Annotated in this window: 54 protein-coding genes and 1 tRNA gene (1 of these 55 running past the window's edge); 39 read left to right on the forward strand and 16 right to left on the reverse strand. The window is 62.4% G+C overall.

The genetic code is table 11. The features are described from left to right. A partial coding sequence (locus MU551_RS21310; RefSeq protein WP_372489908.1) for a DUF222 domain-containing protein occupies positions 1–904 on the reverse strand: 904 nt, incomplete at its 3' end. 56 nt (positions 905–960) lie between these two features. Here MU551_RS21310 and MU551_RS21315 point away from each other — a divergent pair. Together MU551_RS21315 and MU551_RS21320 are read left to right on the forward strand one after the other, a co-directional pair. Then, positions 961–1,431, forward strand: a complete 471-nt coding sequence (locus MU551_RS21315; RefSeq protein WP_247048562.1) for a GNAT family N-acetyltransferase — start codon at positions 961–963, stop codon at positions 1,429–1,431. Positions 1,432–1,674: 243 nt separating this feature from the next. Beyond that, positions 1,675–2,454: a carbon-nitrogen hydrolase family protein gene (locus MU551_RS21320; protein ID WP_247048629.1), complete on the forward strand. Its 780-nt coding sequence runs from the start codon at positions 1,675–1,677 to the stop codon at positions 2,452–2,454. A 10-nt stretch (positions 2,455–2,464) separates the two neighbouring features. Here MU551_RS21320 and MU551_RS21325 read toward each other — a convergent pair whose 3' ends face one another. After that, a complete protein-coding gene (locus tag MU551_RS21325; protein ID WP_247048563.1) occupies positions 2,465–4,063 on the reverse strand; it encodes a PucR family transcriptional regulator in 1,599 nt (532 codons plus the stop codon). Positions 4,064–4,289: 226 nt separating this feature from the next. Here MU551_RS21325 and MU551_RS21330 point away from each other — a divergent pair, with 226 nt between their 5' ends. Beyond that, positions 4,290–5,816, forward strand: a complete 1,527-nt coding sequence (locus MU551_RS21330) for an amino acid permease (RefSeq protein WP_247048564.1) — start codon at positions 4,290–4,292, stop codon at positions 5,814–5,816. Positions 5,817–5,865: 49 nt separating this feature from the next. Next, a complete protein-coding gene (locus MU551_RS21335; protein ID WP_247048565.1) occupies positions 5,866–7,581 on the forward strand; it encodes a flavin monoamine oxidase family protein in 1,716 nt (571 codons plus the stop codon). A 20-nt stretch (positions 7,582–7,601) separates the two neighbouring features. Here the strand turns inward: MU551_RS21335 and MU551_RS21340 are convergent, their stop codons facing one another. From MU551_RS21340 to purU, 3 genes are all read right to left on the reverse strand, one after another. Beyond that, entirely contained in the window at positions 7,602–8,450 is an 849-nt protein-coding gene (locus MU551_RS21340; protein ID WP_247048566.1) for an oxygenase MpaB family protein, read from the reverse strand. A gap of 172 nt (positions 8,451–8,622) precedes the next feature. Continuing rightward, a complete protein-coding gene (locus tag MU551_RS21345) occupies positions 8,623–9,147 on the reverse strand; it encodes a gamma carbonic anhydrase family protein (RefSeq protein ID WP_247048567.1) in 525 nt (174 codons plus the stop codon). 105 nt (positions 9,148–9,252) lie between these two features. After that, positions 9,253–10,113, reverse strand: a complete 861-nt coding sequence (purU, locus tag MU551_RS21350) for a formyltetrahydrofolate deformylase (protein ID WP_247048568.1) — start codon at positions 10,111–10,113, stop codon at positions 9,253–9,255. Positions 10,114–10,402: 289 nt separating this feature from the next. Here purU and glyA point away from each other — a divergent pair, with 289 nt between their 5' ends. The 10 genes from glyA to MU551_RS21400 all read left to right on the forward strand — a co-directional run bounded on the left by glyA (position 10,403) and on the right by MU551_RS21400 (position 19,997). Continuing rightward, entirely contained in the window at positions 10,403–11,704 is a 1,302-nt protein-coding gene (gene glyA, locus MU551_RS21355) for a serine hydroxymethyltransferase (RefSeq protein ID WP_308198334.1), read from the forward strand. A 2-nt stretch (positions 11,705–11,706) separates the two neighbouring features. Beyond that, positions 11,707–12,612 (forward strand): bifunctional methylenetetrahydrofolate dehydrogenase/methenyltetrahydrofolate cyclohydrolase, encoded by a 906-nt coding sequence (locus MU551_RS21360; RefSeq protein WP_247048569.1) that lies wholly within the window; start codon positions 11,707–11,709, stop codon positions 12,610–12,612. A gap of 206 nt (positions 12,613–12,818) precedes the next feature. Then, positions 12,819–13,808, forward strand: a complete 990-nt coding sequence (locus tag MU551_RS21365) for an ABC transporter ATP-binding protein (protein ID WP_247048570.1) — start codon at positions 12,819–12,821, stop codon at positions 13,806–13,808. Continuing rightward, complete coding sequence (locus tag MU551_RS21370; RefSeq protein ID WP_281507385.1) at positions 13,801–14,679, forward strand: ABC transporter permease; 879 nt, start codon at positions 13,801–13,803, stop codon at positions 14,677–14,679. Before MU551_RS21365 ends, MU551_RS21370 begins: the two co-directional genes overlap by 8 nt. Then, entirely contained in the window at positions 14,676–15,509 is an 834-nt protein-coding gene (locus MU551_RS21375) for an ABC transporter permease (protein ID WP_247048571.1), read from the forward strand. Before MU551_RS21370 ends, MU551_RS21375 begins: the two co-directional genes overlap by 4 nt. 144 nt (positions 15,510–15,653) lie before the next feature. After that, entirely contained in the window at positions 15,654–16,232 is a 579-nt protein-coding gene (locus MU551_RS21380; RefSeq protein ID WP_247048572.1) for a succinate dehydrogenase/fumarate reductase transmembrane subunit, read from the forward strand. 10 nt (positions 16,233–16,242) lie between these two features. Continuing rightward, positions 16,243–17,076 carry an exodeoxyribonuclease III gene (locus MU551_RS21385; protein ID WP_247048573.1) on the forward strand — a complete coding sequence of 278 codons (834 nt, stop codon included), beginning with the start codon at positions 16,243–16,245 and terminating at the stop codon, positions 17,074–17,076. Positions 17,077–17,094: 18 nt separating this feature from the next. Beyond that, positions 17,095–18,195, forward strand: coding sequence for a tryptophan--tRNA ligase (trpS, locus tag MU551_RS21390; RefSeq protein ID WP_281507387.1), 1,101 nt, complete (start codon positions 17,095–17,097; stop codon positions 18,193–18,195). A gap of 4 nt (positions 18,196–18,199) precedes the next feature. Then, positions 18,200–18,877 carry a 2'-5' RNA ligase family protein gene (locus tag MU551_RS21395; protein ID WP_372489909.1) on the forward strand — a complete coding sequence of 226 codons (678 nt, stop codon included), beginning with the start codon at positions 18,200–18,202 and terminating at the stop codon, positions 18,875–18,877. Beyond that, on the forward strand, positions 18,822–19,997 hold the full coding sequence (locus MU551_RS21400) for a YihY/virulence factor BrkB family protein (protein WP_372489910.1): 1,176 nt from the start codon (positions 18,822–18,824) through the stop codon (positions 19,995–19,997). The genes MU551_RS21395 and MU551_RS21400 overlap by 56 nt, the downstream gene beginning before the upstream one ends. Here MU551_RS21400 and MU551_RS21405 read toward each other — a convergent pair. The 5 genes from MU551_RS21405 to sdhC all read right to left on the reverse strand — a co-directional run bounded on the left by MU551_RS21405 (position 19,954) and on the right by sdhC (position 24,415). Then, positions 19,954–20,724 (reverse strand): alpha/beta hydrolase family protein, encoded by a 771-nt coding sequence (locus MU551_RS21405; RefSeq protein WP_247048575.1) that lies wholly within the window; start codon positions 20,722–20,724, stop codon positions 19,954–19,956. The two genes, MU551_RS21400 and MU551_RS21405, sit on opposite strands and share 44 nt — an antisense overlap. Positions 20,725–20,831: 107 nt before the next feature. Then, positions 20,832–21,614, reverse strand: a complete 783-nt coding sequence (locus tag MU551_RS21410) for a succinate dehydrogenase iron-sulfur subunit (protein WP_247048576.1) — start codon at positions 21,612–21,614, stop codon at positions 20,832–20,834. A gap of 1 nt (position 21,615) precedes the next feature. Next, a complete protein-coding gene (sdhA, locus tag MU551_RS21415; RefSeq protein ID WP_247048577.1) occupies positions 21,616–23,421 on the reverse strand; it encodes a succinate dehydrogenase flavoprotein subunit in 1,806 nt (601 codons plus the stop codon). A 115-nt stretch (positions 23,422–23,536) separates the two neighbouring features. Then, positions 23,537–24,031, reverse strand: a complete 495-nt coding sequence (locus tag MU551_RS21420) for a succinate dehydrogenase hydrophobic membrane anchor subunit (protein WP_247048578.1) — start codon at positions 24,029–24,031, stop codon at positions 23,537–23,539. A 3-nt stretch (positions 24,032–24,034) separates the two neighbouring features. Further along, positions 24,035–24,415: a succinate dehydrogenase, cytochrome b556 subunit gene (sdhC, locus tag MU551_RS21425; RefSeq protein WP_247048579.1), complete on the reverse strand. Its 381-nt coding sequence runs from the start codon at positions 24,413–24,415 to the stop codon at positions 24,035–24,037. A gap of 257 nt (positions 24,416–24,672) precedes the next feature. On the opposite strand from sdhC, the gene MU551_RS21430 reads away from it, so the two are divergent. The 24 genes from MU551_RS21430 (at position 24,673) to MU551_RS21545 (ending at position 49,931) form a co-directional block, all read left to right on the forward strand. Continuing rightward, complete coding sequence (locus tag MU551_RS21430; RefSeq protein WP_247048580.1) at positions 24,673–25,806, forward strand: mannose-1-phosphate guanylyltransferase; 1,134 nt, start codon at positions 24,673–24,675, stop codon at positions 25,804–25,806. A gap of 85 nt (positions 25,807–25,891) precedes the next feature. After that, complete coding sequence (locus MU551_RS21435) at positions 25,892–27,091, forward strand: amidohydrolase (protein WP_247048581.1); 1,200 nt, start codon at positions 25,892–25,894, stop codon at positions 27,089–27,091. Positions 27,092–27,172: 81 nt separating this feature from the next. Continuing rightward, positions 27,173–27,607: a MarR family winged helix-turn-helix transcriptional regulator gene (locus MU551_RS21440; protein ID WP_247048582.1), complete on the forward strand. Its 435-nt coding sequence runs from the start codon at positions 27,173–27,175 to the stop codon at positions 27,605–27,607. 32 nt (positions 27,608–27,639) lie between these two features. Next, positions 27,640–28,071 (forward strand): organic hydroperoxide resistance protein, encoded by a 432-nt coding sequence (locus tag MU551_RS21445; protein WP_247048583.1) that lies wholly within the window; start codon positions 27,640–27,642, stop codon positions 28,069–28,071. Then, complete coding sequence (locus MU551_RS21450; protein WP_247048584.1) at positions 28,068–29,099, forward strand: NADP-dependent oxidoreductase; 1,032 nt, start codon at positions 28,068–28,070, stop codon at positions 29,097–29,099. Before MU551_RS21445 ends, MU551_RS21450 begins: the two co-directional genes overlap by 4 nt. Before the next feature lie 260 nt (positions 29,100–29,359). After that, positions 29,360–30,466 (forward strand): BMP family lipoprotein, encoded by a 1,107-nt coding sequence (locus MU551_RS21455; RefSeq protein WP_443629956.1) that lies wholly within the window; start codon positions 29,360–29,362, stop codon positions 30,464–30,466. 201 nt (positions 30,467–30,667) lie between these two features. Next, complete coding sequence (locus MU551_RS21460; RefSeq protein ID WP_247048585.1) at positions 30,668–32,269, forward strand: ABC transporter ATP-binding protein; 1,602 nt, start codon at positions 30,668–30,670, stop codon at positions 32,267–32,269. Continuing rightward, complete coding sequence (locus MU551_RS21465) at positions 32,262–33,674, forward strand: ABC transporter permease (RefSeq protein ID WP_247048586.1); 1,413 nt, start codon at positions 32,262–32,264, stop codon at positions 33,672–33,674. Before MU551_RS21460 ends, MU551_RS21465 begins: the two co-directional genes overlap by 8 nt. Next, positions 33,671–34,984, forward strand: coding sequence for an ABC transporter permease (locus tag MU551_RS21470; RefSeq protein ID WP_247048587.1), 1,314 nt, complete (start codon positions 33,671–33,673; stop codon positions 34,982–34,984). Before MU551_RS21465 ends, MU551_RS21470 begins: the two co-directional genes overlap by 4 nt. Positions 34,985–34,989: 5 nt before the next feature. Then, entirely contained in the window at positions 34,990–35,394 is a 405-nt protein-coding gene (locus MU551_RS21475) for a cytidine deaminase (protein ID WP_247048588.1), read from the forward strand. Further along, positions 35,391–36,713, forward strand: coding sequence for a thymidine phosphorylase (locus MU551_RS21480; RefSeq protein WP_247048589.1), 1,323 nt, complete (start codon positions 35,391–35,393; stop codon positions 36,711–36,713). Before MU551_RS21475 ends, MU551_RS21480 begins: the two co-directional genes overlap by 4 nt. Positions 36,714–36,750: 37 nt before the next feature. Next, entirely contained in the window at positions 36,751–37,404 is a 654-nt protein-coding gene (locus MU551_RS21485; protein ID WP_247048590.1) for a DedA family protein, read from the forward strand. A gap of 217 nt (positions 37,405–37,621) precedes the next feature. Then, on the forward strand, positions 37,622–38,350 hold the full coding sequence (locus tag MU551_RS21490) for a DedA family protein (protein ID WP_247048591.1): 729 nt from the start codon (positions 37,622–37,624) through the stop codon (positions 38,348–38,350). 39 nt (positions 38,351–38,389) lie between these two features. After that, entirely contained in the window at positions 38,390–39,535 is a 1,146-nt protein-coding gene (locus tag MU551_RS21495; RefSeq protein WP_247048592.1) for an adenosine deaminase, read from the forward strand. 103 nt (positions 39,536–39,638) lie between these two features. Next, positions 39,639–40,262, forward strand: a complete 624-nt coding sequence (locus MU551_RS21500; protein WP_247048635.1) for a MazG nucleotide pyrophosphohydrolase domain-containing protein — start codon at positions 39,639–39,641, stop codon at positions 40,260–40,262. 120 nt (positions 40,263–40,382) lie between these two features. Continuing rightward, positions 40,383–41,663 (forward strand): phosphopyruvate hydratase, encoded by a 1,281-nt coding sequence (gene eno / locus MU551_RS21505; RefSeq protein ID WP_247048593.1) that lies wholly within the window; start codon positions 40,383–40,385, stop codon positions 41,661–41,663. Between the two features lie 169 nt (positions 41,664–41,832). After that, the gene (locus MU551_RS21510) at positions 41,833–42,597 is read left to right on the forward strand and encodes an FtsB family cell division protein (protein WP_247048594.1); all 765 of its coding nucleotides are present in this window, start codon (positions 41,833–41,835) and stop codon (positions 42,595–42,597) included. A 79-nt stretch (positions 42,598–42,676) separates the two neighbouring features. Next, on the forward strand, positions 42,677–43,345 hold the full coding sequence (locus MU551_RS21515; RefSeq protein WP_247048595.1) for a DUF501 domain-containing protein: 669 nt from the start codon (positions 42,677–42,679) through the stop codon (positions 43,343–43,345). Continuing rightward, positions 43,342–44,289 carry a Ppx/GppA phosphatase family protein gene (locus MU551_RS21520; RefSeq protein ID WP_247048596.1) on the forward strand — a complete coding sequence of 316 codons (948 nt, stop codon included), beginning with the start codon at positions 43,342–43,344 and terminating at the stop codon, positions 44,287–44,289. Before MU551_RS21515 ends, MU551_RS21520 begins: the two co-directional genes overlap by 4 nt. Positions 44,290–44,344: 55 nt before the next feature. Then, a complete protein-coding gene (locus tag MU551_RS21525) occupies positions 44,345–45,736 on the forward strand; it encodes a S8 family serine peptidase (RefSeq protein WP_247048597.1) in 1,392 nt (463 codons plus the stop codon). A 34-nt stretch (positions 45,737–45,770) separates the two neighbouring features. Then, a complete protein-coding gene (locus tag MU551_RS21530) occupies positions 45,771–47,234 on the forward strand; it encodes an NAD(P)/FAD-dependent oxidoreductase (protein ID WP_247048598.1) in 1,464 nt (487 codons plus the stop codon). 134 nt (positions 47,235–47,368) lie between these two features. Continuing rightward, a complete protein-coding gene (locus tag MU551_RS21535; protein ID WP_247048599.1) occupies positions 47,369–48,313 on the forward strand; it encodes an N-acetyltransferase in 945 nt (314 codons plus the stop codon). Positions 48,314–48,333: 20 nt separating this feature from the next. Further along, positions 48,334–48,407: transfer RNA gene (locus MU551_RS21540), tRNA-Leu, on the forward strand. A 174-nt stretch (positions 48,408–48,581) separates the two neighbouring features. Beyond that, on the forward strand, positions 48,582–49,931 hold the full coding sequence (locus tag MU551_RS21545; protein ID WP_247048600.1) for an ABC transporter substrate-binding protein: 1,350 nt from the start codon (positions 48,582–48,584) through the stop codon (positions 49,929–49,931). 151 nt (positions 49,932–50,082) lie between these two features. On the opposite strand, the gene MU551_RS21550 is transcribed toward MU551_RS21545, so the two are convergent. The 4 genes from MU551_RS21550 to MU551_RS21565 all read right to left on the reverse strand — a co-directional run bounded on the left by MU551_RS21550 (position 50,083) and on the right by MU551_RS21565 (position 54,247). Beyond that, the gene (locus tag MU551_RS21550; RefSeq protein WP_247048601.1) at positions 50,083–50,856 is read right to left on the reverse strand and encodes an ABC transporter ATP-binding protein; all 774 of its coding nucleotides are present in this window, start codon (positions 50,854–50,856) and stop codon (positions 50,083–50,085) included. Next, on the reverse strand, positions 50,853–51,917 hold the full coding sequence (locus tag MU551_RS21555; protein WP_247048636.1) for an ABC transporter ATP-binding protein: 1,065 nt from the start codon (positions 51,915–51,917) through the stop codon (positions 50,853–50,855). The genes MU551_RS21550 and MU551_RS21555 overlap by 4 nt, the downstream gene beginning before the upstream one ends. Before the next feature lie 68 nt (positions 51,918–51,985). Then, on the reverse strand, positions 51,986–52,954 hold the full coding sequence (locus MU551_RS21560; RefSeq protein WP_247048602.1) for a branched-chain amino acid ABC transporter permease: 969 nt from the start codon (positions 52,952–52,954) through the stop codon (positions 51,986–51,988). Between the two features lie 9 nt (positions 52,955–52,963). Next, a complete protein-coding gene (locus tag MU551_RS21565; protein WP_247048603.1) occupies positions 52,964–54,247 on the reverse strand; it encodes a branched-chain amino acid ABC transporter permease in 1,284 nt (427 codons plus the stop codon). Positions 54,248–54,685: 438 nt separating this feature from the next. On the opposite strand from MU551_RS21565, the gene MU551_RS21570 reads away from it, so the two are divergent. Beyond that, entirely contained in the window at positions 54,686–55,600 is a 915-nt protein-coding gene (locus MU551_RS21570) for a Bax inhibitor-1/YccA family protein (RefSeq protein WP_247048604.1), read from the forward strand. Between the two features lie 80 nt (positions 55,601–55,680). Here the strand turns inward: MU551_RS21570 and MU551_RS21575 are convergent, their stop codons facing one another. Both MU551_RS21575 and galK read right to left on the reverse strand, forming a co-directional pair. Next, positions 55,681–56,919, reverse strand: coding sequence for an acetyl-CoA C-acetyltransferase (locus tag MU551_RS21575; protein ID WP_247048605.1), 1,239 nt, complete (start codon positions 56,917–56,919; stop codon positions 55,681–55,683). Positions 56,920–56,939: 20 nt separating this feature from the next. After that, a protein-coding gene (gene galK / locus MU551_RS21580; RefSeq protein WP_247048606.1) for a galactokinase crosses the window boundary here: on the reverse strand, positions 56,940–57,671 show its 3' portion. The gene runs 429 nt beyond the window's last position; 732 of the gene's 1,161 nt are visible here — the last part of the coding sequence; the start codon falls outside the window, past its right edge — the gene reads right to left on this strand; the stop codon is at positions 56,940–56,942.

The following is a 57,671-nucleotide window of genomic DNA, read 5'->3' on the forward strand; positions in this document are numbered from 1 at the left end:
CGGGTTCGTTGTGGCCGTGGAGGAGGGTGCGGTCGGTCATGACGAGTTGGATTTCGATGCCGGTGATCCCGCCGGGGGTGCCGGTGATCCGTTCGACGAGGGTGTCGGCCATGATCTGCCCGCGGGAGCGGGTGTCCGGGCCGCGGATTTCCTCGCCGGTGTCGGTCGTGGTGCCGGTGCCGCTGGTGAGGGTGTTGGCGTGTTGGGTGAGGGCTGCGTGGACGGCGACTCCTGCGGCGACGGGGAGCAGGGCGGTGAGGTAGGTCATGGTGTCGGGGGCCGGGCGGAGGCTGACGTGCCGGTCCGCCGTGGCGTTGGCGGCGCGGGTGACCAGGGAGCGGGGATCGATCCGGTAGGCGGCGGTCCGGGCGGCGGCGATGAGGGCGCGGTCCCCGAGCCCGGAGAGCGCGCCGGTGTCTGCTGCGAGTTCTTCATCGACTGTGCACCGGTCGGCGGCTGTGAGGCAGGCTGTTTCCCTGACCAGGAGGGTGGCGCGCCATTCGTTGAGTTGCCCGGTCTGGAGGGCTGCGAGGGTGTGGGGCATTTCGGTGGCGAGGGCTTTGGCCAGTCCGAGGAGCCGGGAGCCGCCGGCGGGGGACTCGCGCCGGGCCAGGGCGATCTGCGCGCCCACGCCTTTCCCGAGTTCGGCAGCCGGTAAACCAGCCTGCCGCTGGGTGCGGCGTTGGTCGGCGTCGAACGCGACGGCGATGCGGGCCTGCAGTGCTGCGGCGGCGGACTTCAGGTCCTCCAGCTCACGCAACTGCCCGATCAGTCCGGCGCCATCACTGCAGGGACGGACCGCCGCCAGTGCCATCAGCAGATCACCCACTGACACGTCCCCCACGGCGGCTCCGCGGCTGCCCGCCAAAGCGAGTCCCGCCGTCGACCCCTGAATTTCCCCCATGGATAGAGTCTTCCAGCGACCATCGACAATTAAAGTGACAGCCCTAAGGTGGACGGATGAGCATCACTCTTCGCCGCTATGAACCCCGGGACGCCGCAGCAACCCTGGACATCTTCTACCGGGCTGTTCATGTGACTGCGGCCTCCAGCTATTCACCCGAACAAATCGCGGTATGGGCTCCTGAGAACATCGACGTGGAGTCCTGGGGAGGCAAACAGATCACACGCAACGGGGTTGTCGCTGAAGTCGACGGTGAAGTTGTGGGTTTCAGTGACGTTGACGCCCACGGATACATCGACATGATGTTCGTCGCCCCGGAGCATGGCCGGACTGGTGTGGCATCTGCGCTGATGTCCTGGATTTTGGTTGAAGCGTCCAGGCGAGGGGCCAGGAGCCTCAGCACCAATGCCAGCGAAGCGGCCAAAGACTTCTTTGAGAAGCACGGATTCACAGCAGGCGAACATTGCCGCTTTCTGCGCGGCGGAGTCATCTTGACCAACTACGCCATGAGCAGGCCACTTGCCTAGATCGCAGGATGCCTAACGGAAAGGGAGCCCCGGCTTCCCTTAGCGAATTAAGGGAAGCCGGGGCTCCTGAAACATCGGAGCCCACGGTCAACAGTTAGCAGGACAAAGCGTCCACGAGATGGCCCTTCCGGGGCCAAATGCACGCATTCATTCACTCGGAGCGTCGGTAGTCTGAAGAGGGAGATCTGACGAGTGAGCGGATCACACAGGGAAAGTGAAGTGGTGCTGGTGCTGTTGGCCGTGATGCAGGCGAACTCCGTGGTGTTGGATATTGAAGCGAACTGCCGCACGCTCGATGAGGCCGCGGGCAAAGCTGCGGCAGCCGGCGCCGACCTGCTGCTGACCTCCGAGCTCTTTCCTGTCGGCTACGCGCCGCTTAGGGTGCGGAACGAGCTTGATCCAGCGAGACTTCCCGCAATTCAGCGCACTATCGCCGAAACAGCCCGGAAGCACGGAATTGCGCTCGTCTACAGCTTGCCCGGAGTGACTGCCGAGGGCCTGTGGCACATCACTGCAACTCTCCTTGATGATCAAGGGAACGAGTTGATCAGCTATGAAAAGGTCCATTTGTTCGGAGCCGAGGAGAGCGCGGCATTTTCGCCGGCCGAAGCACCTCCCGGCGTCGTGGATTTCCTTGGCATTCCAACGTCACTGCTGATCTGCTACGACGTCGAATTCCCCGAGCCGGTGCGCGCCGCAGCTGTCCGCGGCGCCGAACTGCTCTTGGTTCCTACGGCATTGTCGGAAGGGTTCGACGCCGTACCCCAGGTGTTGCTGCGCGCCAGGGCGCTCGAAAGCCAGCTGACGGTGGCATATGCCAACCACAGCGGCGTGGAAGATGGCTGTACCTTTCTAGGCGGGAGCGTGGTCGCAGGGCCGGATGGCTCACTGCTTGCTGCCGCAGGTGCAGGCGACGAATTGCTGTTTGCCACCGTCGACCCCGCGGCAGCGAAGGCCGCCCGGGCAGCCGTTCCCTACCTCCGGGAGCGCAGGCCTGACCTTTACCGCTCGTGGGAGGAATGAGCTGCTGGGACTAGGCGAAAGCTGCCGGTGGGCCGGGCACCTCGTCGGCGTACTGAAGCGCAAACCACAGTTCGGCGCGTACCCCGGCCTGATTGAGGTCCATGTCCAAGAGCTCGCCCAGGGTGTTGATCTGCCGTCGCACACTGTTCCGATGCAGGCCCAGGGCCTTTGCTGTGGCATCCCAGCTCCCGTTTTCGCCCAGCCACGCCCGGAGAACTGCCAGCTGTGCGGTGCGGCGCTCGGGGTCCTGATTGAGGACCGGCTCCAACAACCTGGCCGCAAGAATCGTCCCGGCGTCGCGTCCCAAAAGGCCTTCAACTGACCAACTGATCTCGTCCACCCTGGCGCTCTTACCTGTGGTCTTGACCCGGGGTCGAAGGGAAGTCACACGCTGATAGGCGGCAGCCAACCCGGTTAGTTCGGTCGCGTCTCCGATAGCAAGACGCCAGCCGAGCTTTTCGACGTCGGCCAGAAGGGCGTCGTCCACCTTCAGTCGCGTAATCGCGGTGAAACCGTAATCGGTGATCTCCACAAGTTTCGTGTCCAGCATCCGCCGCCACTGCAGCAGTTCCCTGACGGGACTGTCGCTCCCGGGCCAGGAGGGGGAATCGATGGTGATTCCCTGCACGACCCGTAGGGATGCGGAGCGTGAGGAGCCTGTGCTTTGCGCCAGCAGGTCTTTCAGGGCGTTTATGTGCCGCGTGCCCCCGGTTGCCAGGCTGTCCGGATGCAGTAGCAGGGCCGTAGCCAGCTGGCTTGGGGCCAGAGAACCGCTGGTCCGCTGGCGCACCAGCAGTTCCAGGAGGCCGACGGCGGATGACACCACGCTGTTCTGCGCCGGCGTCAGGGGCGTGCTGCTACCGAGGACCAGGCCGCCCAGATTGGCATCCCGGGTGCTGCGCAAGGGGTGGCCGAATACCTGGGACGATCCGGGGGAGTCCAGAGTTTCGGTTTCCACACGGGGGCCGCTTCCGGCAAGAAGGCGCCCCAGCAGTGACTGCAACCTGGCCAGCTCCGGGACTGTACCTGCCCGTGCCCGTGCCCTTCCGTCAGCGCCCACCAGAAGAGCCCAGACGGGAACGCGCTGGACAAGGGCGGCAAGGAGTTCGTGCTCGGGCCTGGCCGAGAGCACGGCCCTCATCAGTTGCCGGTTGGTGTCCGCCAATTCCCGCAGCAGCCTGGCTTTATCCGATTCGAGCAGCTGCGAGAATTCAAGTCCCAAAGCCGCGAACGGAACCGTCTGTGGAATCTCCACAAGGGTCAGGTTATGGCGAATGCAAGCCTGAACCACGGCGGCCGGAACCGCCTGGAAATACGGTTCCAACCCGAAGCCAAGGGCTGTTACGCTCGCCCCAACCAGCCTCTCCACGTAGGCATCCACTTTGTCCGCGGCACCACCTTCGCCAACGAAGGGAAGGCCGGAGGTGAGGAGGAACTCTCCATCGAGCAGGTAAGGAGTTGGATCTTCCAGCTCGCTGGGCTCAACCCACCGCAGCGTCCTGGTGCGGTTGCCGCCGTCGTGCAGGATCCTTAACTGCGGTGGCAACTGCTTCAGGAACTGTTCGAGGGTAACAGCGCTCAGCCCTTCGGTTCCGGCGTCAGGCGTCACTGGGAGCGCCTCCGGTGTCCGGATCTCCAAATAGCACAGGCGTGTCACCAACGAACAGGTCTACGCTGACCTGCCCTGAAAACACCGCGCCCGCAGTGCTTGTGTTCTGTGCATTTTGTCTCATGGCAGATCACTATAGGTCATTTTGCACAACCGTGAGAGGTGGCTCACATGCCTAAGCTTGGTCGAGGGAAAATGACTCACTACACACGAACGGACGTCAACGATGACTCTGCCAACCATCACCGGACAGAAGCCCGCGGCAGCCCCGGAAGGGGGTGGGCAGCGCACTGGCCTGACCGCGCAGCTGCTCCGCCGAAAGCCGATCGGCCAGATGCTCAGTGAGGCCGAAGGCAAGCAGGACGCCCCAAAGCTGGTCCGCAGCTTCGGCGTGCTGCAACTGACCATGATCAGCGTGGGAGCCACCCTCGGGACAGGAATCCTGGTGATCCTGGGCGAGTCCGTGCCGCTGGCCGGCCCCGCCATCTGGATCTCCTTCGCCATTGCCGGCCTCGCCGCGCTGCTGTCGGCTGTTTCGTATGCCGAGATGGCCGGCCTCGTGCCCGTCGCGGGCTCCAGCTACTCCTACAGCTACGCCACTATGGGCGAGGGCATGGCCTGGATCTGCGGCTGGTGCCTTGTCCTGGAATACGCGGTTTCCGTCGCTGCTGTAGCCGTCGGGGCCGGGCAGTACGTCAACGAAACCCTCGCTGTCTTCGGCAACGTCCTTCCGGATGCCATCTCACAGCCACCGGGTGAAGGCGGGATGATGAACATCCCGGCCATGGTCATCGTGGTTCTTGCCATGATGCTGCTGGTCCGTGGCGCCAGGGAGAGCGCCTGGATTAACACTGCGATCGTCGTGGTCAAAGTAGGCATCCTGGTCTTCTTCTGCGCCGTGGCATTCACGGCCTTCAACGCCGGCAACTTCGAGCCTCTCCTGCCCATGGGGGCCGCAGGTGTTTCCGCCGCCGCTTCCAGCGTCTTCTTCTCCTACATCGGTTTCGACGCAGCCTCCACCGCAGGCGAGGAAGCCCGGAACCCGAAGCGCGACCTGCCCAGGGCCATCATGCTTTCCATGGTCATCGTCACCACCATCTACGTCCTGGTTGCCGTAGCCGCTATCGGTGCCAGGCCCTGGGGTTGGTTCGACGGAACCGACGCCGCCCTTGTCCGCATCCTTGAGGAAATCACCGGCCAGCCCTGGATAGCGCTCGTCTTTTCCGTGGGCGCCGTCCTGGCCATCGCGAGCATCGTGCTCACCGTCCTCTACGGGCAGACCCGTATCCTGCTCTCGATGTCGCGCGACGGCCTCGTTCCCCGGATCTTCGGACGCGTTTCCCGCCGGACAGGTACACCGGTGGCCGGAACGCTCATCGTGGGCATCGCCGTCGCCCTCACCGCGGGACTCGTGCCGCTCGGGTCCCTCGCGGACGCCACCAGCATCGGAACCCTCTTCGCCTTCGCTCTGGTCAACGTGGCCGTCATCTACCTGCGGCGCACCCGGCCCGAACTTGAGAGGACCTTCCGCGTCCCGCTGTTTCCGCTGACTCCGATCCTCGGGGCGGCCATGTGCGGTTACCTCATGCTTAACCTCGGTGCCGATACCTGGGTGGTCTTCGGGCTGTGGATGCTCGTGGGGGTCGGAGCATACTTCAGCTACGGGCGACGCAACTCACGGGTAGCCGCACTGAGCCAGGAGGAATACCGTGAACTAACACGTCCCCGGTCCTCCGAATATCAGTCCTCGTAACTACCTCCGCATCCCCAGTCCACTCCTGAACTGACAAAGGCAGACCCCCATGACCACCGCCACTGAATTGCCGGCTTCCGATCCGTCGAGCACCCTGGACACACCGGGCCCCATCACCATGCTGAACCCGGACTTCCCGTTTAGCTACGACCACTATCTGGCCCACCCAGCCGGCCTTGGCTCGCTGCCGCCGGAGTTGTACGGAACAGAAGTGGCTATCATCGGGGCCGGACTTTCCGGACTTGTCACAGCCTATGAACTCATGAAACTTGGGCTGCGCCCGGTGGTGTACGAGGCCGACCAGATCGGTGGACGACTGCGCACAGCAAACTTCCCGTCCGCCCCTGACGTCGTGGCAGACCTGGGTGGCATGCGTTTCCCTGTTTCCGGCAAGGCCTTCTACCACTACGTTGACCTGCTTGGGCTGCAGACGCAGGATTTCCCCAACCCGCTTGCCCCCGGCACCTCCAGTACCGTGATTGAGCTCGCGGGGGAGAAGCACTACGCCACCACGTCAGCAGACCTGCCGCCGTTCTTCCGTGAGGTGGCTGAGGCCTGGAAACATGCAGTGAACGACGGCGCCAGGTTCAGTGAGATGCAAGAGGCCATTCGTGCGCGGGACACCGTCCGGATCAAGGAAATTTGGAACGATCTGCTCCCGGAGCTTGATGAGCAGACGTTCTATGGGTTCATAGCGGGCAGCAAATCCTTCAAGGACGCTGGTTTTGCGCACCGCGAGGCGTTTGGGCAGGTGGGTTTCGGGACCGGTGGCTGGGACACCGACTTCCCCAACTCCATTCTGGAAATCCTGCGGGTTGTTTACACCGACGCCGACGATCAGCACCGCCTGATAACCGGCGGTGCGCAGCGGCTCCCGGAGGCACTGTGGAAGCACGCGCCGTCGGGCATGGCCCACTGGCCGGAGGGCACCTCGCTTTCATCCCTGCATTCCGGATCGCCCCGAGGCGCGGTTGACAGGATCGTCCGGGCAAACAGCGGCGATCTCCCTGCCGGTAATTTCCTCGTCCGGGAACGCTGGGGTCGGGAGGCGGCCTACCCGGCTGTTGTCACCACCTGCCAGTCCTGGTTGCTGTCCACCAGGATCCACACGGAGGAGGCGCTGTTTCCTGCCCAGCTGTGGACAGCCATTGAGCGCTCGCACTACATGCAGTCGTCCAAGACGTTTGTGATGGTCGACAGGCCGTTCTGGAAGGACTTTGATCCGGATACGGGACGGGAAGTTCTCTCGATGACCCTGACGGACAGGCTGAACCGGGCCACTTACCTCCTCGAGGACGGTCCGGACAAGCCTGCGGTCATTCTGCTCTCCTATACGTGGAACGACGACGCCCTCAAGTGGCTGGCGCTGGATGCGGACCAGCGTGTGGAACTGATGCTGCATTCGCTTCAGCAGATCTATCCCGGTGTGGACATCGCCAGCCACATCATCGGCCAGCCCATCACTGTCTCCTGGGAAGCGGATCCCAACTTCATGGGAGCTTTCAAGGCGAACCTGCCCGGGCATTACCGCTACCAGCAGCGGCTCTTCTCGCACTTCAAGCAGGACCAGCTTCCTGAGCACCAGCGCGGGATCTTCCTGGCCGGCGACGACGTTTCGTTTACGGCAGGCTGGGCGGAAGGCGCCGTCACTACCGGATTGAACGCCGTCTGGGGAGTGGTGAACCATCTGGGCGGGCAGTCCGCTCCGGAAAATCCGGGACCGGGTGAGCTGCTAGAGGATCTGGGTCCGATAGCCCTCGACTGAATCCACGGCCGGCAGCAGGCTTAGGCCTCTGCGCTGCGCAGCTTGGCTGATGGTGCGGGCGGGTGGGGCGCGCTGCCGGATTGGCGGGGGACCTGAGCCACCCTGTCGATTTGGCCAAGGTAGTGGTCCCTCGGCCAATGCCGGACACGCTGCGGCAGGATCGGATTAACCACGGCAAGCAGACGCATGACCCGTTCGAAGCGCCGCCGATGCCCCTTACTCCACGGCAGCCTGAAATCCTCCTGAAGCGAGCCCGGGAGGAGGCCAGCGGTCAGGAGACGGGCAAGGGGCATGGTGAGCCGCAGCCACAGCGGCACAGCGGACGGATACAGCAGGTCGTGTGCCACCCGGACCGCGACCTCGTCAACCTTCAGGGCGCCGAGGCTTCGGTCCCAGTACTCGCGGAACGCTGAGCGGTCAGCCGGCCACAACTCTGCGGGGAGCTGCAGGGCTGTTCCGATCTTCGCGTACTCGCGGTAAATGACATCGGCGGAATCGTCGTCGAGCGGGCCATGGATGCGTTCGTAGACAGTCACGGCGGTGTCGTAGAGGGTGGCCACAACCCAAAGCTGGGACTCGGCGTCGAAAGCGTTGTAGCCCTTGGAACCAGCGTCCGCTGCTCGGCGGACGGGGGCGTGGGCACGGTTCACGCTGCGGCGCATGGCTGCCATTTGCTCCGGTGACCCGTAGATCACGGCGTAGACATAGCTCATGGTGCTGCGCAGCCGGTCCAGGGGCCGTTCAGCGAAATTGCTGTGCTCAGCCACGGCATGGCCGATCGAGGGATTGGCGATCTGCAGCAGGACCGCGCGCCCTGCCCCGGCCAGCAGGACGCCCTCGGCCCCGATGTCAGAGAGTCTACGAACCATTCAGACACCATACCTGAGGGGGCAGAGACGTGTCCCCGCCAGTCAGAACTACTTACTGGGGTAGCCGACGGGGCCGGTCATGCCAATAGCCCTGTGCATGAACATGGCTCCGGGGATACCACGGCGGACCAGGCTTTCACGCATCCCTGCCACACGGCTCCGGACGATAGGCCTACAGGCCTGCTTGTTCCACTCGGTGGGCACGGGCAAGCTCCACGTACCGCTCGGCGTTGCGCCGGACGCCGTCGAACTCTTCCTCGCTCAGTTCCCGCCGTACCTTCGCGGGAACGCCGGCAACGAGGGAACGGGGCGGAATCACCGTCCCCTCGAGGACGACGGCGCCTGCCGCCACGAGCGAACCGGCGCCGATCACTGCCCCGTTCAGGATGGTGGCGCTCATCCCGATCAGGCAGTCGTCCTCAACGGTGCAACCGTGGACGACGGCGCTGTGCCCAACACTGACGCGTGCCCCGACAGTGCAGGGGAAACCTGGATCGGCGTGCAGTACCACGTTGTCCTGCAGGTTGCTTCCCGTTCCCACAGTGATGGCGGCAGTGTCGGCCCTGACTGAAACCCCGAAGAATGCACTGGCATTTTCGGCAAGTGATGCATTGCCGATGATCGAAGCCGTGGGGGCTACAAAAACGGAATCGTGGACGTCGGGGACGGTGCCTTCAAAGGAGTACAGGGGAGCCATGGGTACAGCCTAGAGGACGCCTGCCCCCACCCAACTAAGTAGCAGCAGATGTTGTTTTGAGCGCTCAGAACAACATCTACTGCTACCTACATGTGGAAAGACCCGTCAGTTGAAGACGACAGTCCTGTTGCCGTCCAGCAGCACACGGTGTTCAGCGTGCCACTGCACAGCCTGCGCCAGGGTGCGGCCTTCCACGTCCCGGCCCATCTGCACGAATTGTTCGGCGGTCCGCCGGTGGTCCACGCGGATGACCTCCTGCTCGATAATGGGCCCCTCGTCCAAGGCGGCAGTGACGTAGTGGGCGGTGGCACCAATCAGTTTTACTCCGCGGGCATGGGCCTGGTGATACGGCTTCGCACCTTTAAAGGAGGGCAGGAACGAGTGGTGGATGTTGATCGCCTTCCCTGTGAGCTCTGTACACAGGGAGTCTGAGAGGACTTGCATGTAGCGGGCAAGCACCGTGAGTTCGACGTCGTTTTCGGCCATGATGCCCCGCAATGCATCCTCAGCGTCCGCCTTGGTCTCCGGGGTGACAGGGATGTGGTGGAAGGGAATGCCGTAGAACTCCGCCAGGCCTGCGAGGTCCCGGTGGTTGGAGACGATGGCAGGGATCTCAATGGGCAACGTTCCGGAGCGCTGCAAGAACAGCAGGTCATTGAGGCAGTGGGCGGACTTGCTCGCCATCAGCAGCGTCCGAACCCTGCGGCCGGCCGGGTTGAGCGTCAACTGCATCTCGAAAGCCTTGGCAACGGGGTCCAACGAGGAGTGCAGCTCTGCCTGGGAGGCGGTGGTGGTGGCCTCCACGCGCATGAAGAACGTTCCTGTCGCCTGGCTGCCGTACTGCTGCGAGTCCGTAATGTTGCATCCGGCCAGCAGGAGAGCGCCGGCGACGGCATGCACAATCCCGGGCCGGTCCGGGCAGGAGAGGGTTACAACGTACGAGTCGTTCAGCAGGTCTTCAGTCACGGAGACCAGCCTACCTGCGCGGGCATGGCTCCTGTTGTACGCTTAACCGGTCGCAACTGGCGTTGGGTGGCTAACCACCAGGGAGCGGCACTCACGAAGACCACGGATCGTACGCCTGGGCCGAGGGTCATGTTTTGCCGGATGGCAGTGCACTTTGCTGCCGCCTCTTGCTGTGGTTCTCCGTAGCGGCTGTCCTGTGTTCAAGGGCACCCGTAACCAAAGGGCGGAGCCATTCGCCAGCCGGTAGCCTGACCTTTAGCAGTAACCGTTCCCTAGCCAGGAGTTCTTCGTGACTACTTCCACTCCCACGACCTCGTCAGTGGTCAGCAACCAATCGCTGGCCGAGCTTGACCCCGAAATTGCAGCAGTCCTGGACCAGGAACTCGGCCGCCAGCGTGGCACCTTGGAAATGATTGCCTCCGAAAACTTCGCCCCTCGCGCCGTGATGGAAGCCCAGGGCTCGGTCCTGACCAACAAGTACGCCGAAGGCTACCCGGGACGCCGCTACTACGGCGGCTGTGAATACGTTGACGTCGCCGAGCAACTGGCCATCGACCGCGTCAAGACACTGTTCGGTGCCGAGTACGCCAACGTCCAGCCTCACTCCGGTGCGCAGGCCAACGCCGCGGCGCTCTCGGCCATGATCACCCCGGGCGACAAGATCCTGGGCCTGTCCTTGGCTCACGGCGGACACCTCACCCACGGCATGAAGCTGAACTTCTCCGGCAAGCTCTACAACGTAGCCGCGTACCAGGTGGAAGAGGACATCTTCCGCATCGACATGGACAAGCTGCGTGCACAGGCCATCGCGGAAAAACCCCAGGTCATCATCGCCGGTTGGTCCGCCTATCCCCGCCACCTCGACTTCGCAGCCTTCCGCTCCATTGCGGACGAGGTTGGCGCACTGCTCTGGACCGACATGGCGCACTTCGCCGGACTGGTGGCAGCAGGCCTTCACCCGAGCCCGGTGCCGCACTCCGACGTCGTCACCTCCACTGTTCACAAGACGCTTTCCGGTCCCCGCTCCGGCGTAATCCTCGCGAAGCAGGAGTGGGCCAAGAAGCTGAACTCCAACGTGTTCCCGGGCCAGCAGGGCGGTCCGCTCATGCACGTTATCGCGGCCAAGGCTGTTGCGTTCAAGATCGCAGGCACCGAAGAGTTCAAGGAGCGCCAGGAGCGTGTCCTCGAAGGTGCGAAGATCATCGCCGACCGTCTCACCCAGGCTGACGTCACCGAGGCCGGCGTCTCGGTACTCACCGGTGGCACGGATGTCCACCTCGTGCTGGTGGACCTCCGCAACTCCCAGCTCGATGGCCAGCAGGCCGAGGACCTCCTGCACTCGGTGGGCATCACCGTCAACCGCAACGCTGTCCCGTTCGACCCGCGCCCGCCAATGGTCACCTCCGGCCTGCGCATCGGTACTCCCGCCCTGGCCACCCGCGGCTTCGGTGCTGCGGAATTCACCGAGGTGGCAGACATCATCGCCACCGCCCTGAAGTCCGGCACTGCCACCGACGTGCAGGCGCTCCAGGCCCGGGTGGACAAACTCGCCGCCGACTTCCCGCTGTATCCGCAGCACGAGCAGTGGTAAGCATGGTTTCCACTGGCTCTCAGGGCACCGCCCAGGTTCTCGACGGCAAGGCCGTGGCTGCTGCCATCAAGGCGGAACTGACCGAGCGCGTTGCCACTCTGCGGGCTAAGGGAGTGGTTCCCGGGCTTGGCACTGTCCTGGTGGGCTCCGATCCCGGAAGCACCTGGTACGTCGCCGGAAAGCACAAGGACTGCGCCGAGGTAGGCATCACGTCCATCCGTCGCGACCTTCCGGATACTGCCACCCAGGAGGAAATTCTGGACGTCGTTCGGGAACTCAATGAGAACCCTGACTGCACCGGCTACATTGTCCAGCTTCCGTTGCCTAAACACATCGACCAGGACGTCATCCTTGAGGCCATGGACCCTGAGAAGGACGCCGACGGCCTGCACCCGATGAACCTCGGACGGCTCGTGGCCAACGTCAGCGGGCCGATGAAATCCCCGTTGCCCTGCACTCCCAAGGGTTGCGTGGAGCTGCTGGCCCGCCATGGGATCAGCCTCAGCGGCAAGCGGGTGCTGGTGGTGGGCCGCGGCGTCACCATCGGCCGCCCGGTGGGGCTCCTGTTGACCCGTAAGGACGTCAACGCCACAGTCATCCTGGCCCACACCGGCACCACGGACCTGCCCGCCGAACTCCGGCAGGCCGACGTCGTAATCGCTGCTGCCGGCCAGCCGCACATGATCAAGGCACAGGACCTCAAGCCGGGGGCCATAGTGCTCGACGTCGGTGTGAGCCGTGTGGACGACGGCGACGGTAAGGCTGTTGTCACCGGAGATGTTCATCCCGAGGCTGCCGATGTTGCGGCGTGGTTGTCGCCCAACCCGGGCGGCGTGGGTCCGATGACCCGCGCGATGCTGCTCGAGAACGTAGTGGAATCAGCGGAACGGCAAGCGGGCCTGGCCTGACTCAGGTAAGGCCTGGGCGCGTAAAGCCGCCGAGCTGTGCAACGACGTAGGGTATCCGGTCATTCCTTGGCCGGGTACCCTTCCTCTTTAACGAGTTGCCCCATATTTAGGGGCTGCGGCCAAGCTCTGGGGAATTTCCCAAATCGAATGGATTTTTTGAGAGAGAACTCTTTCTTTGTTCGAATATGAGTACTAGCGTTAGGTGGGTGCCTGAACTCGTGTCGAAAGAAAAAGCATCCTCCCTCCCTCCCCGCAGTGACCGTAAAGACGCAGACGAGTACGTCATTTCCGCGCAAAACCTGAGCAAGACCTATGGTGACGTCACCGCCGTCGACGATATCTCCTTCAACGTCCCGGCCGGTGAGGCCTTCGGGCTGCTGGGGCCGAACGGTGCGGGCAAGTCAACCACCATGAAGATGATCGGTGGTGTCTCGCAACGAACATCGGGCCAGCTCACCATAATGGGCCTCGACCCCGACCAGCATGGACCTGAGGTGCGTGCCCATTTGGGGGTTGTGCCGCAGCAGGACAATCTGGACGAGGAACTGCGTGTCCGGGACAACCTCCTGGTCTACGGACGCTACTTCGGCCTGCCCATGAGTTACCTGCGTCCTAAGGCGGACGAACTCCTCGAGTTTGCCCAGCTCACGGACAAGGCGAAGTCCAAGGTGGATGCCCTGTCCGGAGGCATGAAGCGCCGCCTGACCATTGCGCGCTCGCTGATCAATGAGCCGCGGATCCTGTTGCTGGACGAGCCGACCACCGGCCTTGATCCCCAGGCGCGCCACATCCTGTGGGACCGGCTGTTCCGGCTCAAGGAACAGGGCGTCACGCTGATCCTGACCACGCACTACATGGATGAGGCCGAACAGCTGTGCGATCGGCTGATTGTGGTGGACAAGGGAAAGATCATGGCGGAAGGATCCCCGGCCAGCCTGATCAGGGAGTACTCCACCCGTGAAGTGCTGGAACTGAGGTTCGGATCCGAACGCAACACGACCATCGGTGCGGAGCTGGAGGGAATCGGTGAACGGATCGAGACACTTCCGGACCGGGTGCTCATTTACGCCGAGGACGGAGAGGCCGCCCTTGAACAGGTGTCTGCCCGCGGCCTCCATCCCCTGACCTCGCTGGTCCGCCGGTCGTCGCTCGAAGACGTTTTCCTCCGCCTCACCGGGAGGAGCCTCGTTGACTGAACCGCGAGCAGCAGCTGTTATAGGCGACGGCGGGGCGGGGCCGGCTACGCTTCGCCAAGCGCATTCCCCGGAGATCTCTGCCGCCCGCGCCCGTCGCTGGGGAGCTTTCTACTACATGGAACAGGTCCTTCGGGTGATGAAGGGCTACAGCTGGACCATCGTGATGTACGGCGTGGGGCAACCTGTTGCCTATCTGTTCGCCATGGGCGTGGGGTTGGCCACCCTGGTGGATGCCAACAGCACTTCAGCGTTCGGTGGGGTGAGCTACCTTGTGTTCATTGCCCCTGCCCTGTTGGTTTCCGCGTCCGTGATGACAGCAGCCAACGAATTCACCTTTCCCGTGATGGACGGCTTCAAGTGGCGGCGTGTCTTTTACGGTCCTCATGCGTCACCGTTGACTCCTTCACAAATTGCCAGCGGGCACGCCATGGCCATCACTTTGCGGTTCGTGGTCCAGTCGGCTCTCTACTTTGTAGTTGTAGCCATTTTCGGTGCCTCGCCGAGCGGCTGGGGGTGGGTGTCCGTGCTGGTGGCCACCCTCGCCGGGTTGTCCTTCGGGCTGCCACTGATGGCCTATTCAGCGTCCATCAAGGAAGACAAGGGCCAGTTCGCGATGGTCATGCGCTTCATAGTGATGCCGTTGTTCCTGTTCTCAGGGACATTTTTTCCGCTCGATACATTGCCGCTGGTGGTGCGCTGGGTGGGCTGGATCTCACCCATCTGGCACGGGACGGAGCTTGGCCGGGTCTTCAGCTACGGCTACGAGGAGCCTCCGCTCCTGACGATCTTCCATGTCGTGTTCCTCGTCACTCTGGCCATCGTGGGATGGATCCTGACCAAACGGCAGTTCGAGAAAAGGATGGCGTCATGAGCATCCTCACTGAGGGCCACAGCGTTACCGAAGCTGCGCGCAACAGGTCTTTCGGTCCGCTCTATTCACGCAACGTCAAGGCGGTAGTGGCGCGCGGCCTTATGGCAACCAAGAGCAGCAACTGGATGGTGATGCTCTCTGGCTTCTTCGAACCCGTGCTGTTCCTCATTTCCATGGGGGTGGGGCTCGGCGCGATCGTTGGCACGGTGCAAGGGCCGGGCGGTTCGGAGATCAGTTACACCGCCTACATTGCCCCGGCGTTGCTGGCGGTTTCGGCCATGAATGGAGCCGTCTACGACTCCACCTGGAATGTGTTTTTCAAGATGAACTTCGCCAAGCTGTACCAGGGAATGCTCTACACCTCGCTGGGTCCGCTGGACGTGGCCATGGGAGAGATCTTCCTGGCGCTGCTGCGTGGGCTGCTGTATGCGACAGGCTTTACGGCCGTGATGGGGCTGATGGGCCTGATTACCACGCCATGGGCGCTGCTGATGATTCCCGCGGCGGTGCTCATAGCTTTCGGGTTTGCCAGCTTCGGCATGGGAATCACGAGCTTCATGAAGACCTTCCAGCAGATGGACTGGATCAACTTCGTGATGCTCCCTATGTTCCTTTTCAGCGCCACGTTCTACCCGCTGAGCGTCTACCCGCAGCCCATCCAATGGTTCATTCAGGCGATGCCGCTGTGGCATGGGGTCGAGTTGCTGCGGCAAATCAGCGTTGGTGTGTTCACCTCGGCCACTCCCATCCACGTCGGCTACTACCTGGTGATGATCGTGCTGGGCGTACTTCTGACCACCGGGCGGCTCCGCAAGTTGTTCCTGAAGTAGGCTCCTTCAACCCAACTGTGTGGCAGTAGGTGTTGTTATCAGGCGCCAAAACAGCACCTGCTGCTACCTACTTGGGAATGACCTGCCGTTCGCCCGCGGTGGAAGCGGGCATGGAGCCACTGTTGCATTTGCCATACTTGGTGTATGCGATCTCTGGGCAATCCCGCGTCCCCCTCTCAATCAGGCAACTCCAAACCCGCCAGGCGCGGGTTCAATATGTTCCGCATCAGCGGGCTTGGGATGGCGGTTTTCATCATCGCCTTCGTGGTGGCTGTCATTTTTGCTGCAAACCAGAACGACGTCGTGGGGTGGGTCATCGCCATCATCGCGTTTTTCTGGCTCGCCTTGGCGGCCTTCGTGGTGCTCAGCATCCAAAGGGCTGCCAAGAAAGCGGGAGCAAAGCTTACTGAGGCGCAGAACGCCTTCAATTCCGCCGCCGGGCTGGCGCCTTCCCCGTCGGGCTCCGGCCGCGGTGGTACCCGTCTGGTAGCCGAGCGCAGCAACGCCGATGAGGTGCGGGACCTGAAGCTGGATCACTCCTTCAAGATCGTCCAGGTCCAGGTGCGTGTGGTGGAGAAGGAACGGGAAAAGGGTGCGGCCGGGAACCAGGACACCATTGCCCGGGCTTTGGAGACCATCGAGATCACCGCCACCAATGCGAGGGACATGATCAAGTCCTCGGGCGGTAATGACCAGCCGGTCAGCGGAACCATCATCGACTAGAGTAGTGCGGGTGAGCTCGGCATTGAAGAAGGATTACCTTCGCATCGCATCAGTAAACGTCAACGGACTACGTGCTGCCTACAAGAAGGGCATGTCCGCCTGGCTGGAGCCCCGCGAGGTCGACATCCTTTGCCTCCAGGAAGTCCGGGCGCCGGACTCCGTCGTGCGGGAACTCCTGGGCGAGGGCTGGCACATTCTGCACGTTGAAGCCGAGGCCAAAGGCCGTGCCGGCGTCGCGATCGCTTCCCGCTCGGAGCCTGTGGGAACGCGCTCAGGTATCGGGGACGATTACTTCGCCACCACCGGCCGCTGGGTTGAGGCGGACTTCTATGTCACTGATACGGCCGGAAAAACGGCTCAGCTTACCGTCGCAAGTGCCTACGTCCACTCCGGCGAGGCCGGCACACCAAAACAGGACGACAAGTTCCGGTTTCTGGACGTCATGAGCACCCGCCTACCGGAGCTGGCCAAGCACAGTGACCATGCCCTGGTGGTGGGCGACCTCAACGTCGGGCACACCGAACTGGACATCAGGAACTGGAAGGGCAACGTAAAGCGTGCCGGCTTCCTGCCTGAGGAGCGCGCTTACTTTGATCGTTTTTTCGGTGATGAAATCGGATGGAGGGATGTCCACAGGGGCTTGGCAGGAAATGTTGATGGCCCCTACACCTGGTGGTCGCAGCGAGGTAAGGCCTTCGATACGGACACAGGCTGGCGCATCGACTACCACATGGCTACTCCCGGCCTCGCCGCCTCAGCATTTTCGGCGGTTGTGGACAGGGCCTCGTCATGGGACACCCGCTTCTCCGACCATGCACCGCTGGTAGTGGACTACCGGCTCTAACCCTTAAGGCTTTTCCGAATGACCTCTCCTTCCACCGTGACCAACCCCGCAGCCTCCGCCCAGCCCTTGCCCTCTGCGGACGGTCAGCGGAAAACGGCGGCGCGGCACCGCATCCTTTCCGGCATGCAGCCTTCGGCTGATTCCCTGCACCTGGGCAACTACCTTGGCGCGCTGGTCAACTGGGTCCGGATGCAGGATGAATACGACGCCGTGTTCTTCATTCCGGACCTGCATGCCATCACCATCCCATACGACCCCGCGGAACTCGCCCGGCGGACCCGCATTACGGCCGCGCAGTACATTGCCGGCGGTGTCGATGTGGACAAGTGCACGCTGTTCGTCCAGTCCCAGGTGCCGGAGCATGCCCAGCTTGCCTGGGTACTGAATTGCATCACGGGCTTCGGTGAGGCTTCGCGCATGACGCAGTTCAAGGACAAGTCGCTGCGGCACGGCTCGGACCAGGCCAACGTGGGCCTGTTTACCTACCCCGTTCTGCAGGCGGCGGACATCCTCCTCTATCAGCCGCATGGCGTCCCGGTAGGAGAGGACCAGCGCCAGCACGTGGAACTCAGCCGTGACCTCGCCAACCGCTTCAACACCCGCTTCGGCGAAACGTTCACGGTGCCTGAGCCCTTCATCCAGAAGGCCTCGGCAAAGATCTACGACCTCCAGAACCCCACCGCCAAGATGTCCAAGTCAGCTGAGTCCCCGGCCGGGCTCATCAACCTCCTGGACGAGCCCAAGCTCATTGCCAAACGGATCAAGTCGGCAGTCACGGATGCCGAAACCGAGGTCCGGTTTGACCGGGAAACCAAGCCCGGCGTGTCAAACCTCCTGACCATCTACTCCTCGATCACGGGCCAGAGCGTGGAGGCCCTAATTGAGGCCTACCAAGGAAAAATGTACGGCCATCTGAAGGTTGACCTGGCCGAGGTTGTCACCGAGCACCTTTCACCCATCAGGGAGCGCGCCAACCAGTTGCTGGGGGACCCGGCTGAACTCGATCGCCTGCTGGCCCAGGGGGCAGACAAGGCACGGGCCATCGCGGGTGCCACCCTGCAGGATGTTTACACCAAGGTGGGTTTCCTGCCGTACGCCGGAGCCAAAGGAGTCCGCTAACCCGATGTCCGCTGCGAGTAAAGTCACATCACACCAAGTCTCCAACACCACAGGACGTGGCGCGGGAAAGCCAGCTGATGGCGCTGTGACACGAAAGAACGCGCAACGAGATCTTGATGTGCAGAGGGAAGGCATGAGCGTTGGGGTCATCCTGGGCTTTCCGCCGGACATCGCACTGGAACTGCAGCAGTGGCGGGCATCGTTTGGCGACCCGATGGCTGATGTGGTCCCTGCCCATATCACCCTGATCACCACCACATTGACGGATGACTGGGAAGCGACGCTGAGCCATGTCCGCGAAGTGGCCAGGAACCAGGAACCGTTCACCATAAGCATCGCGGGAACCGGGTCATTCCGCCCCGTCTCTCCTGTCGTCTTCCTCAACGTAGAGGACGGCTTCGGCTCGTGTGTGGATCTGCACGAAAGGCTGCAGACCGGCCCCCTTGAGCGTGACCTTCCTTTTGCCTACCACCCTCATGTGACCATCGCCCACGATGTTGCTCCCGAGAGCCTGGACGAGGCCGAAACGGTGTTGAAGGACTACAGGGCCACCTTTCCTGTGGTTAGCATGGGACTCTACGAGCACGACACCAACGGCATATGGCAGCTACGGGAAGAGTTGGATTTTGGTATCGAAACTGACTACCCCCGAGGGGCGGACAGCTCAGCGCGGTCCCGCTGACCGGCCCCTGCCCGCTGACCGTCCACTGCCCACCAACTTGGCCCAGCTGCAGCTGGAAATAATCCGCAGGAAGCTCGAGTGGGGCAAAACCCGTCGTGCCGGCGGCGGCCGCCTCAAATCCTTGACGGCGATGGTCCAGTGGCTGGTGGCCCGGCTCAACGCCCTTCGCCCCGTCCGGGCCATGCAGCAGTACAACCTTCAGCGCGGACCGCTTCTTAGCGCCGGCATCGGCTTCAACATGTTCTTTTCCATCACGGGTCTTCTCACTACCGGCTTCTCCATTGCAGGCCTGCTGCTGCGGGGCCAGCCGGCACTCCTGGACAGAATCGTCAGCAGTGTCTCGGCGGCCGCCCCAGGACTGCTGAAAACAGATGGCAGGGAAGGCCTGGTGGCGCCGGAAGAACTCCTGAACCCTGACGGGTTGGGCTGGACAGCCGTTATCGCCGCCGTAGTAACTGTAGTGACGTCCCTCCGCTGGATAGAGGGGATGCGCGGCGGCTTGCGCATAGTCCATGAGCTGCCTCCGCTGACAATGAATCCTGTGCTCCTCAAACTCAAAGAGGCAGGGATACTCCTGCTGCTCGGCGCTGCACTGGTTCTCAGCGCCGGTGCGTCCCTGGTCTTCGGCACTGCGGCCGGCTGGTTGACAGAGCAATTCCGGCTCGATGCGCTGCTGTCCTGGCCTTTGACCACATCCATTAAGATCGGCGTGCCACTGGTCCTGGCCTGGGTGACGGCAGTGATCATGTTCCGATTGGCAGGCGGCTTGCGGCTGTCACGCCGGGCGCTGCTGGAGGGAACCATCATCGCGGCGGTGGGAACCGGCGTCCTGCAGATCTTCAGTACCGAGTTGCTGGCAAGCGCCAGCCGGAACCCAATTCTGGCGCCGTTCGCGATCATCATTGGATTGTTGATTTGGTTCAACCTGGTTAGCCAGGTGTATCTGATGGCCGCGGCCTGGTCCAAGGTACGGGAGGAAGACCTCAAAAGGGCGCCCACCGGAACCATAACCGGCTGGGGTCCCCGGCAGGTACAGCCTGGCAAAACACCGGTCGATCCGGAGCGCGCGCTGGAGGCTATCGCCCGGCGTCGAGGTACTGATCGGCCCAAGCCGAAATAATCCTGCCGGCTCGTGCCGCCTGCCCCTTGCCTGTGAGCAGGTGGTCGCTGCCTTCCAAGGAGACGAAGCTGCGTGGATGCCGTGCCGTCTGGAAGATAGTGCTGGCGTTTTCGATGCCCACTGTGTTGTCAGTGGGGGAGTGGAGGACCATCAGCGGCTTGTGCAGGCGCTTGATGCAGTCGGTGAGATCGGCGTTTTCAAGATCCTCCACGAAGTGCCGGCGGATTTCCACCCGTTTGCCGCCGAGGTCCACCTCGGCGCTGCCTTCGCTGAGGATCTTGTCCAGGGCTGCGTCAAAGACGTGGGCAACATGCTTCGGCGAGAACGGCGCCGCGACAGTAGCGACGGCGTCGAGCTCCGGAATGTGCTGGGCCGCGGCCAGCACTGCGGCACCGCCGAAGGAGTGCCCCACCAGGATCGAGATGGTTTTTCCCTGGGCGCGCATAAATTCGGCAGCCCGGACCGTGTCAGCCACCTTGTGGCTGAAGGATCCTTCAGACCACAACCCGGCTGAATCGCCCAGGCCAAGATTGTCGAAGCGGAGCATTCCCACCCCGTTGTCCGCCAGGGCTTTGCACATCCTCGAGGCAGAAGGGCTGTCCTTGCCGAGCGTGAACCCGTGCGAGAACACACCCCACCCCTTAACCGGGCCCTCGGGAACGTCGAGAATCCCCGAGAGGATCTCGCCGGTTGTTCCCTCGAAGCTGATTTTCTCCGACCGTGACATCGCTTTGCCTTTCAGTTCTGCCGAAACGACGACGGCGCCGGCCCACCGCTTGGGGTGAGGGCGCCGTCGCTATTGAGCCTTGTTAGTAGACCTTGGTGCTAAAAGCGTCAGATCTTGCGGGACAGGATGGCCTGCTTGACCTCAGCGATTGCCTGCGTCACCTGGATTCCGCGGGGGCATGCCTCGGAACAGTTGAAGGTGGTGCGGCAGCGCCACACACCTTCCTTGTCATTGAGGATCTCCAGGCGCATATCTCCGGCGTCGTCGCGTGAATCGAAGATGAAGCGGTGGGCGTTCACGATGGCAGCGGGGCCGAAGTACTGGCCGTCGGTCCAGAAGACGGGGCACGAGGACGTGCACGCGGCGCAAAGAATGCACTTGGTGGTGTCGTCGAACCGCTCGCGGTCTTCGGCGGACTGCAGGCGTTCCTTGGTGGGTTCGTGTCCTCTGTTGATGAGGAACGGCATGACCTCACGGAAGGACTGGAAGAACGGTTCCATGTCCACGATGAGGTCCTTCTCCACCGGGAGGCCCTTGATGGGTTCCACCGTGATGGGCTTGGACGTGTCCAGGTCCTTCAGGAGGGTTTTGCACGCAAGGCGGTTGCGGCCGTTGATGCGCATGGCATCGGAGCCGCAAACACCGTGGGCGCAGGAGCGGCGGAAAGAAACACTGCCGTCGATTTCCCATTTGATCTTGTGCAAGGCGTCCAGCACACGGTCGGTGCCGTACATGGTGACCCTGAAGTCATCCCAGGTAGCCTCAGCAGAAACCTCGGGGTTGTAGCGGCGCACGCGCATGGTGACGTCGAATGTGGGGATCTCTCCGCCGCCTCCAACGTGTGCGGGCAGTTCGATCTTGGAGGCTGGCTCAGCAAGTTCAGCGGACATCTTAGTACTTCCTCACCATCGGCTCGTAGCGCGTGAAGACAACGGGCTTGGTGCCAAGCCTGATGCCGGCGATTGCCTCTGCGGAACCGGTACCGTCCGCAGGTGCGTGCTCGTCCTTGTACGCCATGGAATGCTTCATGAATTTGTCGTCGTCACGCTCGGGGAAGTCCTCGCGGAAGTGACCGCCGCGGGATTCTTCCCGGTGCAGGGCTGCCACGGTCATGACCTTGGCGAGTTCCAACAGGAAGCCAAGCTCTACGGCCTCCAGGAGATCCAGGTTGAACCGCTTGCCCTTGTCCTGCACGCTGATGCGCTTGTACCGCTCCTCGAAGGACGCGATGTCCCGCAGAACCTGGTTCAACGTATCGGCTGTCCGGAACACCTGCATGTTGGCGTCCATGGTGTCCTGCAGCTCCTTGCGGATCACAGCCACCTTCTCGTCACCGTTCCCGTTGCGGGCGATGTTCAGCAGCTCGATCGTGTACGCTTCCGGGTCCTCCGGGAGCTCAACGAAGTCTGCTGTCTTGGCATATTCCGCAGCGGCGATGCCGGCACGCTTGCCGAAGACGTTGATATCCAACAGGGAGTTGGTGCCGAGGCGGTTGGACCCGTGCACCGACACGCAGGCAACCTCGCCTGCGGCGTAGAGGCCGGGAACTACGGTGTCGTTGTCCTGCAGGACCTCCGTAGTGATGTTGGTGGGGATGCCGCCCATGGCATAGTGCGCTGTCGGGAAAACAGGAACCGGTTCGGTGTAGGGCTCCACACCGAGGTAGGTGCGGGCGAACTCGGTGATGTCCGGCAGCTTGGCGTCAATGTGCGCCGGCTCAAGGTGCGTCAGGTCGAGGAGCACATAGTCCTTGTTCGGACCGCAACCGCGGCCTTCCCGGACCTCGTTGGCCATGGAGCGGGCCACAATGTCACGCGGGGCCAGGTCCTTGATGGTGGGAGCATAACGCTCCATGAAACGCTCACCCTCGGAGTTACGAAGGATGGCGCCTTCGCCGCGGGCAGCCTCGGAAAGGAGGATGCCGAGGCCTGCGAGGCCTGTCGGGTGGAACTGGAAGAACTCCATGTCCTCCAGCGGGATGCCGCGGCGGAAGGCGATGCCCATGCCGTCACCGGTAAGGGTGTGGGCGTTGGAGGTGGTCTTGAAGACCTTGCCGGCGCCGCCGGAGGCGAACACCACGGACTTGGCCTGGAATACGTGCAATTCACCGGAGGCGAGGTCGTAAGAGACGACGCCGGCGACTCGCTTCTGCTTGTACGGCGTGCCATCCTCACGGACGGCGTCCTCTTCGACGGTCAGGAGGTCAAGGACGTAGTACTCGTTGTAGAACTCAACGTTGTGCTTGACACAGTTTTGGTACAGGGTCTGAAGGATCATGTGGCCTGTGCGGTCTGCTGCGTAGCATGCCCGGCGGACGGGAGCCTTGCCGTGATCGCGGGTGTGGCCACCGAACCTGCGCTGGTCAATCCGGCCCTCAGGGGTGCGGTTGAACGGCAGGCCCATCTTCTCCAGGTCCAGAACGGCGTCGATTGCTTCCTTGGCCATAACCTCGGCGGCATCCTGGTCAACCAGGTAGTCGCCGCCCTTAATGGTGTCGAAGGTGTGCCACTCCCAGTTGTCTTCCTCGACATTGGCCAACGCCGCACACATGCCACCCTGCGCGGCACCGGTGTGCGAGCGGGTGGGGTAGAGCTTGGTCAATACTGCTGTTCGCGCACGCTGACCGGATTCGATCGCTGCGCGCATGCCAGCACCACCGGCACCGACGATAACGACGTCGTACTTATGGACCTGCATACCAGACGCTCTTTCTCTCAAAATTCGCTATAAAAGCGCGGGCGGGCGGAGCCTGCGCCGTAAAACCTGAAACGTGAAACCACTGCCCGCGCCAATGCAGGCAGTAGGGCGGCCCCTAGACTGCGGGGCAGAAGCCACCTTGCAGCGGGACGCCGTCGATCATGGGGCACGGGTTGAACGTAAAGATCACCAGGGTGCCCAGGATGATGATGACGGTGGTGGCGGCGTAGAGGACCATCTTCAGCCAGAAGCGGGTGGAGTCCTTTTCGGCGTAGTCATTGATGATGGTGCGCACGCCGTTGGTGCCGTGCAGCATGGCCAGCCACAGCATGGCAAGGTCCCACACCTGCCAGAACGGATCCGCCCACTTGCCCGCCACGAAACCGAAGTCAACTGCCTTAATGCCTTCGCCCACGAGCAGGTTGACGAAGAGGTGCCCAAAGATCAGGACAACAAGGACAACGCCGGAGAGCCGCATGAAAAGCCAGGCGAACATTTCGAAGTTGCCGCGGGAGCCGCCTGTCCGGCGGTATTGGGGAGCAATGACACCGGCAGCAGGCTTGCCACTGATCTGGCCGCTGCGCGGGCTCTGGATCTCAGTTGCACTCATGGCTTAGTGACCTCCGAAGGCGAGGGAAAGGTGGCGGATGGAGAAGGCCACCATGGTGACAACCCAGAGAGCCAGGACAGTCCACAGCATCTGGCGCTGGTACTTGGCGCCCTTCTTCCAGAAGTCGACGGCGATGATCCGCAGGCCGTTGAAGGCGTGGAAAACAATTGCTGCGACGAGGCCCGTTTCACCCAGGGCCATCAGCGGGTTCTTGTAGGCAGCGATCACGTGGTTGTAGGCCTCGGGGGACACGCGCACCAGTGAGGTGTCCAGGACATGGACCAACAAGAAGAAAAAGATCACTACACCGGTAATACGGTGTCCTACCCAGGACCACATGCCTTCACGGCCGCGGTACAAGGTGCCAGCTGGTTTTGTCGGCACTGAATAAACCTCCCTGCAACACAGCGGCGCTGGCGTGGGATCCACGCGGGGGGAACGCCTGCTGCGAGAGCACTCGTAGCTCGGGCCTAAATCTAGGCTTCGCTCACAGCTTATTCAATTTAGGCCCTCCTTGGTGGCCAGTAACAGCGCGGATTTCAGGAAATGGTGAGACAAATGCCACATCATGACGTGCTTGCGCAGGCTCACGGGCCGGGTGCGGGAGCCGCCCTGAGGCGCTTCCGCTAAAGTAGGCCGTGATGAGAGACGACAATGTGACAAACCAGAATTCACCGTTGGACCGTTTTATTGCGGTGATTCCGGCCGGCGGAGTGGGGACCCGCCTTTGGCCCCTGTCACGGGCAGCAGCCCCGAAATTCCTCCATGACCTCACGGGATCAGGCAGCACACTGCTCCGTGCCACCTATGACCGCCTTGAGCCTCTGGCCGGCAAGCAGGTCCTGGTGGTGACCGGAACGGCGCACCGCACGGCTGTTTGCAGCCAGCTGCCCGAACTGCAGGACAGCGACCTCGTGCTCGAAAGCGAACCCAAGGATTCTGGCGCCGCCATTGGCCTTGCCGCCGCCATCCTGCACCAGCGCGATCCGGACACCATCATGGGATCCTTCGCCGCGGACCATGTCATCAGCCCTGACAACCTCTTCCAGGACACCGTCCGCGAGGCGATCCACACTGCAGCCGCCGGCAAGATCGTCACGATCGGTATCAAGCCGACCCACCCCTCCACCGGCTTCGGCTACATCCGCTCCGGACGCAACCTCGCTATCCCTTCGGCACCGAGCGCGCAGGCAGTTGTGGAGTTTGTGGAAAAGCCGAGCGAAGAAGTGGCCCAGGAATATGTGGACAGCGGTGAGTACGTCTGGAATGCCGGCATGTTCGTCGCGCCGGTCGCCCTCATGCTGAAGCACCTCGAAGCCAACCAGCCCGAACTTTTCAAGGGCCTGCTGGAAATCGCCCAGGCCTGGGATGGTCCGGACCGCGATGAAGTCACCGCCCGCGTCTGGCCAACACTGCCGAAGATTGCCATCGACTATGCGGTGGCTGAACCTGCAGCCGCGGCGGGGGACGTCGCCGTCGTGCCTGGTCTTTTCCGCTGGGACGACGTCGGAGACTTCGCCTCGGTGGGAAGGCTGAACAGCGCCAAGGAAGTACGCGATGTCACCGTGCTCGGCGAAGGCGCCCGGGTGTTCACGGAGAACGCCTCCGGTGTGGTGGTCTCGGATACCAAGCGCGTCATTGCCCTGATCGGTATCAAGGATGTGGTCATCGTGGACACTCCCGATGCCCTGCTGGTGACCACTAAGGAGCACTCGCAGCGTGTCAAGGCTGCTGTTGACGCCCTCAAGGCGAGCGGCGACACCGACGTCCTCTGACGGCGTCGGGGCCTGGAATGCGGCTGAAACCGTAACGGGGCGACGGCGATGCCGCTATTCTTTGTACGCTCGCTAGAGTTATTGCGTGCGCAATTACACTACTGAAGCTGAGCCCACCGACCTGGTGGGGCCATGGCTGGAATCCCTCCTGCCGGAACTGATCGAATTCCGGCGCGACCTCCATGCGCACCCCGAACTGTCGTTCAAGGAGTTCCGCACCACTGACAAGCTCGTGGCACGGCTCGAAGCAGCAGGGCTCACACCCCGCAGGCTTGAGGGCACGGGGCTCACCGTGGATGTCGGCGACGGGCCCATTGCGACGGCCCTGCGCGGTGACATCGACGCATTGCCGATCATTGAGGAAACGGGCCTCCCGTTTGCCTCCAAGAACCACGGCGTCACGCACGCCTGCGGCCATGACGTCCACACCACCACCATGCTCGGTATTGCTCTTGTGCTGCACCGGATGCACCTGGAGTCGCCGCTGCGTGGTTCTGTCCGCATCGTCTTCCAGCCCGCCGAGGAGACCATGCCGGGAGGTGCCCACTCATGCATCGAGCAGGGCGTGCTCGACGGCGTGCCCCGCATCCTTGCGCTTCATTGTGATCCCCGGATCGACGTCGGCAAGATCGGTACCCGGATCGGCGCCATCACGTCAGCTTCGGACACCATCAAGATCACCCTTAGTGGCAGGGGCGGGCACACTTCCCGCCCGCACCTCACCGAAGACCTCGTGTTTGCCCTCTCGCAGATCGCCGTCAACGTGCCTGCGGTCCTGTCCCGGCGCGTTGATGTGCGTAGCGGCGTTTCAGTTGTCTGGGGCCAGATTTCAGCAGGCTCCGCGCCCAATGCCATTCCGGCAAACGGCTTCATGGCGGGCACCATGCGCTGCCTGGATCGAGACGCGTGGAAGAGCGCCGGCGAACTCCTGGATGAGATCGTCCACGAGATTGCCGCTCCCTATGGGGTTGAGGTCCACCTCGAGCACACCCGTGGGGTCCCGCCAGTGGTCAACTCCGAACACGAAACGGCCCTGATCGAAGCCGCCGCCCGCGCTGAAATCGGCGAAGGCGCGGTTGTCCTCACCCCGCAGTCAATGGGTGGCGAGGACTTCGCCTGGTTCCTGGCCGAGCGCCCGGGCGCCATGATGCGGCTGGGGACCAAGACTCCCGGTGGCGAAGAATACGATCTCCACCGCGGAGACTACATCCTGGACGAACGTGCCCTGGGCTACGGCATTCAGGTGCTCACGGCTGCAGCGCTCCGGACCATCCGCGACCTCTAGTCACTTTCCTTAGGTGCTTCTGTGGGTGGTTCTTTGTGTAATTGAGTTGTGCACAATCTAATTGTGGGCTACCGTTACAGCATGACCGATGCTCCCAGACTCAACCGCCAGCTGTGCTTCGCCCTTTACTCGGCATCGAAAGCGGCCACTGCGGTTTACCGGCCCATCCTGGAGGAGCTGGGGCTCACTTACCCGCAGTACCTCGTGATGCTGGTGCTGTGGGAGAACGAGCCGCGGAGCGTCCGGGAACTGGGGGAGGAGCTCGGGCTGGATTCGGGAACACTTTCACCACTTCTGAAACGGCTCGAGTCGCTTGAGCTGGTGGAACGCCGCCGCTCGGCAGTGGACGAGCGCCGGATGGAGATTTCACTGACCGACGCCGGCAGGAGCCTGAGCGCCAAGGCCGCGGGGATTCCGCAGCACCTTGCGGACGCCGCCAGGCTTTCCGCTGCCGAGCTGGAACAGCTGCGCGCAACCCTGGACAAGCTGACCTCCGCCCTCCACGGTCACCTCTGAGAATTAACCACCCACAACAGATCGGGTACCACATGAAGACTCTTTACACTGCAGAAGCGCTGGCTTCGGGCGAAGGCCGCGAAGGCAGCGCCCGCAGCAAGGACGGAAAGCTCGACGTTACTCTGGCCGCCCCCGTAGAGCTCGGAGGCGACGGCCAGGGGACCAACCCTGAGCAACTGTTCGCGGCCGGCTACGCCGCATGCTTCCACTCGGCGCTGCGCACTGTTGGCCGTAAATACCGCGCAGACCTGACCGATTCGGCCGTCGCGGCAAGGATTCACATCGGCGCGCTGGAGGACGGCCCCGGCTATGGCCTGGCCGCCGAACTCGAAATCGCCCTTCCCGCCCTGGACCTCGCAACCGCGGAGGAGCTGGTGGCGAAAGCCCATCAGATCTGCCCGTATTCCAACGCCACGCGCGGAAACATCAATGTAGACATCAAGATCCTGGAGGTGGCCGCATGAGCCACGAAACCGTGAACCAGGAAACCATCACAACCACCCGTGTCATCGAGCTGGCATCCCGGCCCACAGGCCGTCCCGTGCCGGAGAACTTCCGTCTCGCAGAAGCCGCCATCCCGGAATTGGAAGACGGCCAGGTACTCGTACGGAACCTTTTCATCTCGGTGGATCCCTACATGCGTGGCCGGATGAATGACGTCAAGTCCTACTCTGCACCTTTTGGCGTAGGGGAAGCGCTCGACGGCGGCGCAATAGGTGAGGTCATCGCGTCCCGGTCCCCGGACCGGAAGGTGGGGGACGTCGTCGTGCATTCACTGGGCTGGCGTGAACACTCTGTTGCTGATGCGGGCTCCACCACCGTTGCCAGCACGGATCTTGCGCCCGCCTCCGCCTTCCTTGGTGCCCTCGGCATGACCGGCTTAACGGCTTACGCCGGCCTGTTGAAGGTGGCGGAGTTCAAGGAGGGCGACGCCGTTTTCGTTTCCGGAGCAGCCGGGGCAGTGGGCTCCTTGGTTGGCCAGATAGCCAAAGCAATGGGCGCGTCCCGCGTCATCGGTTCTGCTGGCTCGCAGGAGAAAGTGGACAGACTGCTTGAACTTGGTTTCGACGCGGCTTTCAACTACCACGACGGCCCTGTGAAGGATCAGCTGAAGGAAGCGGCCGGCGAGGCGGGGATCGACGTGTACTTCGACAACGTGGGCGGCGAACACCTTGAGGCTGCATTGTCCGTGCTGAACGTCGGCGGGCGGGTGGCGATGTGCGGTGCGATTGCCCAGTACAACGCCACCGAGCCAACGCCCGCCCCGCACAACCTGATGCTGGCCATCGGGAAGCAGCTCACGTTGAGGGGATTCCTGGTAGGTGGCCAGCGGCAGCATGCAGCGGAATTTGCTTCCAGGATGTCCCGCTGGCTGGCCGATGGGACAATCCGGTATGACGAGACGGTCGTCGACGGCCTTGAGAACGCGCCGCAGGCATTTATGGACCTCCTCGATGGTGCAAACACAGGGAAAATGCTGGTTCGCATGTAGGTGCCCCGGCCGGTTTCCAGAGCCTGCCGTCATGTGACTTGCACCCGTGCCTACCCGTAGGTAACAAGTTCTCAACAATATGCCGATATGGCTTCCAGCGTGCGCCAGGACGTGTTCCAGGACACTAAAGTTGCTTATATCAGTGCGCTACGGCGCAGTGCTGCGAACCCATCAGTGAAAACAGAATTTCAGTGTGGAGCATTAGAAACGGACACTCATTGAACCGTCGTAGCGCCTATCTCTTTTTTCCTGGAGGAACATTGAAGAACTCACTGCGTGCAACCGTCAAGCGCGGTTCCATGGTTGGCGTCGCCACCGCAGGTGCGGCCGCTCTCCTGCTGACGGCTTGCGGGGCTCCCCCTGAGGCGGGGGGCCCGATTGCCACGGCCAGCGATTACGCCGGCTGCATCGTGTCAGACTCCGGTGGATTCGATGACCAGTCGTTCAACCAGTCCTCCTATGAGGGCTTGAAGAAGGCCCAAGCGGACCTCGGCATTAAGGTCAACCAGGTTGAATCGAAGACCAACAGTGACTTCGAGCCGAACCTTAACGCCATGGTCACGGCAGGCTGCGACCTCACCGTCACGGTCGGATTCCTCCTCGGCGATGCCACGAAGAAGATCGCCACCGCCAACCCGGACAGCCACTTCGCTATCGTCGACTTCGCACACGACCCCGCCATCAGCAACGTCAAGCCGATCCGCTATGACACTTCTCAGGCCGCCTTCATGGCCGGGTACCTTGCTGCCGCAACCACCAAGACTGGAACAGTTGCCACCTTCGGCGGTATCAAGATCCCCACGGTCACCATCTTCATGGACGGCTACGCCGACGGCGTGAAGTACTACAACGAACAGAAGGGCAAGGACGTCAAGGTCCTTGGCTGGGACAAGGCTGCCCAGGACGGCAGCTTTACCGGTGACTTCGAAAAGCAGGACAAGGGCAAGCAGCTTACCCAGAACTTCCTGGATCAGGGTGCGGACATCGTCATGCCCGTTGCCGGTCCGGTCGGTAAGGGTTCTGCTGCTGCTCTGAAGGAAGCCAAGGCCGCAGGCAAGGACGTCAAACTCATCTGGGTTGACTCTGACGGCTTCCTCACGGCTCCTGAGTACAAGGACATCATGCTGACCTCCGTGATGAAGGAGATGGGCGACGCCGTCGAGAACGTGGTGAAGGAAGACAAGGACGGCAAGTTCTCCAACACCCCGTACGTCGGTACCCTGGCTAACAACGGGGTCCTGCTTGCTCCCTTCCACGACCTGGAATCGGCCGTACCGGCTGAGCTCAAGACGGAGCTGGAACAGATCAAGAAGGACATTGTGGACGGCAAGCTGAAGGTGGAGTCCGCCGCCAGCCCCAAGGTCTGATCCCCAACGCCCTGATCCCAATGCAAGGCGCCGCCACCCGGACAGTTGTTACTGGACGGGCGGTGGCGCTTTTCGTTGGCATTCTCCTTTTTCCGTTGTGCATGGCCTGGCTCTGCCCGCAGCGGCAGGTACTAGGCTGATGCTGCAGCCACATATCCCGTCCGGATAGATGCGCCGGACGCTTCGAGATTGGTCAGAGTTTTGAAACTTGAACTCAAGGGGATTACCAAACGCTTTGGCTCCCTGCTAGCCAACGATCACATTGATGTGGTTGTTGAACCCGGCCAGATTCACTGCCTGTTGGGCGAGAACGGCGCCGGCAAGTCCACCCTGATGAACGTCCTCTACGGCTTGTACGAGCCCACCGACGGCGAAATCCTCATCGACGGCAAACCGGTCACCTTCCGCGGGCCGGGAGACGCCATGGCAGCCGGCATTGGCATGGTGCACCAGCATTTTATGCTGGTGCCTGTTTTCACAGTTGCCGAAAACGTCGCACTGGGCGCTGAAGCCACGAAAGCCGGCGGCTTCCTCAACCTGGACGATACCCGCCGGAAGATCAAGGAAATCTCTGACCGCTACGGGTTCGACGTCGATCCCGACGCCCTCGTGGAAGACCTCCCCGTGGGCGTCCAGCAGCGCGTCGAAATCATCAAGGCCCTGGTCCGCGACGCAAAGGTCCTCATCCTTGATGAGCCGACGGCGGTGCTCACGCCGCAGGACACCGACGAGCTCCTTGACATCATGCGCCAGCTGAAAAGCGGCGGAACTTCCATCGTCTTCATCTCGCATAAGCTCCGGGAGGTGAAGGCAGTCTCCGACACCATTACGGTGATCCGGCGCGGCAAGGTGGTGGGCACCGCTGCTCCCGGAGCCTCAACCACTGAACTGGCCTCCATGATGGTGGGCCGCTCCGTGAGCCTGACACTTGATAAAGAACCTGCCCGTCCCCAGGAAACCACCTTCGAGGTCAAGGACCTCACCGTGATTGCCCCCAGCGGGCAGCACGTGGTGGACGGAATCAGCTTCGACATCGCCAGGGGAGAAATCCTGGCGGTGGCCGGCGTCCAGGGAAACGGCCAAACGGAACTCACCGAGGCGATTCTTGGCCTGCAGGAACGGGTCCACGGATCCATCCTGCTCGACGGCAAGGAACTCCTTGGCCGCAGCGTGAAGGAAGTGCTGCAGGCAGGCGTTGGATTCGTTCCCGAGGACCGGAAAGTGGACGGACTGATCGGCACCTTCTCCATCGCCGAGAACCTGGTACTGGACCTCTACGATCAGTCTCCCTTCGCCAAGGGAATCGGCATGAGCCCTGCCAAAGTCCTGGAAAACGCCACGTCCAGGATTGGTGAGTTTGATATCCGCACGCCATCCGGGTCGCTGGCCGCCGGCACTCTGTCCGGCGGCAACCAGCAGAAGGTGGTGATGGCGCGCGAACTGTCGCGTCCGCTCCGCCTTTTCATCGCATCCCAGCCAACCCGCGGCGTGGACGTAGGCTCCATTGAGTTCCTGCACCGGCGAATCGTCGCCGAACGTGACAACGGCACTCCGGTAATGATCGTGTCCACTGAACTGGATGAGGTCATGGAACTGGCGGATCGGATCGCAGTGCTCTACAAAGGCAAGCTGGTGGGGATTGTTCCAGCCGGCACCAGCAGGGACGTCCTTGGCCTCATGATGGCAGGTCTGTCTCCCGATGACGCAGCCCACGCCGACCGTGCCCACCATGATGGATCACTGGATGATGGACCATCCCCTGAACCCTCCACCTCCCGCGCCGAAGGAGGCGATCATGACTGAGAAACACAAACACGTGGCAGACAATCATTCGAAGAAAACAGCCAAATCATCAGGCACCGACGATTCCGGGAACGCCACCAACGCCGCCGATGCTCCTGCCCCGGCTGAAGATACTGCGGCTGCCGTATCGCTGGACACGGCCGGCGGTGCAATGGGCCCGTCAGCGGTGCCCGTTTCTGCCCAGAGTGGGACGCTGCCTGGCGGGCCGGACACCCTGCTCCGTAAGATTTTCACCGGCAGCGGCATGGTTTCCCTGCTGGCCGTTCTCCTGGCGTTGGTCCTGGGCGGTTTGCTCATCGCCAGTACTGACGAGCGGGTGGGAGCCACGGCCACCTACCTTTTTGCGCGGCCCACTGATTTCCTCCTGGCGGTATGGAATGCGGCCACAGGTTCCTATGTGGCCTTGTTCCAAGGGTCAGTGTTCAACCCGCGGGGGAACACAGCTGCCGCCCAGTTCGCCCCGTTCATGGAGACCCTCACCATCGCAACGCCGCTGATCACGGCAGGCCTGGGTGTGGCGCTGGCTTTCCGTGCCGGCCTGTTCAACATAGGTGCGCAGGGCCAGATCATCATGGCAGGTATCCTCGCAGCCTGGGTCGGCTTTGCGCTTCACCTGCCGTTGGGGCTGCATCTCCTGCTGGTCCTCGCGGCGGGCGTCATCGGCGGTGCCATCTGGGGCGGCCTGGTGGGTTACCTCAAAGCACGTACCGGTGCGCATGAGGTGATTCTGACCATCATGTTCAACTACATCGCCCTCTACTTCCTGCGCTACCTGCTGAACACTCCCGCGTTCCAGCGTCCGGGGGAGACCAACCCTATTTCCCCGATCCTGGATCCCACCGCGGTTTACCCGCAGATACTCGGAACCCAGTACCGGCTCCACCTCGGATTCATCCTGGCCATCGCCGCCACGGTACTGGTGTGGTGGCTCCTCAACCGCTCCACGATTGGCTTCGAGTTCCGGGCCGTGGGCGCCAACCCCAAGGCCGCGCTGACGGCTGGAATCAACGTTCCGCGTGCCACCATCCTGGTGATGGCGCTCGCAGGGGCCTTGGCTGGCATGTCCGGCGTAGCCCAGGTGGCGGGAACCGAAAAGGTTCTCACGGACGGGGTCGCTGCCACCTACGGTTTTGACGCCATAACAGTGGCGCTGTTGGGACGTTCGACGCCGTGGGGGACGTTCGCCGCCGGCCTGCTGTTCGGCGCCTTCCGCGCCGGCGCCGTCCAGATGCAGATCCAGACCGGAACACCTATCGACATTGTCCTGGTGGTCCAGTCGCTCATCGTCCTCTTCATCGCAGCCCCGCCGCTTGTGCGGGCCCTCTTCGGGCTCAACCCGAGGCGGAAGAAAACGGCTACCGCCGGCAAGTCCACAGCGGCAGCCATCACCGGAGGTGCAGCATGAGCACAACAACCACGGCACCCAGGCCCGGGACCCCTCAGCCGGGCTCTACCCGCATCCAAGGCTCATCAGCCAAGCCGGTTACCTGGAAAATACCTATCCTTCTGGCTGCACTTGGCCTTGTTGCCTTCGTCTTCTTCGGGCTCATGGGTCCCAACCAGACAGCAAAGTTCGGGATCTCCTCAGCGGGCGACTTCTTCCAGTTGCCAGTCATCGAAGTCCCGGCGTTCCTTGCGGGCATTGTGCTGTCCGTGGTCCTGCTCGGCCTGGCCGGCTATGCCGTGTATCTCAAGACGAAGAGCCAGCACGTTCCGCGCTGGCTGCCTATTGCGTTCATCGTCGTGTTTGTCGTGGCCTTCCTGATCTGGCTGGTGGGAGGTGCCCGCACCCCCAACATTTCCCTCGCCGGCCTTATCGCGGGGTCGGTGACACTGGCCGTCCCCCTGGTCTTCGGCTCCCTGTCAGGCGTCTTATGCGAGCGGGTGGGTGTGGTGAACATCGCCATCGAGGGCCAGCTGCTCGGCGGAGCCTTCACCGCCGCCATCGTGGCAAGCATTACCAAGAACCCCTTTGTCGGACTTCTGGCTGCGGCCGTAGCCGGCGCCCTCGTCTCAGTGGTTCTCGCCCTGTTCAGCATCAAATACCTTGTCAACCAGATCATTGTGGGCGTGGTTCTCAACGTCCTGGTGTCCGGCCTGACCGGATTCATGTTCAGCACTGTGATGCAGGCAGACCCGGAGCAGTTCAATTCGCCGGACAGGCTGCCTATTGTGGACATCCCCGTACTTTCCAGCATTCCCCTGATCGGGCCGATCCTCTTCAGGCAATCCGTGGTGGGCTACCTCATGTACATTGCGGTGATCGTGGTGTGGATCGGGCTGTTCAAAACGAAGTGGGGCCTCCGGGTCCGTGCGGTGGGTGAACACCCCGAAGCGGCCGACACCTTGGGCATCAAGGTCAATGCCACCCGATTCTGGAATGTCACCCTGGGCGGTGCGGTTGCAGGCATCGGAGGCTCATTCTTCACGTTGGTGGCCATCGACAGTTTCACCAAGGAGATCTCCGGCGGACGCGGCTTCATCGCCCTGGCAGCCCTGATCTTCGGACGCTGGAACCCCATCGGCGCCTTCTTCGCAGCATTGCTGTTCGGTTTTGCGGATAACCTGCAAAGCATCGTGACCATCATCGGTACGCCCGTGCCGAGCCAGTTCATGGCAATGCTGCCGTACCTCGTGACAGTGCTGGCGGTGGCCGGGCTCGTGGGCCGCTCGCGGCCACCGGCTGCGAGCGGCATTCCGTACGTCAAGGGTTGACGGAGATGACCATCACAGAAGTCGACTGGCAGGCTTTGGAGGCTGCCGCCGTCGCCGCCATGAACAACGCTTACGCCCCCTACTCAAAGTTCCAGGTGGGGGCCGCGGCGCTCACTGCGGACGGCCGGATCGTCAGCGGCTGCAATGTGGAAAACGCCAGTTACGGTCTGAGCCTGTGCGCGGAATGTTCGTTGGTGGGCAACCTGCACATGACCGGAGGCGGACTGCTGCGTGCGTTCTATTGCGTGGACGGTGGTGGCCAAGTGCTCATGCCGTGCGGACGATGCCGCCAGCTGCTCTATGAGTTCCGCGCACCTGACATGGAACTTATGACCACCCAGGGAATCAAGACAATGGACCAGGTGCTTCCCGATGCATTTGGCCCCCAACACTTGGAGGAAACCCGGTGACACTCACCCCAAACAAAACAGAGGCGTTCGACGCCGTCGACATCATCCGCATCAAACGGGACAAGGCTGTACTTAGCCCGGAGCAGATCGACTGGACCATCGACGCTTACACCCGGGGCGCCATTGCCGATGAGCAGATGGCGGCACTGAACATGGCCATCCTGCTCAACGGCATGGACCGGGCGGAAATCTCCCGCTGGACTGCCGCCATGATCGCCTCAGGCGAGCGGATGGACTTCTCTGCACTGCGGCGTCCCGACGGCGGCGTGAAGGCTACCAGCGACAAGCACTCCACAGGCGGCGTGGGGGACAAGATCACCCTTCCGCTGGCACCGCTCGTTGCTGTGTTCGGCGTCGCAGTGCCGCAACTCTCCGGCCGCGGGTTGGGCCACACCGGCGGCACCCTGGACAAGCTCGAATCCATCCCCGGCTGGCGTGCCGCGCTCAGCAACGAGGAGATGATGGCGCAACTTCAGGACGTTGGTGCCGTGATCTGTGCGGCCGGGGCCGGGCTGGCCCCTGCTGACAAGAAGCTGTACGCCCTGCGGGACGTTACCGGAACAGTGGAAGCCATTCCACTGATTGCTTCCTCCATCATGAGCAAGAAGATTGCTGAAGGTACCGGCTCACTTGTACTCGACGTCAAAGTGGGCAGCGGGGCCTTTATGAAGGATGAGGCACGGGCCCGCGAACTGGCGGAAACCATGGTGGCGCTGGGTAAGGACGCCGGGGTCAACACCGTGGCCCTGCTGACCAACATGAACACTCCGTTGGGTCTCACTGCAGGCAATGCGATCGAAGTAGAAGAATCGGTCGAGGTGCTTGCAGGCGGCGGTCCGGACGACGTCGTCGAACTGACCGTAAGGCTTGCCGAGGAGATGCTGGCGTGCGCAGGGGTACACGATGCGGATCCAAGGGCAGCTCTCAAGGACGGCCGGGCCATGGACGTCTGGAACCGCATGATCGAGGCGCAGAGCGGGGATCCCCGTGCGGCGCTTCCGGTGGCCAAGGAGTCAGAAGTGATTTACGCGCCGGCCGACGGCGTGCTGGTAGAACTTGATGCCTTGGCTGTGGGGGTGGCCGCGTGGCGCCTTGGTGCTGGACGGGCCCGCAAAGAGGACCAGGTTCAAGCCGGTGCCGGTGTTCGAATGCACGCTAAACCGGGGGCGGCAGTGAGGGCAGGAGAGCCGCTGATGACACTGCTGACCGATACCCCGGAAAGATTTGCACGCGCCAAGGAAGCCCTTGAACACGCAGTGACCATCGCCCCCGATGGTTCCCGGCCGGCACAGCAACTGATTATTGACCGCATAGCGTAGGCAGGAGCGAACACGTTCCGCAGGCTGTTAGGAAACTGTGCAGGAAATCAACGACTTCATTCTCGCGGCGGCCGGGCAGCCCTGGGTCCTGTTCCTTGTGCTGGCCTGTTGCCTAATTGATGGGTTTTTCCCGCCCATTCCCAGCGAATCTGTGGTTGTTGGCCTTGCTGCTGTTGCGGCCACGGCGGATGTGCCCAACCCCTGGCTCCTCGCTCTGGTCGCAGCGCTCGGTGCGTTCAGCGGCGACAACATCGCGTATCTGCTCGGCCGGGGCGTGGGGACAAACCGCTGGAGGTGGATGCGGGGCCGCCGGATGCAGAACGCATTCCGCTGGGCCGGACTTGAGTTGAGGAAACGGCCTGCCTCGCTGATCCTCGTAGCCCGGTTCGTTCCCATTGGCCGCGTTGCGGTCAATCTCACCGCGGGAGCCACGCATTTCCCGCACGTGCGCTTTGTGCTTCTCACGGTGCTCTCAGCAATCCTGTGGGCCGCTTACTCCGTAGGAATCGGCCTGTTTTTCGGGCAGTGGTTCGAGGATAACCATCTGCTGGGGGCTGTGATCGCCATCATCTGCGCGGTGGGCCTTGGTATTGTGGTGGACCTTGTGATCACCAGGCTGCGCGGCAAGCTGCCGGAAGAGCCGGATGAAGAGTCCGGCGAGCGTGAGGCTTCCCGCGAGGCCGGCGCTTGAGGACTCTGTCTCCAAGCTGGTGTTCAGCCTTAAGAGGTAGTTTTCCCTGATGGGATATCAACCCGTAGGTGGATACTTCCAGTCGGTAGACAAAGATACGCTGAAACAGGTGTTTCCCCCGGCCGGGGCGTAGCGAACGACGCCCCGGCCGTGGGACACTGAAGAGCGATTTGCATCACATGCAGCTGAGAGTTTTTTCGTCTAGGAGAACCACCGCGTGGAGTTTATTAATGAAGCCGTGCTCCATGCGGCGGGACAGTGGTGGATCTACCCTGTATTGCTCGTGTTTTTCTTCGTTGACGGCTTCGCGATGGTGGTTCCCAGCGAGACCCTCATTGTCGCGCTGGCCGCGTTTTCCCGGCACAGCGGGGAACCGAATCTTTGGATCCTTGGGACAACCGCCCTGGTGGGAGCCATCGCCGGTGACAACATGGCTTTCCTCCTGGGTCGGAAGATCGGCCTGGAACGCTGGAAGTGGATGCGCCGGGCCAAGGTCCAAAAGGCGTTCGGCTGGGCGCGCTATGAACTTGAAAAACGCGGCGCTGTCCTGATCTTCACGGCAAGGTACATCCCGTGGGGGCGTGTGGCGGTCAACTACGTGGCAGGGAGCACTGGTTTCGGACACCGCCGCTTTTTCCTGCTGGACGCCTTCGCCTGCGTCACCTGGGTCGGATACTCAATCGGCATTGGCATCCTGGCCAGCTCGTTCCCCTGGCTCCACCACAATCCGCTGCTTAGCGCCGGAATCGCGGTGGTGTTCGCCATCGTGCTCGGAATCCTCATCGACCACGTCTTGCGCTGGTGGCACAAGCACCTGGCACGCAATGACGCCGAAGTTGTTGATGAATGGCTGGACGGCGGTCCTGCCGGCGCGCAGACCCTGGAAACCAGCTCTTCTCCCATCCTCGCCTCTACTGCATTAGACCCGGAACCAGGCGGAAGGTAGCGGCTGGCGTTAGCCCGCCGCCAACCCTAAGGTTGGAACGTGACTGAGCCTATCCTTGACGCTGCCCCTGCCCTCGACTTCGACCTGAAGAGCCTTCCCAAGGTCTCTCTGCATGACCATCTGGATGGCGGATTGCGCCCATCCACCATTATTGAACTGGCCAATGAAGTGGGGCACACCCTGCCCACTACCGATCCGGTGGCACTCGGCGAGTGGTTCCGGGAATCAGCCGATTCAGGCTCCCTGGTCCGCTACCTGGAAACCTTCGATCACACCGTTGCGGTCATGCAGACCAAAGACGGCCTGTTCCGGGTCGCCAAGGAGTTCGTCGAGGATCTGGCGGACGACGGCGTCGTGTACGGCGAAGTGCGCTGGGCGCCGGAGCAGCACCTCCAGAAGGGTTTGACCCTGGACGAGACCGTTGAGGCCGTCCAGGCCGGCCTCGAGGCCGGCGTTGACGCCGTTGCAGAAAGCGGCCGCGATATCCAGGTGGGCCAGCTCATCACCGCCATGCGCCACGCTGACCGTGGCCAGGAAATCGCAGAACTTGCCGTGCGGCACCGGGACCGGGGCGCGGTCGGCTTCGACATCGCCGGAGCCGAGGACGGATTCCTGCCGTCACGCTTCAAGGACGCCTTCACCTACCTGGCCGAAAACAACTTCCCCGCCACCGTCCACGCGGGCGAGGCCGCAGGACTCGAAAGCATCCAGTCCGCATTGGTGGACGGCCGGGCACTCCGCCTGGGCCACGGCGTACGCATCGCCGAGGACATCATGGTTGAGTTCGAAGACGCGGAAGATGCCTCTGACGACGACGACAACGTGGGACTCGTGACCCTGGGGAACCTTTCAAGCTGGGTCCGGGACCGGGGCATCGCCTTGGAAATCTGCCCCTCCTCCAACCTGCAGACGGGCGCCATCGCAGGATTCGGCGACGACCTCGACAGCCACCCGCTGGACATGCTCTACCAGTTGGGCTTCAACGTCACCATCAACACCGACAACCGCCTCATGAGCGGGGTGACGCTCACCGATGAGTTTGAACTCCTGGTTGAGACGTTCGATTATGACCTCGACGACCTGCTTGAACTCACCCTGAACGCCGCCGAGGCCGCCTTCCTGCCCCTCGAGGAGAAAGAAGCCCTCGTCGAATACATCAACGACGCCTACGCCAACCTTGCCTGATAGTGGCGGATCCGGGCCGGACAGCGGTTTTCCTGGAAGCAAGGGAACTCCCATTGCAGACCTGCTCGCTGTAATCGCAGCCCTCCGGGAGCACTGCCCCTGGATGGGGGCGCTGACCCACGAGTCACTGGTGGAGTATCTGTTGGAGGAAGCCTTTGAGGTCGCCGAGACCATCGAGACAGGCGCCGCCGAGGCCGAGCTCCAAGGTGAACTGGGCGATGTCCTCTTGCAGGTTGTCCTGCACGCCCGTCTGGCCCAGGAACGCGATGTCTTCGACTTCGACGACGTCGTGCGCAGCATCACGGGCAAGATGATCCGCCGCAACCCCCACGTTTTCCGTTCCGACGGCACTCTTCAGGACACTTTCCCGGCCACCGTGGCCGAAATTGTGCAGAAATGGGATGCCGTGAAGAAGGCGGAAAAGCCGGCAGGCGCGGGTGTCTTCGAAGGCGTCCCGCTCGCCTTACCTGCTCTTGCCCGTGCCCAGAAGTCACTGGACCGGGCAGAGCGGGCCGGACTTGCGTTGCCCGCAGTACCCCCTGGGAAGTTGGCAGAATTAATGCCTGAATTAGTGCCTGCGGCAGACCATGGCACGTACTCCGAAAAAGAGCTGGGCGAGCTCCTTTTTGGTCTTGTAGCGGGGGCACGGGCCCAGGGCCTGGATGCCGAGCGTGCCCTGCGCGGGGCCATCCGTGAATTCCAGGAAGGCCACCACTCGCCTTCATGACGTCAAGGTGCCGGAGAGGTTTCCGTAACCTGTACCACTCTCGACTACGCTTGTCCTGACGAGTACGTCGAGTTTTCAGCTAGATTCCCAGTAAATCGCTTCACCATAAGGAGCATATTCATGGCGCTTATCGATGCCATCCACGCCCGCGAGATCCTCGATTCCCGCGGCAACCCGACAGTAGAAGTTGAAGTTCTGCTTTCCGACGGCCAGATCGGCCGCGCAGCAGTTCCGTCCGGTGCTTCCACCGGTGAGCACGAGGCGGTCGAACTCCGCGACGGAGACAAGGGCCGTTACCTCGGCAAGGGCGTCCAGAAGGCCGTCGACGCCGTCATCGACCAGATCGCTCCTGCACTGATTGGCTTCGACGCCACGGATCAGCGCAGCATCGACCAGGCCATGATCGACCTGGACGGTACACCCAACAAGAGCAAGCTCGGCGCCAACGCCATCCTGGGTGTTTCCCTGGCCGTTGCCAACGCAGCTGCGGCCTCTGCCGACCTGCCCCTGTACAAGTACCTGGGCGGGCCGAACGCCCACGTCCTGCCTGTACCGCTGATGAACATCCTCAACGGTGGCTCCCACGCCGATTCCGACGTCGACATCCAGGAATTCATGGTTGTCCCGCTCGGCGCCGAGACCTTCTCCGAGGGCCTGCGCTGGGGCGTTGAGGTTTACCACGCGCTGAAGGCCGTTCTCCAGGAGAAGGGCCTCTCCACGGGCCTCGGCGATGAAGGTGGCTTCGCGCCGAACCTGCCGTCCAACCGCGCTGCCCTGGACCTGATCCAGGAGGCCATCAAGAACGCAGGCTACACCCCGGGTACGGACATCGCCCTCGCGCTGGACGTCGCCTCCTCCGAGTTCTTCACGGACGGTGCGTACCAGTTCGAAGGCAAGGCGCTTTCCGCTACCGAGATGAGCGCCTACTACGCAGGACTCGTCGCCGACTACCCGCTGGTTTCCATCGAAGACCCGCTGGATGAGAATGACTGGGAAGGCTGGAAGACCCTCACTGACACCATCGGTGACAAGGTCCAGCTCGTTGGAGATGACCTGTTCGTCACCAACCCGTCCATCCTGCAGCGCGGCATTGACACCAAGACCGCCAACTCGCTGCTGGTGAAGGTCAACCAGATCGGTTCCCTGACCGAAACCCTGGACGCCGTCAGCCTGGCCCAGCGTGCCGGCTTCACCACCATCACCTCGCACCGCTCAGGCGAGACCGAGGACACCACCATCGCTGACATCTCCGTCGCCACCAACGCCGGCCAGATCAAGACCGGCGCCCCGGCACGCTCGGAGCGTGTGGCCAAGTACAACCAGCTGCTGCGCATCGAAGAAGAACTCGACGACGCCGCACGCTACGCCGGCCGCAGCGCGTTCCCGCGTTTCAAGGGCTAGTAGCCGCAAAAACGCTTGACCGGTGGCTATGGTTGAAAGACCATGGCCACCGGTTTTCTTTAACCAGGCAGGCAGTCAGCCCCCACGCGGGCCGGCAAGAGCATCAAGACAAGAGCAGCAAGGCAAGTGCAGCAACCGCCCGCAAGGACAAGGGCATTACAGGAGTGTCATGGCAACCCGACGTCCCAAGGTTCCCAGGATCACCAGTGCGGCCCCTACAGCGGAAGGGACCGACGGCGGCGATGTCATTCAGGCGCATTTCGGCTCCACAGCTTCAGGGACGAAGCCTGCTTCCGCAAGCCAGGGTCTGCGGGCAGACGAACCCCGGGCGGGTGCTGCTAAAACCGCCGGTGAGACACGGGGAACGGCCAGCGCCGCAGCAGGCAAAGCGGACGCCGCCATGTCCGCCGCCGGTAAGCGTGGAACGAACAAGTCCTCCGCCAGTCAGGTGAAAGTGGAAGCCCGCACAGGGGTGGGGAGTTCGCGGCACAGCGTGAAGCGGCCCCTGCCCGCCGGGCGCGACGGTGATGCCTCCTTGGATCCTGTTCCCGCACGGGCGTTTTCAGGCCGGTTGCTGGCGCTGGCCGTGGTGATGATCGCGATTACAGTGATGCTCGCACCAACAGTGAAGATTTACGTTGACAAGTCAGCCGAGATAGCGGCCCTGGAAGCGGACATTGCCGCCCGCAAGGCAGAGCAAAACGGCCTCAAGCAGCAGGTCTCCCGCTGGCAGGACCCCAACTACGTCAAACAGCAGGCCCGGGACCGCATTAACATGGTTATGCCGGGTGAGACGAGCTACTGGGTTTTTGGCAGCGATGAGCCTGCCGGAACCAGCAGCGGCCAGACCGGTTCAGGATCAGCAGAAGACCCGGCCAACCTGCCGTGGGTGGATGCCCTTTGGGAGTCCATCCGGCGGTCGGCAACAGACTAGAAGCGGTACCCGCCCCTGGAATGTCCCCGGGACAGTCCCCACCGGGAACGAAAGTGGCAACGCAGTGGAATGGAACGCAGTGGAATCGAATGCAGCGGCCTCGCCGGAGGAACTCCGCCAGCCGTCAGAAAAGGATCTTGACGTCCTCAGCCGCCAGCTGGGGCGGCCCGTGCGGGACGTTGTCGAGATCCCGGCGCGCTGCGTCTGCGGCAACCCCCTGGTCGCAGCCACCGCGCCCCGGCTTAGCAACGGAACGCCGTTTCCGACCACGTTCTACCTCACGCATCCAGTGATCACCTCCGCCGTATCGCGGCTTGAGGCCGCTGGGCTGATGAACACCATGAACGAGCGGCTTGCAGAGGACACCCCCCTGGCAGAGCGGTACCAGTCAGCCCATGAAGCCTACCTGCGCTCCCGGAACGAGATCGGTACACGCTGCGGAATCGGCGCGGTACCGGAGATCGACGGCGTTTCAGCTGGCGGAATGCCCACCCGGGTCAAATGCCTCCATGTACTGGTGGGCCACTCCCTGGCTGCCGGTCCTGGAGTGAATCCGCTCGGAGACGAAGCCTTGGCCGCAATTGCCGAGTGGTGGACGGCCGACCGTTGCTACTGCGTGGGGGCCTGGGATACAGCCGGCGAGACGCCGTCACGTGAACTGAGCCGCCACGGCCCCCAGGGCTTGCCTGACATAGTGGGCCGCCCCGCCCCTGTACGCGGCACCGCCGCAGCGAAGGATCTCCCATGACCCGCGTAGCGGCCGTTGACTGTGGCACCAATTCGATCCGCCTGCTGATCGCTGATGCCGCAGGCAAGGACGGCACGTTAGCCCTGAACGATGTGGTGCGGGAAATGCGGGTGGTACGGCTCGGCCAAGGGGTTGACGCCACGGGGGAGCTGGCGCAGGAAGCACTCGACCGGACCTTCGCCGCGGCGGCAGATTATGCGTCGATGATAAGGAGCCACGGTTCCAGTCATGTCCGTTTTGTAGCTACCTCGGCCACTAGGGACGCTGCCAACCGGCAGGTCTTCGTGGACGGCATCCGCAAGCTTCTCGGCGTCGAACCGGAAGTCATCTCAGGAGATGAGGAGGCTGCGCTGTCCTTCGCCGGAGCCAGCAGCGTGCTGCCTTCCAGAGGCCAGGATCCTGTCTTGGTAGTGGACCTCGGGGGTGGAAGCACGGAATTCGTGCTCGGCGATGTCTCCGGCGTGATAGCCGCAAAATCAGTGGATATCGGCTGTGTCAGAATGACGGAACGGCACCTGCTCAGCGACCCGCCGACGGCCCGGGAGATCGCCGCGGCGGAAGCCGACGTCGACGCCGCCATCAGCCAGGCGGCACTGGCCGTTCCCCTCGAACGTACTGCCGCCGTCGTTGGCGTGGCCGGCTCCATCACCACCATTACCGCGCACGCCTTGCGGCTGCCTGAGTACTCGCCGGCCGCTATCCATGGCAGTGAACTGAGCATCACAGTCATCCGGGAGGCGGCCAGCGACCTGCTGCGAATGACACGTGCGGAAAGGGCGGCCCTGCCCTACATGCACCCGGGCCGGGTTGACGTTATCGGAGCCGGGGCCCTGGTGTGGCGCCGTGTGCTGGAACGGATGGCGGAGGTCACTGATGGGCGGATCAGTACGGCTGTCAGCAGCGAACACGATATTCTCGACGGAATCGCCCTCAGCGCCCTCTGACCGGGCACCTGACCACCCCCTCCGTGCCGCCTGACATACAGCCGATTGGACCAGAATGACCAGAGCAACAGCCCGGTACCGCCGGACCGCCTCCGCACTCATCGCTGTAGCCCTCGCTGGCGGAAGCCTGACCACGGCCCTTGTCGCGGCGCCCGCGGCACACGCCGATGCCTGGCGGGACAAGCAGTACTGGCTGGCCGAATCCGGCATCACCAAAGCCTGGGAGGTCTCCAAAGGCGCGAACGTCAAGGTGGCCGTGATCGACAGCGGCGTGGACGCGGAGCACCCGGACCTTAAGGGAGCGGTTTCGGGGGGCTCTGACGCCTCCGGCGCGGGGAGCCCTGATGGACGCAAGAGCATCGGAGCGAAGCCGGAGCACGGAACGCTGGTCGCCACGATGCTGGCAGGCCGTGGACACCAGCCCAAGGATTCCACCGCCAAACCAACCAGCGGCCCCGAACCCAAAACTGGCCCCGACGGGATTGTCGGCGTCGCTCCTGAATCCGAAATTCTTTCAGTCTCCACCTGGCTCGGTTCTACGAACCCGGGTGGCAGGACCGACCAGGAGCAGATTCCCGACGCCGTCCGGTGGGCCGTGGACAACGGGGCCAAGGTCATCAACATCTCGCTGGGCAGTACCTCACCCCAGTGGCCGCAGAGCTGGGACGCGGCCTTCCTCTATGCCGAGCAAAAGGACGTTGTCATTGTGGCAGCGGCCGGAAACCGGGTGGGAGGAAACGTCCAGGTCGGAGCACCTGCCACCATTCCCGGGGTGCTCACGGTGGCCGGATTGGACCGGAAAGGTGTGGCCAGCGTCGATTCGTCATCACAGGGCATCAGCATCGGTGTGGCCGCTCCCGCCGAAGACCTGTTGGGTGGCACGCCGGGCGGCGGCTATGCGGAATGGGCTGGAACATCCGGGGCGACACCGATTGTCGCCGGTGTTGCCGCGCTGATCCGTTCCAAGTGGCCTGAGATGAGTGCGAAGCAGGTTATCAACCGCATCGTGACCACAGCTAAAGACGCAGGTGTCCCGGGCAAGGACCCCATCTATGGTTTCGGAGCCCTGAACGCTGAGGCGGCGCTGAAAGCCAACGTGCCGGAGGCAGCAGTTAACCCGTTGGGCACCATTTCAGATTGGATCCGCGTTCACCGCAGGGGAGGAGAGGCCCCTGCGGCGCCTGTTCCGAGCGCGAGCCCCACGAGCGCTGCTCCCACGCATCCCGAAGCCACGGTGCCTGCAGTAACGGCGCCTTCCTCGGGGGAGGCGGTCCTTCCCGCTCTCGTAGTTGTGGGCTTCGGATTGCTGTTCCTTGCCATCGTCGGTGCCGGGACTTTCCAGTTCCTGCGGGCATACAGGAATCCAGTCAAGGCGCCGGAAGAACCCGATACAGGAGTCCTTGAAGCTGTTCCATCCAGTCAGCGGACAAGCACCGGACCTAGTTAGTGAAGATTTTCACAAACTACTGTATTCTTGAAACATGGCATCCACCCCACAGCTCCAGGACCGTCCCAGGGTACTCGTCGTAGGCGGCGGGTACGTCGGCCTGTACGTAGCCCTCAAACTGCAGAAGAAGATCGCGAATGCCGGTGGCATCGTCACCCTCGTTGATCCCCTGCCTTACATGACCTACCAGCCGTTCCTGCCGGAGGTTGCCGGTGGAAACATCGAGGCACGCCATGCCGTTGTTTCCCACCGCCAGCACCTCAAGCAGACCGAGCTGATCCAGGGTCGTGTAGCTTCCATCGATCACGCCAACCGGACGGCCGTTGTAGCACCGGCAGACGGCGGCGCGAACTTTGAAGTTCCTTACTTCGACGTCGTTGTGGCGGCAGGTGCCATTACGCGCACCTTCCCCATCAAGGGACTCGCTGACAAGGGGATCGGCCTCAAGACCATCGAGGAAGCTGTTGCACTCCGCAACAAGGTTCTCGAGCGGATCGAAGCCGCCTCCGTGATGACTGACCCCGCCGAACGCGCCCGGGCCCTCACCTTCGTAGTCGTGGGAGGTGGCTTCGCCGGTATTGAGTGCATCACTGAGATGGAAGATCTGGCCCGCGCAGCTGTCAAGAACAACCCCCGCATCAACCAGGAGGAAGTCCGCTTCGTACTGGTGGAAGCCATGGGCCGCATCATGCCCGAGGTCACGGAGAAGCAGGCGGTGTGGGTTGTGGAGCACCTCCGCAGCCGCGGTATCGAGGTGCTGCTGAACACGTCCCTGGACAACGCCGAGGGCGCCCTCAAGCTGATCAACCTGCCGGATAAGACGCTGGCACAGGAATTTGAAGCTGACACCCTGGTCTGGACTGCAGGCGTGCAGGCTAACCCAATGGTGCGCTCCACCGATTTCCCCCTTGATGAGCGCGGCCGTGTCCGCACACTGCCGGACCTCCGCATCGCCGGGGACGAAGGCATTGTCGAAAACGCCTGGGCTGCCGGCGACGTCGCAGCAGTTCCCGACCTTTCCGGCGGTGGAGTGGGCGGTTTCTGCGTGCCCAACGCACAGCACGCCCTGCGCCAGGCCAAGCGGCTTGCCAAGAACCTGTGGGCCTCCCGGTGGGAGAAGGACCTCAAGGACTACAAGCACAAGAACCTGGGTGCCGTCGCCGGTTTCGGCGAATGGAAGGGCGTTGCCAACATCAATCTGATCGGCAGCATCGGCCTCAAGGGCGGACTCGCCTGGCTGGCGCACCGCGGCTACCACGGAATGGCGATGCCTACCTTTGAGCGCAAGTTCCGGGTCATCCTCAACTGGATCATCGCCTTCTTTATGGGCCGGGACACCACGCAGCTGATTGACCTTGACAACCCGCGCGGCGCCTTCGTTGCTGCTGCTACTCCGGCACCCAAGCCGGCCGCTGCAGCCCAGCCGGAGATTCCCGCAGGCAAGCAGGGTGCTCCAGTGGCTAAGGCCAAGGAATCAGTTTCGGCGGACAGCAAGTAGCTGCACTGACACACACTGTGTAAACGCCCGACGGCGACCGTTCCCTCTGGGGGCGGTCGCCGTCGCCGTTAACATGATCCGACACTGCTCTTTCAGCTCGCTTGTCGGGAAGGCGGGTTACGTAGACTGGCCCCATGACAGGCGAAAAAGACCTCCAGGTACTTCTGGCGACGATGCAGCCCGTTCTGCGGCAGGGGGACTATGTGTATGCTCTCTGGCCGCACGGAAAGCCACTGGGGGGCGGAATCGAAGCTGCTGTGCGGGAAGCCGAGGGCCTCACAGTAGTGCTGCCAAGGAGCGAGGCCGACACGCTGGGACTGAAGTATGACTTCGTGGCGTCCTGGATCACTCTCCAGGTGCACTCGGCCTTGGAAGCGGTGGGCCTTACGGCGGCCGTGAGCGCCGCCCTGACGTCAGCCAAGATCAGCTGCAACGTGCTGGCGGGCTTCCACCATGACCATTTGCTGGTCCCTGTGGCCGACGCACCCCGGGCCATGGTAGTTCTGGCCGAGCTGGCGGCTGAGAATGCCCACGTGCCGGCGCCGCAACTGCTGCTGCGCGACGAGCAGCCGGGGGACCGGGAAGCGCTGCTGGAGCTCACCGCGGCGGCGTTCGCGGTGTCACCGGCAACGGGCATGCCGGTTGACGGTGAGCCGATCGAGGTGGAGGTGCTCCGCCAGCTTTTTGATTGCGATGAATACTTGCCGCAGTTCAGCATCGTTGCCGAGCTCGACGGCGAAATTGTGGGCCACGTTATCAGCACCCGGGGCTGGGTTGGTGAGCTCGAGCTGCTGGGACTGGGCCCCATTGGCGTGGTGCCTAAGCTGCAGCGGCACGGCATAGGCTCGGCGCTGATGCACGAGACGGTGGTCCGGGCCAACGCGGCGGGGGAATGGGGCATCGCGCTGCTGGGAAGTCCCGTCTACTATGAGCGTTTCGGATTTGTGCCCTCGAATTCCCTGGGTATTGATCCGCCAAACCCGGAGTGGGGTGACTACTTCCAGTTGCTGCCCCTCGCAGTGTGGCCTGGTGGTATCCATGGGACTTTCCGGTATGCCGCGCCACTGGCACGCATTTGACGGGATAACATTGACCGGGCGCCCCAGTAGCCCAATTGGCAGAGGCAGCGGACTTAAAATCCGCGTGTTGTGGGTTCGAGTCCCACCTGGGGCACTTCATTTGGCTCGTCATGCCCGTTAGATTTCCCATAGGCAACGAGTGTTATAAGGATGTGACCGTAGTCACTTATTTTCAGGCCAAAATTGCACTAGCTTGAAAGTTAAACCCAGGAACACCTGGTAATTCGCATCAAAGGCCGTTCGCACCTTTCGATCGAGGAGATTCTAAATGATTGCAATTCCCCAGGCAGCGCCGCGGGTTGCTAAGCTCACAGCGCTTAGCTTCGGTGTCGCTCTTCTGGCTACGGCTTGTGGCGGTTCACCAACCCCCGGCTCGACCCAAACCACCACGGCACCGTCCGCAGGGATCGCGTGTCCTGCAGGAGCGGGAGGCGGCACAACCACCGCGCCCGCGGCAGCATCCGGTTCCGTCCCTGCATCCAGCACCACCACAGACACAGCGTTGAAGATCGGCTCGCTTCTGCCGACGACCGGCAACCTGGCCTTCCTTGGCCCACCCGAAATTGCCGGTGTTAACCTCGGCATCCAGGAGGTTAACGCTGCTGGAGGTGTCCTAGGCAAGCCTGTAGAAGTTATTCACCGTGACTCCGGTGACACCAAGACAGATATTGCGACGCAGTCCACGTCGGCTCTGCTCGGCCAGGGTGTCAGCGCGATTGTCGGCGCAGCCTCATCGTCTGTGTCCAAGACGGTCATCAACCAGATCACCGGCGCAGGTGTCATCCACTTCTCGCCGGCGAACACGTCCCCTGACTTCACCACGTGGGATGACAAGGGCCTGTACTGGCGTACCGCGCCCTCTGACGTCCTGCAGGGCAAGGTCCTCGGAAACTACATGGCCACCTGTGGAGCCCAGACCGTGGGCATGATCGTACTGAACGATGCCTATGGAACCGGCCTGCAGAAGAACGTCAAGGAAGCCTTCGAGGCAGCCGGCGGCAAGGTTGTTGCCGAAGAGCTGTACAACACGGGCGACTCCCAGTTCAGCAGCCAGGTGGACAAGGTCATTGCAGCCAAGCCGGATGCCATCGCCCTGATCACCTTCGACGAGGCAAAGAGCATCATTCCGCTTCTGACAGGCAAGGGCGTCAAGGCGAACCAGATGTTCCTCGTCGACGGCAACATGGCTGACTACAGCAAGGACCTGCAGCCGGGTACCTTGAAGGGCGCCCAGGGAACAATCCCTGGCACGTTCGCCAAGGACGACTTCAAGAAGAAGCTGCTGGCCATCGATCCGGCTCTCAAGGACTACAGCTACTCCGGAGAGTCCTACGACGCCGTGAACCTCATCGCGCTGGCCTCGGAAGCGGCCAAGAGCACCAACGGTGTGGAGATCTCCAAGCAACTGAAGTCAGTCTCCGAAGCCGGTGAGAAGTGTAGCGACTACGCTTCCTGCGTCACGTTGCTCCGTAACGGCAAGGACATTGACTACGACGGCCAGTCCGGCCCCGTCACGTTCTCGGACGCTGGTGACCCGACAGAGGCCTTCATCGGCATCTACGAGTACCAGGATGACAACAAGTACACACCGGTGAAGGAAGAATTCGGCAAGCTGTAAGCCGAACGCTCACCGACACTAAGGGAAGGCCCCCGTCCAGGCAGTTTTCAAGCCTCGGACGGGGGCCTTCCTGTGTAAGACTCCAAAGCAGAAGGGCCGCCACCGGATGGTGACGGCCCTTCTGCTTGCGGTTTATCCGGTCAGATAATTCTTACTCGACGGTGTCGGCCAGGGTGCCCAAGTAGAGCTGGATAACCTTGGGATCCTTCATAAGTTCGCGGCCCGTACCCGTGTAGGCGTCCCTCCCCTGATCCAGGACGTACCCGCGGTCGCAGATCTGCAGGCAGCGGCGGGCGTTCTGCTCGACCATGATCACCGAGACACCCGCCCTGTTGATCTCGTGGACACGGAGGAACGTCTCGTCCTGTTTGACGGGTGAGAGGCCGGCAGAGGGCTCGTCGAGCAACAGAACGGCTGGTTCCATCATGAGTGCGCGGCCCATGGCTACCATCTGGCGTTCACCACCGGACAGGGAGCCTGCACGCTGGGCCCGCCGCTTGCCGAGTTCAGGAAACAGGCTGGTGACGAACTCAAACCTTTTCGCGAAGTCTTTGGGTCGCTGGAACATGCCCATCTGCATGTTTTCCTCGATGGTGAGGGTGGCAAACACGTTGTTGTTCTGCGGAACAAAGCCCACGCCCTGAGTGACCAGCTTGTTCGCCTTGAGCCCGGTGATGTCCTGTCCCCGCACCACAACAGACCCTGAATGGACTTTGACCAGTCCGAACATGGCCTTCAGCAGCGTGGACTTACCGGCGCCGTTGGGGCCGATAATGCCGATCAGCTCTCCCTTACGGGCTTCGATGCTGCAGCCGTTGAGGATGTTTACGCCCGGAAGATAGCCCGCTACGAGATCGGTAACCTTTACCACGACGTCATCTGTGGACGCCATTTGAGGTGACGTCGCTGCGCTGGTTGCACTCATTCTTTGTCCTTCTCTGTGCGGCCGGGATCAGCCATGCCTGACTCGGGGGAGTTGGGCTCATCGGCGGCCGGAGCCTGGTGGGCCGCGGGGCTGAGGTCGGGTTGTTCGGTATCAGCCTCCCGGATCTTGGCCTCTACTGAATCAACCGCGATGATGCCGGCGTTTTCAGTGCCCACGATGGATTCCTCGTCGGCTTCGAGTACTGCCTCCAGTTCCCTGATGCCTTCGGTGTCACCAAGGTCAACATCATGGTGTGCACCAAGGTATGCGTCAATAACAGCAGGGTTCTTCATAACCTCGCCAGGGGGGCCCTCGGCCACGATCTTCCCTTCGGCCATCACCACAACCCAGTCGGCGATGTGCCTGACCATGTTCATGTCGTGCTCCACGAAGAGCACGGTCATGCCTTCGGCTTTGAGGTTCTTGATGTGGTCCAGCAGCGACTGGGTCAGTGCCGGGTTCACGCCGGCCATAGGCTCGTCCAGCATTACCAGCTTGGGCCGGACCATGAGGGATCGAGCCATCTCAAGCAGCTTGCGCTGGCCCCCGGAGAGGGACGCTGCGTAATCGTCCTTTTTGGCGTCGAGCTTGAATTTCTCGAGCAGGGCGTCGGCCTGGACGGTAAGTTCCTTCTCGCGACCACCCCAGATCCCCTTGAAGAGGGCCTTGGAGAGCCGTTCACCTGGCTGATTCGCGCCGCCAAGGCGCATATTCTCCATGACAGTGAGCTTGCCCATGACCTTGGTCAGCTGGAAGGTGCGGACCATGCCCATGCGGGCCAGCTTGTATGAGGACACGCCCTCGATGTTCTTACCTTCAAACTGCCATTTCCCGGAGTTAGGGGTATCGAAGCCGGTGAGGAGGTTGAAGAGAGTTGTCTTCCCGGCCCCATTGGGACCGATAAGTGCAGTGATTTTGTGCCGCGGGATTTCGAGATACTGGACATCGACGGCGTTGATGCCGCCGAAGCTCCGGGTGACGTTTTCGGCCACCACGATGGGATCCCTCTTCTTGCAGCCGGGGGCGATTTCGCCGGCGGCGATCGGACTTGTATCCGTCATGTAATCGACGCCTGCAGGGTTCTGTGCCGTGCTGCCTGCGCTGTTGCTTGTTGAATGTGCGCTGTGGCTCATGCGAACGCCAGCTCCTTCTTATTGCCAAAGACACCCTGAGGTCTGAAGATCATTAGCAGCATCAGGGCAATGCCAACCAGGATGTAGCGCAGCTGGCCCGCCTGGACCGTAGTCAACCAGGTAACTGCGCCGGATTCGATGAGACCGTAGAGGATGCCCTGGGTCAGGGACAGGACCACCCAGAAAATCATGGCGCCCACCACCGGCCCCAGGACCGTGGACATACCGCCGAGGAGGAGGCAGGTCCAGAGAAAGAACGTCAGTTCCGTTCCATAGTTGGCGGGCTGGACGGCGCCGCGGGGCAAGGTGAACACCATGCCTGCGAAGGCGCCCAGGACGCCGCCGATCACCAGCGCCTGCATCTTGTAGGCGTAGACGTTCTTTCCGAGGGAGCGGACGGCGTTCTCGTCTTCGCGGATTCCCTTAAGGACACGGCCCCAAGGGCTGCGCATCAGGAGCCAAACGAGCAGGCAGCACACGATGACCAGGGCCCAGGCGACGACCCGGATGAAGAAGTCACGGTTGTTCATGCCCATGTAGGAACCCTCGGGGAAGGGGTTCATGGCGTAGAAGCCGCCTTCGAAAGCCCCGAGGCCGTCGGCTGATCCGGTGACTGCATCAAGCTGGTTGGTTGTGACGATATACCGCACAATTTCTGCCGCGGCGATGGTGACAATGGCCAGATAGTCAGCCCTGAGCCGCAAGGTGGGGATACCCAGCAGGAGCGCAAAAAGGGAGGAACAGATGACGGCGATGAGCAGGCCGACAAAGAACGGCACGCCGAAGGTCAGCGTAGAGATGGCAAAGCCGTAAGCTCCCACCGCCATGAAGCCGGCCTGGCCGAAGTTCAGCAGGCCCGAGTAGCCGAAGTGGACGGCAAGACCGAGGGCCGCGAGGGCGTATGCCGCCGTCGTCGGAGTGAATATCTCACTGAGTGCACTGGAAAAAATAAATCCGAAGTCCATGGCTGTCTCCTAACCCACACGCTCACGCCGGCCGAGGATTCCCTGCGGGCGGAACAAGAGGACGATGATCATGATGAAGAGGGCGCCCACATATTTGAGGTCGGCAGCCAGTCCGAAGACAGTGGTCAGTTCGACAAAGATGCCAACGATGATGGATCCGACCAACGCACCAAACACGGTTCCCAGGCCGCCGAGGGTGACGCCGGCGAAGATCAGCAACAGGATCTGCGAGCCCATATCGAAGGTGACTCCAGGCCGGTAGTACGCCCAGAGAATGCCTCCAAGAGCTGCGAGCATGCCGCCGGCGACCCACACGATACGGATCACGCCGTCGACGTCGATGCCTGAGGCTGCCGCCAACGCGGGGTTGTCGGCCACAGCGCGTGTGGCCTTCCCCAGACGGGTCTTGAGCAGCACGATGCCGATCACGGCGATGACAACCGCACTGATGATCAGTGACCACAGGTTGTTGGGGGAGATGGATACCGGGCCGAGTTGGATCTCGGGGGACTGGGCGAAGGGCAGCTGCTGGGTTGCGCCGCCGAAGTTGAACTGGATGACGTAGCGGACGGCGAGGGCGAGCCCGATGCTCACAATCATCATGGGTACAAGCCCGGTACCGCGTCCGCGCAGGGGCTTCCAGAGGCCGGCATCCTGGATGTAGCCGGACAGGCCGCCGATCAGGAGGGCCAGCAGCCCTGCAAGCCAGAAGGGAAGATTTAAGGCGCTGAGTCCAAACATGGCCACTGCACCTAATGTGACCATCTCACCGTGAGCGAAGTTCGTGAGGCCAGTGGTACCGAATATAAGGGAAAGGCCTACAGAAGCCAGGGCCAACAGAAGGCCAAAACTCAGGCCTGCAACCAAGCGGTTCAGCAGATTCTGTGCGAAGTTCTGTTCCTGGATCACGATTCCCTTGCCGAAGGCGAAGATCACCGAGAGATTAGAGGTCTGGCTGAACGTGACGCTCCTTGGGTTCTCCTGGCCTTCCGCCAGCTTGATGCCCTCTGGAAGAGTGGACTCGTCCAGCTCCACTTCATAGGTTCCCTGAGTAGGCACGCCGATCGTCCAGGCGCCGTTTGCGGCGGACGTTGCGGTTCCCGTGAAATCGCCGCTTGTGGCGGTGATGGTGACATCTGCGATGGGTTTGCGCTCGTCATCCCGAAGGAAGCCGCTGATGCTGTTTTGGAACACCGTGGTTGTTGGTGACGGTGTAGGTGAGGGAGTGGTGGCTTGCGAGGCCGGTGCGACGACGAGCAGGATTGTGATGATGGCGCCGAACACGGCCCCCACCGCTTTCAATAACCTGCCCCGTCTCCGGTGCAACGTGCCTCTCGGTGTGCTTCTCAAAATAAAAAACCTCCGCTTGGGGGGTGATCGGGTTGCGCCATTGCAACCACTGCGAACGATGCAGGCAACGAAAGGGTGGTGCGGTACTGTGATGCGCAAACCGTAACGGCTTGTGAGATTCGTCACCTTGCTTGGCCTATGTTACAGCCCGGTAGATACAAAAAATGCTGGCCTGGAGGGGCTGCAACGTCGCAATAAGGTAACAACCGGTGGGTTGGGCTCCCGATCGGACGGGTGTGAAGTGAGCGCTGCCAAAACTGATGTCACGGTTCGGTTGCGGGTAAGCGTTTCCGGGAACCAAATCTGCCCACCGCTCGTGGAAATTGATACCTTGATCTATAAGGATTACTAACCACCCCCTTTATATGGAGGACACCCGCAATGGCACTTGGCGGAAACCCGATCTTCAACGGAAAGAATTTCCGTGGAGCCACCCAGGCACCGCCTGTTCCGCAGGCTCCGTATGGCCAGAACCAGTTCGGCCAAAACCCTTACGGCCAGAACCAGTATGGCCAGCCGCAGTACGGCCAGAACCAGTTCGGGCAGAACCCTTACGGTCAGCCGCAGAATCTTTCGCAGGACCAGCTCCAGGACATGTACAACGCGCCGGCTGCCGGTCGTGCCGACGTCGGACGGATGACATTCGACGACGTCATCGTCAAGACCGCCGCTTGCCTCGGAATCCTCGTGGCCGGTGCGGCTGTGACACTGGTCGTGGGCATGGGGCTTGCGAGCATGCTGATGATCGTTGGTGTGCTCGGCGGCTTCGTGCTCGGCCTGGTCAACACCTTCAAGAAACAGCCCTCGCCGGCACTCATCCTGGCCTACGCAGGCCTTGAAGGACTGTTCCTTGGTGGCCTGACCCGCATCCTGGATGGCATGTTCCCGGGAGTCGGCCTGCAGGCCGTTATCGGCACGCTGTCCGTCTTCGCCGTCACTCTCCTGCTCTTCAAGAGCGGCAAGGTGCGCGCCACCCCCAAGGCCATGCGCTTCTTCCTGATTGCAATGGTCGGCTACGCGTTGTTCTCAGTGGTGAATCTCGTGATGATGATGACGGGTGTACTGGATCAGCCGTTCGGTCTGCGCCATGGAATTGTGGGCATCCTCATCGGCGTCCTCGCGATCGGCCTCGCCGCGTTCTCGCTGATTATGGACTTCACCAGCATCGAGGCAGGTGTCCAGGCCGGGGCCCCGCAGCGGTTCTCCTGGACCGCCGCATTCGGCCTCACGGTGACCTTGGTGTGGCTGTACGTCGAGATCATCCGTCTCCTGGCAATTCTCCGCGGCGAAGACTAACCGCAGGCAGATTTCTAACTGAAGCAGGGCCCCGCCTTTCGACTGAGTTCGAAAGGCGGGGCCCTGCTTTTTGCTGTTCCTCAGCTGAGGCGTTCCACAATCATGGCCATTCCCTGGCCACCACCGACGCAGAGCGTAGCGAGCCCCAGCGTACCGTCGGTGGAGGAGAGTCCGTTGAGCAGGGTTGCCGTCATGCGGGTTCCGGTCATTCCAAAGGGATGACCGAGGGCAATGGCACCCCCGTGAACGTTCAGGCGGGAGTGGTCGATGCCCAGTTCGCGGGCACTTGCCACGACCTGGACGGCGAACGCTTCGTTGAGCTCCACGAGGTCTATGTCCCCGATCCCCAGCCCTGCAGCAGCGAGGGCACGGCGGGTCGCTTCCACCGGCCCCATGCCCATCAGTTCCGGTGACAACGCACTGACGCCTGTTGCCACAATCCTGGCAAGGGGCTCAAGTCCAAGTTCGTGTGCCCTGGCATCGCTCATCACCACTGCGGCTGCGGCGCCGTCGTTCAGGGGGCACGCATTTCCTGCGGTAACTGTCCCTTCTTTGCGGAAAACCGGCTGCAAGGCACTGACCGCTTCGAGGCTGACTCCTGAGCGGGGTGAATCGTCCTTGCTGACCACGGTGCCGTCATGCCTCGTGTAGGGGGAGATCTCCCGTGCAAAGAATCCGGAGGCTATGGCAGCCTCGGCACGGTTCTGGCTCAGGACCGCCCACTCATCCTGTTGAGCTCTGGTGATTCCATGGGTTGTGGCCACATTCTCGGCTGTCTGGCCCATGGAGATGTAGATATCAGGCATACGGTCGCCCATGCGGGGATCGGTCCATGGCGTGTTCGAGGCAGCCCTTGCGGCTGTCCGCTGGCGGGCGGCTTCGAAGATCGGATTGTGGTTGCCCGCGTCCGTTTCGCCGGCCCCCGCCCAGGCGCTGTAGCGGGAAACGGCCTCGACGCCGCCCGCTACGAAGGCGCGCCCCTCCCCGGCCTTGATGGCGTGGAAGGCCATCCGGATGGTTTGGAGGCTTGAGGCACAGAACCTGTTGACTGTTGCTGCCGGTACGTCGTCCAGGTTTGTCAGGATGGTGACGACGCGTGCCATGTTGGAGCCGGCTTCTCCGCTTGGCTCGGCACACCCAAGGTAGAGATCGTCCAGGCCCTCGCCGTCATGGCCGCGAGGGTTGAACTGAGGGATCTTGTCCAAAGCGGCGGTGACCATGGCCGCCGCCAGGTCGTCGGGCCGTTCGTCTTTGAGGGAGCCCTTGAATGCTCGGCCGATGGGACTCCTGGCAACGGAAACAATGACAGCTTCAGGCATGGCCCCAGCCTACGCCGCGGTCACGCCAGCCGCATGGCCCCCTCGGCGGGAGTAACAGTGAAAATATCGGGAGCTGTGTAGCCGGCGTCCGCGAAAGCCTTCACGACGGCGGCGCGCACCTGTTGTTCGGCTTCCAGGGGAGTGAGCGCTATGGCTGCACCGCCAAAACCTCCGCCTGTCATCCTGGCCCCGATAGCTCCGTTGGAGCGGGACGTCTCCACGGCAAGGTCGAGCTCGCGGCAGGAGATTTCAAAGTCGTCACGCATGGACACGTGGCTGGCGTCGAGGAGCGGCCCGATCGCGCGGGGGCCCTCGCTGGCCAGAAGCTCAACGGTTTGAAGTACCCGGTCGTTCTCCGTCACCACATGGCGCACGCGCCGGAAGGTCTCTTCATCCAGCAGCCCGCTGGCCTCCTGGAGGTCCTCCACGCCAACGTCGCGGAGGGCTTTGACGCCCAGCACATCAGCCCCGAGTTCACAGGAGGCACGGCGGGAGGCGTATCCGCCGTCGGCATGTGAATGTGAAACCTTGGTGTCGATCACGAGCATCACCAGCCCCGCGGGGTGCGCCTCGAACGGCACCAGTTTGACGGTCTGGTCACGGCAGTCCAGGAACACAGCGTGGTCCTTGGCGCCCCGCAGTGATGCCGACTGGTCCATGATTCCCGTGGGGGCGCCGACGAAGTCGTTTTCAGCGCGCTGCGTGGCCAGGACCATTTCCTCGGCTTCCAGGCCCGCACCTGTCAGCTCGTT

Origin of the sequence: Arthrobacter rhizosphaerae, assembly GCF_023062595.1 — a bacterium.
GTDB classification, from domain to species: Bacteria; Actinomycetota; Actinomycetes; order Actinomycetales; family Micrococcaceae; genus Arthrobacter; species Arthrobacter rhizosphaerae.

Coding starts and splice junctions, on each gene's coding strand:
- MU551_RS21315 (WP_247048562.1), top strand. CDS start 961: ATGAGCATCACTCTTCGCCGCTATGAACCCCGGGACGCCGCAGCAACC.
- MU551_RS21320 (WP_247048629.1), top strand. CDS start 1,675: ATGCAGGCGAACTCCGTGGTGTTGGATATTGAAGCGAACTGCCGCACG.
- MU551_RS21330 (WP_247048564.1), top strand. CDS start 4,290: ATGACTCTGCCAACCATCACCGGACAGAAGCCCGCGGCAGCCCCGGAA.
- MU551_RS21335 (WP_247048565.1), top strand. CDS start 5,866: ATGACCACCGCCACTGAATTGCCGGCTTCCGATCCGTCGAGCACCCTG.
- MU551_RS21340 (WP_247048566.1), bottom strand. CDS start 8,450: ATGGTTCGTAGACTCTCTGACATCGGGGCCGAGGGCGTCCTGCTGGCC.
- MU551_RS21345 (WP_247048567.1), bottom strand. CDS start 9,147: ATGGCTCCCCTGTACTCCTTTGAAGGCACCGTCCCCGACGTCCACGAT.
- MU551_RS21360 (WP_247048569.1), top strand. CDS start 11,707: ATGGTTTCCACTGGCTCTCAGGGCACCGCCCAGGTTCTCGACGGCAAG.
- MU551_RS21375 (WP_247048571.1), top strand. CDS start 14,676: ATGAGCATCCTCACTGAGGGCCACAGCGTTACCGAAGCTGCGCGCAAC.
- MU551_RS21380 (WP_247048572.1), top strand. CDS start 15,654: ATGCGATCTCTGGGCAATCCCGCGTCCCCCTCTCAATCAGGCAACTCC.
- trpS (WP_281507387.1), top strand. CDS start 17,095: ATGACCTCTCCTTCCACCGTGACCAACCCCGCAGCCTCCGCCCAGCCC.
- MU551_RS21395 (WP_372489909.1), top strand. CDS start 18,200: ATGTCCGCTGCGAGTAAAGTCACATCACACCAAGTCTCCAACACCACA.
- MU551_RS21405 (WP_247048575.1), bottom strand. CDS start 20,724: ATGTCACGGTCGGAGAAAATCAGCTTCGAGGGAACAACCGGCGAGATC.
- MU551_RS21410 (WP_247048576.1), bottom strand. CDS start 21,614: ATGTCCGCTGAACTTGCTGAGCCAGCCTCCAAGATCGAACTGCCCGCA.
- sdhA (WP_247048577.1), bottom strand. CDS start 23,421: ATGCAGGTCCATAAGTACGACGTCGTTATCGTCGGTGCCGGTGGTGCT.
- MU551_RS21420 (WP_247048578.1), bottom strand. CDS start 24,031: ATGAGTGCAACTGAGATCCAGAGCCCGCGCAGCGGCCAGATCAGTGGC.
- MU551_RS21430 (WP_247048580.1), top strand. CDS start 24,673: ATGAGAGACGACAATGTGACAAACCAGAATTCACCGTTGGACCGTTTT.
- MU551_RS21440 (WP_247048582.1), top strand. CDS start 27,173: ATGACCGATGCTCCCAGACTCAACCGCCAGCTGTGCTTCGCCCTTTAC.
- MU551_RS21445 (WP_247048583.1), top strand. CDS start 27,640: ATGAAGACTCTTTACACTGCAGAAGCGCTGGCTTCGGGCGAAGGCCGC.
- MU551_RS21450 (WP_247048584.1), top strand. CDS start 28,068: ATGAGCCACGAAACCGTGAACCAGGAAACCATCACAACCACCCGTGTC.
- MU551_RS21465 (WP_247048586.1), top strand. CDS start 32,262: ATGACTGAGAAACACAAACACGTGGCAGACAATCATTCGAAGAAAACA.
- MU551_RS21470 (WP_247048587.1), top strand. CDS start 33,671: ATGAGCACAACAACCACGGCACCCAGGCCCGGGACCCCTCAGCCGGGC.
- MU551_RS21475 (WP_247048588.1), top strand. CDS start 34,990: ATGACCATCACAGAAGTCGACTGGCAGGCTTTGGAGGCTGCCGCCGTC.
- MU551_RS21500 (WP_247048635.1), top strand. CDS start 39,639: ATGGGGGCGCTGACCCACGAGTCACTGGTGGAGTATCTGTTGGAGGAA.
- eno (WP_247048593.1), top strand. CDS start 40,383: ATGGCGCTTATCGATGCCATCCACGCCCGCGAGATCCTCGATTCCCGC.
- MU551_RS21510 (WP_247048594.1), top strand. CDS start 41,833: ATGGCAACCCGACGTCCCAAGGTTCCCAGGATCACCAGTGCGGCCCCT.
- MU551_RS21520 (WP_247048596.1), top strand. CDS start 43,342: ATGACCCGCGTAGCGGCCGTTGACTGTGGCACCAATTCGATCCGCCTG.
- MU551_RS21525 (WP_247048597.1), top strand. CDS start 44,345: ATGACCAGAGCAACAGCCCGGTACCGCCGGACCGCCTCCGCACTCATC.
- MU551_RS21530 (WP_247048598.1), top strand. CDS start 45,771: ATGGCATCCACCCCACAGCTCCAGGACCGTCCCAGGGTACTCGTCGTA.
- MU551_RS21535 (WP_247048599.1), top strand. CDS start 47,369: ATGACAGGCGAAAAAGACCTCCAGGTACTTCTGGCGACGATGCAGCCC.
- MU551_RS21545 (WP_247048600.1), top strand. CDS start 48,582: ATGATTGCAATTCCCCAGGCAGCGCCGCGGGTTGCTAAGCTCACAGCG.
- MU551_RS21550 (WP_247048601.1), bottom strand. CDS start 50,856: ATGAGTGCAACCAGCGCAGCGACGTCACCTCAAATGGCGTCCACAGAT.
- MU551_RS21555 (WP_247048636.1), bottom strand. CDS start 51,917: ATGACGGATACAAGTCCGATCGCCGCCGGCGAAATCGCCCCCGGCTGC.
- MU551_RS21560 (WP_247048602.1), bottom strand. CDS start 52,954: ATGGACTTCGGATTTATTTTTTCCAGTGCACTCAGTGAGATATTCACT.
- MU551_RS21570 (WP_247048604.1), top strand. CDS start 54,686: ATGGCACTTGGCGGAAACCCGATCTTCAACGGAAAGAATTTCCGTGGA.
- MU551_RS21575 (WP_247048605.1), bottom strand. CDS start 56,919: ATGCCTGAAGCTGTCATTGTTTCCGTTGCCAGGAGTCCCATCGGCCGA.